At 66.1% G+C, this 57,671-nt stretch carries 47 protein-coding genes and 5 pseudogenes (2 of these 52 running past the window's edge); 29 read left to right on the forward strand and 23 right to left on the reverse strand.

Annotated elements, in window-relative coordinates:
- Both istA and FND50_RS17370 read right to left on the reverse strand, forming a co-directional pair.
- A pseudogene (gene istA / locus FND50_RS17365) lies at positions 1–363 on the reverse strand (IS21 family transposase); it reaches 1,207 nt to the left of the window's first position.
- 943 nt (positions 364–1,306) lie between these two features.
- Positions 1,307–2,169 (reverse strand): annotated as a pseudogene (locus FND50_RS17370) (universal stress protein).
- A gap of 792 nt (positions 2,170–2,961) precedes the next feature.
- Between FND50_RS17370 and FND50_RS17375 the strand changes: the two are divergent.
- The 3 genes from FND50_RS17375 to FND50_RS17395 all read left to right on the forward strand — a co-directional run bounded on the left by FND50_RS17375 (position 2,962) and on the right by FND50_RS17395 (position 5,942).
- Positions 2,962–3,273, forward strand: coding sequence for a DUF4193 domain-containing protein (locus tag FND50_RS17375; protein WP_037208072.1), 312 nt, complete (start codon positions 2,962–2,964; stop codon positions 3,271–3,273).
- A 302-nt stretch (positions 3,274–3,575) separates the two neighbouring features.
- On the forward strand, positions 3,576–4,178 hold the full coding sequence (locus FND50_RS36135; protein ID WP_186301304.1) for a DUF3592 domain-containing protein: 603 nt from the start codon (positions 3,576–3,578) through the stop codon (positions 4,176–4,178).
- A 561-nt stretch (positions 4,179–4,739) separates the two neighbouring features.
- Positions 4,740–5,942 carry a patatin-like phospholipase family protein gene (locus FND50_RS17395; protein WP_144286490.1) on the forward strand — a complete coding sequence of 401 codons (1,203 nt, stop codon included), beginning with the start codon at positions 4,740–4,742 and terminating at the stop codon, positions 5,940–5,942.
- Between the two features lie 581 nt (positions 5,943–6,523).
- Here the strand turns inward: FND50_RS17395 and FND50_RS17400 are convergent.
- Positions 6,524–9,325 (reverse strand): AMP-binding protein, encoded by a 2,802-nt coding sequence (locus FND50_RS17400; RefSeq protein ID WP_144286491.1) that lies wholly within the window; start codon positions 9,323–9,325, stop codon positions 6,524–6,526.
- A gap of 152 nt (positions 9,326–9,477) precedes the next feature.
- Complete coding sequence (locus FND50_RS17405; protein ID WP_144286492.1) at positions 9,478–10,824, reverse strand: phosphoribosyltransferase family protein; 1,347 nt, start codon at positions 10,822–10,824, stop codon at positions 9,478–9,480.
- Between the two features lie 439 nt (positions 10,825–11,263).
- Between FND50_RS17405 and FND50_RS17410 the strand changes: the two genes are divergently transcribed.
- On the forward strand, positions 11,264–12,151 hold the full coding sequence (locus FND50_RS17410; protein ID WP_144286493.1) for an SPFH domain-containing protein: 888 nt from the start codon (positions 11,264–11,266) through the stop codon (positions 12,149–12,151).
- Positions 12,152–12,495: 344 nt separating this feature from the next.
- Here FND50_RS17410 and FND50_RS17415 read toward each other — a convergent pair whose 3' ends face one another.
- Positions 12,496–12,768 (reverse strand): hypothetical protein, encoded by a 273-nt coding sequence (locus FND50_RS17415; RefSeq protein WP_144286494.1) that lies wholly within the window; start codon positions 12,766–12,768, stop codon positions 12,496–12,498.
- Between the two features lie 198 nt (positions 12,769–12,966).
- Here FND50_RS17415 and FND50_RS17420 point away from each other — a divergent pair, with 198 nt between their 5' ends.
- The 6 genes from FND50_RS17420 to FND50_RS17440 all read left to right on the forward strand — a co-directional run bounded on the left by FND50_RS17420 (position 12,967) and on the right by FND50_RS17440 (position 16,518).
- A complete protein-coding gene (locus FND50_RS17420; RefSeq protein WP_144286495.1) occupies positions 12,967–13,422 on the forward strand; it encodes an Hsp20/alpha crystallin family protein in 456 nt (151 codons plus the stop codon).
- Between the two features lie 84 nt (positions 13,423–13,506).
- Positions 13,507–13,665, forward strand: coding sequence for a hypothetical protein (locus tag FND50_RS36140; RefSeq protein ID WP_186301305.1), 159 nt, complete (start codon positions 13,507–13,509; stop codon positions 13,663–13,665).
- A 62-nt stretch (positions 13,666–13,727) separates the two neighbouring features.
- Complete coding sequence (locus FND50_RS17425) at positions 13,728–14,162, forward strand: CBS domain-containing protein (RefSeq protein WP_144286496.1); 435 nt, start codon at positions 13,728–13,730, stop codon at positions 14,160–14,162.
- 54 nt (positions 14,163–14,216) lie between these two features.
- Positions 14,217–14,654 carry an SPW repeat protein gene (locus FND50_RS17430; protein ID WP_144286497.1) on the forward strand — a complete coding sequence of 146 codons (438 nt, stop codon included), beginning with the start codon at positions 14,217–14,219 and terminating at the stop codon, positions 14,652–14,654.
- A 114-nt stretch (positions 14,655–14,768) separates the two neighbouring features.
- The gene (locus FND50_RS37790; RefSeq protein ID WP_397494105.1) at positions 14,769–15,308 is read left to right on the forward strand and encodes a hypothetical protein; all 540 of its coding nucleotides are present in this window, start codon (positions 14,769–14,771) and stop codon (positions 15,306–15,308) included.
- A 55-nt stretch (positions 15,309–15,363) separates the two neighbouring features.
- Positions 15,364–16,518, forward strand: a complete 1,155-nt coding sequence (locus FND50_RS17440; protein WP_397494191.1) for a GNAT family N-acetyltransferase — start codon at positions 15,364–15,366, stop codon at positions 16,516–16,518.
- Between the two features lie 91 nt (positions 16,519–16,609).
- Here FND50_RS17440 and FND50_RS17445 read toward each other — a convergent pair whose 3' ends face one another.
- From FND50_RS17445 to polX, 3 genes are all read right to left on the reverse strand, one after another.
- Positions 16,610–19,225, reverse strand: coding sequence for a cation-transporting P-type ATPase (locus tag FND50_RS17445; protein WP_144286499.1), 2,616 nt, complete (start codon positions 19,223–19,225; stop codon positions 16,610–16,612).
- 313 nt (positions 19,226–19,538) lie between these two features.
- A complete protein-coding gene (locus tag FND50_RS17450; protein ID WP_144286500.1) occupies positions 19,539–20,717 on the reverse strand; it encodes a site-2 protease family protein in 1,179 nt (392 codons plus the stop codon).
- A 262-nt stretch (positions 20,718–20,979) separates the two neighbouring features.
- Positions 20,980–22,713: a DNA polymerase/3'-5' exonuclease PolX gene (polX, locus tag FND50_RS17455; RefSeq protein WP_186301306.1), complete on the reverse strand. Its 1,734-nt coding sequence runs from the start codon at positions 22,711–22,713 to the stop codon at positions 20,980–20,982.
- Positions 22,714–22,841: 128 nt separating this feature from the next.
- Here polX and FND50_RS36145 point away from each other — a divergent pair, with 128 nt between their 5' ends.
- From FND50_RS36145 to FND50_RS17460, 3 genes and pseudogenes are all read left to right on the forward strand, one after another.
- A complete protein-coding gene (locus FND50_RS36145; protein WP_186301369.1) occupies positions 22,842–22,979 on the forward strand; it encodes a hypothetical protein in 138 nt (45 codons plus the stop codon).
- Positions 22,980–23,011: 32 nt separating this feature from the next.
- A pseudogene (locus FND50_RS36150) lies at positions 23,012–23,176 on the forward strand (hypothetical protein); the annotation flags it as partial.
- Between the two features lie 687 nt (positions 23,177–23,863).
- Positions 23,864–24,319: an SRPBCC family protein gene (locus FND50_RS17460; protein WP_144286501.1), complete on the forward strand. Its 456-nt coding sequence runs from the start codon at positions 23,864–23,866 to the stop codon at positions 24,317–24,319.
- Between the two features lie 469 nt (positions 24,320–24,788).
- Here the strand turns inward: FND50_RS17460 and FND50_RS36155 are convergent, their stop codons facing one another.
- On the reverse strand, positions 24,789–24,977 hold the full coding sequence (locus tag FND50_RS36155) for a hypothetical protein (protein WP_186301307.1): 189 nt from the start codon (positions 24,975–24,977) through the stop codon (positions 24,789–24,791).
- Positions 24,978–25,128: 151 nt separating this feature from the next.
- On the opposite strand from FND50_RS36155, the gene FND50_RS17465 reads away from it, so the two are divergent.
- Positions 25,129–26,496 carry a diguanylate cyclase domain-containing protein gene (locus FND50_RS17465; RefSeq protein ID WP_397494108.1) on the forward strand — a complete coding sequence of 456 codons (1,368 nt, stop codon included), beginning with the start codon at positions 25,129–25,131 and terminating at the stop codon, positions 26,494–26,496.
- A gap of 459 nt (positions 26,497–26,955) precedes the next feature.
- On the opposite strand, the pseudogene FND50_RS17470 reads toward FND50_RS17465, so the two are convergent.
- Both FND50_RS17470 and FND50_RS17475 read right to left on the reverse strand, forming a co-directional pair.
- Positions 26,956–27,329: pseudogene (locus FND50_RS17470) on the reverse strand (ANTAR domain-containing protein); the annotation flags it as partial.
- 75 nt (positions 27,330–27,404) lie between these two features.
- Positions 27,405–27,950 (reverse strand): dihydrofolate reductase family protein, encoded by a 546-nt coding sequence (locus tag FND50_RS17475; RefSeq protein WP_144286503.1) that lies wholly within the window; start codon positions 27,948–27,950, stop codon positions 27,405–27,407.
- A gap of 1,160 nt (positions 27,951–29,110) precedes the next feature.
- On the opposite strand from FND50_RS17475, the gene FND50_RS17480 reads away from it, so the two are divergent.
- Together FND50_RS17480 and FND50_RS17490 are read left to right on the forward strand one after the other, a co-directional pair.
- On the forward strand, positions 29,111–30,109 hold the full coding sequence (locus tag FND50_RS17480) for an Lsr2 family protein (RefSeq protein ID WP_260851013.1): 999 nt from the start codon (positions 29,111–29,113) through the stop codon (positions 30,107–30,109).
- Positions 30,110–30,767: 658 nt separating this feature from the next.
- On the forward strand, positions 30,768–31,499 hold the full coding sequence (locus FND50_RS17490) for an alpha/beta hydrolase (RefSeq protein WP_144286505.1): 732 nt from the start codon (positions 30,768–30,770) through the stop codon (positions 31,497–31,499).
- Between the two features lie 247 nt (positions 31,500–31,746).
- On the opposite strand, the gene FND50_RS17495 is transcribed toward FND50_RS17490, so the two are convergent.
- Positions 31,747–32,361, reverse strand: a complete 615-nt coding sequence (locus tag FND50_RS17495; protein WP_144286506.1) for a maleylpyruvate isomerase family mycothiol-dependent enzyme — start codon at positions 32,359–32,361, stop codon at positions 31,747–31,749.
- 513 nt (positions 32,362–32,874) lie between these two features.
- On the opposite strand from FND50_RS17495, the gene FND50_RS17500 reads away from it, so the two are divergent.
- The 7 genes and pseudogenes from FND50_RS17500 (at position 32,875) to FND50_RS17530 (ending at position 40,201) form a co-directional block, all read left to right on the forward strand.
- Positions 32,875–33,381 (forward strand): hypothetical protein, encoded by a 507-nt coding sequence (locus tag FND50_RS17500; protein ID WP_005262500.1) that lies wholly within the window; start codon positions 32,875–32,877, stop codon positions 33,379–33,381.
- Positions 33,382–33,747: 366 nt separating this feature from the next.
- A pseudogene (locus FND50_RS36795) lies at positions 33,748–34,027 on the forward strand (deaminase); the annotation flags it as partial.
- 42 nt (positions 34,028–34,069) lie between these two features.
- Positions 34,070–34,684: a hypothetical protein gene (locus FND50_RS17510; protein WP_144286507.1), complete on the forward strand. Its 615-nt coding sequence runs from the start codon at positions 34,070–34,072 to the stop codon at positions 34,682–34,684.
- Between the two features lie 450 nt (positions 34,685–35,134).
- Entirely contained in the window at positions 35,135–36,505 is a 1,371-nt protein-coding gene (locus tag FND50_RS17515; RefSeq protein WP_037206256.1) for an MFS transporter, read from the forward strand.
- Positions 36,506–36,718: 213 nt separating this feature from the next.
- Positions 36,719–37,381: a transcriptional repressor LexA gene (gene lexA, locus FND50_RS17520; RefSeq protein ID WP_144286508.1), complete on the forward strand. Its 663-nt coding sequence runs from the start codon at positions 36,719–36,721 to the stop codon at positions 37,379–37,381.
- Positions 37,382–37,893: 512 nt separating this feature from the next.
- Positions 37,894–38,781 (forward strand): diiron oxygenase, encoded by an 888-nt coding sequence (locus tag FND50_RS17525; protein WP_144286509.1) that lies wholly within the window; start codon positions 37,894–37,896, stop codon positions 38,779–38,781.
- 16 nt (positions 38,782–38,797) lie between these two features.
- Positions 38,798–40,201: an FAD-dependent oxidoreductase gene (locus FND50_RS17530; protein ID WP_144286510.1), complete on the forward strand. Its 1,404-nt coding sequence runs from the start codon at positions 38,798–38,800 to the stop codon at positions 40,199–40,201.
- 298 nt (positions 40,202–40,499) lie between these two features.
- On the opposite strand, the gene FND50_RS17535 is transcribed toward FND50_RS17530, so the two are convergent.
- Complete coding sequence (locus tag FND50_RS17535; RefSeq protein WP_005262506.1) at positions 40,500–40,856, reverse strand: hypothetical protein; 357 nt, start codon at positions 40,854–40,856, stop codon at positions 40,500–40,502.
- Positions 40,857–41,255: 399 nt separating this feature from the next.
- A complete protein-coding gene (locus FND50_RS17540) occupies positions 41,256–42,185 on the reverse strand; it encodes a LysR family transcriptional regulator (RefSeq protein ID WP_144286511.1) in 930 nt (309 codons plus the stop codon).
- Between the two features lie 186 nt (positions 42,186–42,371).
- On the opposite strand from FND50_RS17540, the gene FND50_RS17545 reads away from it, so the two are divergent.
- Positions 42,372–43,661, forward strand: coding sequence for a glutamate dehydrogenase (locus FND50_RS17545; RefSeq protein WP_144286512.1), 1,290 nt, complete (start codon positions 42,372–42,374; stop codon positions 43,659–43,661).
- Positions 43,662–43,787: 126 nt separating this feature from the next.
- Here the strand turns inward: FND50_RS17545 and FND50_RS17550 are convergent, their stop codons facing one another.
- The 3 genes from FND50_RS17550 to FND50_RS17560 all read right to left on the reverse strand — a co-directional run bounded on the left by FND50_RS17550 (position 43,788) and on the right by FND50_RS17560 (position 47,216).
- Positions 43,788–45,014: an NAD(P)/FAD-dependent oxidoreductase gene (locus FND50_RS17550; protein ID WP_144286513.1), complete on the reverse strand. Its 1,227-nt coding sequence runs from the start codon at positions 45,012–45,014 to the stop codon at positions 43,788–43,790.
- Positions 45,015–45,153: 139 nt separating this feature from the next.
- Complete coding sequence (locus FND50_RS17555) at positions 45,154–45,945, reverse strand: CoA ester lyase (protein ID WP_007295935.1); 792 nt, start codon at positions 45,943–45,945, stop codon at positions 45,154–45,156.
- Entirely contained in the window at positions 45,945–47,216 is a 1,272-nt protein-coding gene (locus FND50_RS17560) for a CaiB/BaiF CoA-transferase family protein (protein ID WP_144286514.1), read from the reverse strand. Before FND50_RS17560 ends, FND50_RS17555 begins: the two co-directional genes overlap by 1 nt.
- A 224-nt stretch (positions 47,217–47,440) precedes the next feature.
- Between FND50_RS17560 and FND50_RS17565 the strand changes: the two genes are divergently transcribed.
- Positions 47,441–48,361, forward strand: coding sequence for a LysR family transcriptional regulator (locus tag FND50_RS17565; RefSeq protein ID WP_005262520.1), 921 nt, complete (start codon positions 47,441–47,443; stop codon positions 48,359–48,361).
- Positions 48,362–48,367: 6 nt separating this feature from the next.
- On the opposite strand, the gene FND50_RS17570 is transcribed toward FND50_RS17565, so the two are convergent.
- The 3 genes from FND50_RS17570 to FND50_RS17580 all read right to left on the reverse strand — a co-directional run bounded on the left by FND50_RS17570 (position 48,368) and on the right by FND50_RS17580 (position 51,978).
- Entirely contained in the window at positions 48,368–49,213 is an 846-nt protein-coding gene (locus tag FND50_RS17570) for a CoA ester lyase (RefSeq protein ID WP_144286515.1), read from the reverse strand.
- 43 nt (positions 49,214–49,256) lie between these two features.
- Positions 49,257–50,375, reverse strand: coding sequence for a PrpF domain-containing protein (locus FND50_RS17575; RefSeq protein ID WP_081276498.1), 1,119 nt, complete (start codon positions 50,373–50,375; stop codon positions 49,257–49,259).
- Positions 50,376–50,583: 208 nt separating this feature from the next.
- Positions 50,584–51,978 (reverse strand): SLC13 family permease, encoded by a 1,395-nt coding sequence (locus FND50_RS17580; RefSeq protein ID WP_144286516.1) that lies wholly within the window; start codon positions 51,976–51,978, stop codon positions 50,584–50,586.
- A 351-nt stretch (positions 51,979–52,329) separates the two neighbouring features.
- On the opposite strand from FND50_RS17580, the gene FND50_RS17590 reads away from it, so the two are divergent.
- On the forward strand, positions 52,330–53,250 hold the full coding sequence (locus FND50_RS17590) for a LysR family transcriptional regulator (RefSeq protein WP_144286518.1): 921 nt from the start codon (positions 52,330–52,332) through the stop codon (positions 53,248–53,250).
- Between the two features lie 121 nt (positions 53,251–53,371).
- Here the strand turns inward: FND50_RS17590 and FND50_RS36160 are convergent, their stop codons facing one another.
- Both FND50_RS36160 and FND50_RS17595 read right to left on the reverse strand, forming a co-directional pair.
- Positions 53,372–53,536 carry a hypothetical protein gene (locus FND50_RS36160; protein ID WP_186301308.1) on the reverse strand — a complete coding sequence of 55 codons (165 nt, stop codon included), beginning with the start codon at positions 53,534–53,536 and terminating at the stop codon, positions 53,372–53,374.
- A gap of 192 nt (positions 53,537–53,728) precedes the next feature.
- Positions 53,729–53,989: an acyl-CoA-binding protein gene (locus tag FND50_RS17595; RefSeq protein ID WP_037206268.1), complete on the reverse strand. Its 261-nt coding sequence runs from the start codon at positions 53,987–53,989 to the stop codon at positions 53,729–53,731.
- 283 nt (positions 53,990–54,272) lie between these two features.
- On the opposite strand from FND50_RS17595, the gene FND50_RS17600 reads away from it, so the two are divergent.
- Positions 54,273–55,595 (forward strand): cyclopropane-fatty-acyl-phospholipid synthase family protein, encoded by a 1,323-nt coding sequence (locus FND50_RS17600; protein ID WP_144286519.1) that lies wholly within the window; start codon positions 54,273–54,275, stop codon positions 55,593–55,595.
- Positions 55,596–55,936: 341 nt separating this feature from the next.
- The gene (locus FND50_RS17605) at positions 55,937–56,803 is read left to right on the forward strand and encodes an alpha/beta hydrolase (RefSeq protein ID WP_144286520.1); all 867 of its coding nucleotides are present in this window, start codon (positions 55,937–55,939) and stop codon (positions 56,801–56,803) included.
- Positions 56,804–56,863: 60 nt separating this feature from the next.
- Here the strand turns inward: FND50_RS17605 and FND50_RS17610 are convergent, their stop codons facing one another.
- Entirely contained in the window at positions 56,864–57,364 is a 501-nt protein-coding gene (locus tag FND50_RS17610; protein WP_222105605.1) for a polyketide cyclase, read from the reverse strand.
- A gap of 216 nt (positions 57,365–57,580) precedes the next feature.
- Here FND50_RS17610 and FND50_RS17615 point away from each other — a divergent pair, with 216 nt between their 5' ends.
- On the forward strand, positions 57,581–57,671 hold the 5' end (the start) of the coding sequence (locus FND50_RS17615) for a class I SAM-dependent methyltransferase (RefSeq protein ID WP_186301309.1). Its footprint extends 530 nt past the window's final position; 91 of the gene's 621 nt are visible here — the first part of the coding sequence; its start codon is at positions 57,581–57,583; the stop codon falls past the right edge of the window.

Here is a 57,671-nt window from a genome sequence, read left to right on the forward strand (position 1 = left end):
GGTGAGCCACGGCCGGTAGGTGCGGCGGTGCCCGGCCCGCCATGCGGCTTTCGCATCCGCGACGGCGCGTCGAGTGGTGCGTTCGGTGCCGACGAAACCGACAGCGACGAGGCGTTCGTGGACGATGTCGGCGCGGACCTTGCCCTTGCTGCGCTCGACCCATTGCTCGATCTGAGGTAGATGCTCGTCGATGATGCGGGGCCGCCGCGACGGGCCAGTCACCGGCAAGCCGGCGTCACGGGCGGTGACGTAACGCCGGACGGTTTTCGGATCGACCCCGGCCAGCTGCGCCGCGGAGTGCGCGGTGCCGGTGGTGTCGTAGGCCTCGAGAATTTCCATGATGTCCCTGTCAGACTTCTTCATGCGTCCCTCCGGTGGTGGGAGTCGCTCGTAGGTGGTCGAAGACCTCGAGCAAAACCCCGGAGGGGCGTCTGTGTCAGGACCGACACACCGCCGGCCCCATATCCATCGACAGGGAGATCAGCTGTCCGTCAGCAGGGACGAACGTGTCCGTCTACAGGGAGGTTGGCATGTCCGCTAGCACACCGCGAGGGGACTGAATGACGGCGAATTGCTCTTCGTGTTCACGCCGGCGGCGGCCGAGCGAGATTGTGCGGTCCCTGGTCGGCGTATCGATATGAACGCCTGACAAGTGCGGTATCAGCGGTGCCGTGACTGCAGGACGCATCGTGCCGATGCCCCTGGCTCCGTTGCGAGCCAGATGAAAAGGCTGATGGCAATTGCTACGACGATTGCGCCGACGAGAACACCACCGGCTAGGTGGCGAATCCACGTATACGAGGGATCGGTGCACCGTCGCCGTCGGTATGCAATGTCGGCGACAGGGTGTGGGTACTGTCTTTCGGGCATGACTGTCGGTCCGCTTCCGCTTCCATCGAGTTCCGCAATTGGCGTTAGTAGTACAACTGTGCGGTTGTTCGTCCGCCCGCCGGAAGAGTCCTAGGTCATCTCCATGCCGGATCGTGCTGCCCCCGCCCCTTTCATCGCATCAGATGTTTCCTCTGGTTTGAATCCAGCCCACGGACGGGGAACCGCTGGACCGCACATCCGATAATCTGCTATCAGCGCATGCGAGCGCATGTGTTTTCGCTCAGCTCCGCGAGGGCCTCGGCTTGCCCCGGCCCGCAACAGCGTTAGGCGAGGACGATCGACTTTGCAAGAGCGCCGTCGGCGATGTTCAGTGCCGGCCCGCCATGGCTTCCGTTCGGCGACGCAGTGACAATGTCGTTCGGCCTGACTGTGTTGCTGTTGTTCGAGAGCGGGCATGATGGTGAAGTGTTGCCGATTAGTGGACGACGATGAGCGGACAACTGACCCAGTGGGTAAGCGTTCTGCTGGTCGATCCCAGCAACATGCCCGGGAATCCACCGCGACCACGGCGACCGACGACGAGCCGTTTCGCGGTTTCTGCGTGCTTGCGCAGATTGTGTGCCGGGCGGTCCGCGACGACCACCGGTCGAACCTTCACGTCCGGGTAATCCTGTACATGCCCTGCAAAGTTCTCGGAGAGTGCGGCGCTTTCACGCGTGCGAACGGTGTCCCATGCGAAATCGCGACTGCCGCGGACGTTGTGCAGGTCAATGTCTGACCATGCGTGTACGGCTACAAGATCGACATTTCGGAGTGCTGCTTCTTCGAACGCGAGGTCGATCGCGGGTATGCTGCTTGCCGTCCCGTCGACCACGACTGGACCGGGTATCTGGTGTGGCTGTACATGCGGGAGTTCGCGTATACCGCCACGGGACAGTGGGCGTGCGCGACAGCGGCGGCGCTGACCGACCCGAGAATCAGCCGCTCGACGGGCCCATGCCGGTGGGTTCCCACAACCAGCATCCGAGCTGATTCCGACCGCGCGAGCAGTTCGGGTACGGGTGATCCGATGCTATGCACCGAAGTGATCTCGAGTGAGCGCCCTTCTACGACTGTCATCGCGATCGCCTTGGCTCGCGCCAGAAGCGTTTCCGCGTCCTCGTCGGCGCCCTCGAAGACCCCGGCGGGCGCCTCGATCGGGACACCGGCGGAACCGGGGCGGGCCGTGACGGACACCAGCGTCAGGGACGCGCCTCGCAGAACCGCCTCCCGCGCGGCCCATGTGACTGCAGAGAGGGCCGAATGTTCGTCGACTCCGACAACGATCGGATCGCCCATGGTGTCCTCCTCCGTGAGCGTGCGCTGGTCGCCTGATCGTGTGATCTCCCGGTGCAGCCCGACTTCACCAAGCATCCCGCAGACGATTTGGGGATGTCAGGAGTCGAAGGTCCTCGCCTGCCGGGCGGCGGGGGCGCTTCGTTCGCGCCCGGGTGGGCGGGCCTTTGCGGGGCATGCGTTGCCGGAACAGGTGTACACGGCCGCCGCGATCGGCGGTGGCCGCATACGCTCGGCGCTTTGGACGGAACCGAGCGCGGTGCCGAAGCGGTGTGGTGCGCGTTCGAGTACCCCGTCTCGTCGGTGCCCCGGTGGTCGCGGTGCGGGTCGATCACGTGGTGCCCGCGCGCTACTGTGCTCGACCGCCCTGCGTCTGTCGAGCACAGCGCCTGCCAGGTCATGGTCTGTCGCGCCCGCCCTCCCTCACCTCTGATGCGCACCGCGCCCACCGAATCCGGGAAGTGCGCGATGCCGGTGACAGCGGGTAGGGCCTGCGGCGAGCCGGCAGGTGATGGCCGGCGATCAAGTCGTTCTGCGAGCGGTCACGAGTCCAGGGTCGATCGGTAGCGCTCCGGATGCAGCCTCGCCGCGGAGCCGGGTGGCTGCTCAGGGTAGTGGCCTGCGCTCGCGAGGTCGGCCGGGGCGAGAAATTCCCGTCCGCGAATGCGGTGCCGCCGACCGGTGACCCTGTGGGCGACGGTAGTGACCTATGGCCCCTGTCGGTGTGCTGTTGCGGGCTCTAGCGTCGATGTCACCGTGTCGGGTGTTGGCGCGGTGGAAGTTGTGGAGGTCGTCATGGTCACTGATTACGACGCACCGCGGCGTACTCGCGTCGAGGATGTCGATACCGACGATGCGGTGGAGGAGCCGCCCGGTCGCCGGCAGTCCCCGGTGCCGGTGATCGACGAGGATGCCGACGACGTCGCGGTCGAGGAGGCGTTCGAGTTGCCGGGGGCAGACCTGTCAGGGGAGGGGGAGTTGACGGTGCGAGTTCGGCCTCGGCAGGCGGACGAGTTCGTGTGTTCGGGTTGTTTTCTGGTACATCATCGTTCGCGGCTGGCGGCGACGAAGGATGGAATGAAGTTCTGCCGGGACTGCGCAACCTGAGCCGGCTTGTCGGATCGATCAGCCGGTGCGCCTTGGGGGTCAGCGGCGGTCTCGGCCGGGGCGGGCAGGCCGGAGGTGCCTGCACCGTGGCACCCCACGAACCCACTGGCACCCGTCTGACCTGGACTGCCCGCTGCCGGAACCGTGACTGCGCACCGCCCGGACGGTGGTCCCTCCGTGTTGGTCCTTGGAGGTGACAGAAGTCCTTCACACATGGGTCTTTCGCGTCGACCTGTGGCCCTACATCCCGTGCCCTCCCGGATCGAGACTCGAAGGAAGGACGACAACTCCAGGAGGCTGTGATGTCAGGCGGCGAGACGGTTCTGGCTCGGTGGTGGCGCCTCGCGCCGTGGAGCGGTAACCCGCTCATGCGGCGCAGTGATCGGATGGAATCCGCGATTGTCCTGGTCGTGGTGTGCGTGGTGCTGATGCTGGTACCCGTCGCCGGTGCCATCGGTACGGCAACGTACACCCGCCTGACCGACCAGGCGCACCAGGCCGCCGCCAACGGGCAACAGGTGCCCGCGGTGTTGCTCGACGATCCCCGCCCACCGATGGGGGAACCTCCGACCCGGGGCCCGACCGGACAGGACCAGGTCCGCGCCCGGTGGGTGGTCGACGGAACTGAGCACACCGGCATCGTGGACAGCGGCGTCGTGGCCCGGGCCGGCCAGACGGTCACCGTCTGGGTCGACGAGGACGGCAACTACATGCAAGCCCCGAACACCGGCACCGACAACGCGATCGGGGCACTTGGTGCGGCACTCGGGTTCCTGGTACTCGGAACGGTCGGCTGCGACCTGTTCCTGATCGGATTTCATTGGCTGCTCGACAAACGCCACCGCGCGCAGTGGCAGCGGGAATGGCAGAGCCTCGGACACACGCCGGGATGGTCGATCAGCTGACGGTCGACGCACTTCAACTGCGCAACACTCGGCGCCCGTGGGTGGTCCTTGACAGTGGCTGCCATCAGGTGTTCACGGAGACCGTGAGATTGGAAGGGTACCGAACCGCGCAGGTTCCGATGGGATTCGACGATCGCACCGATGTCGACCACCGCTACCGCCTCGACCGACAGGTCGGATGGGTGCGACACCTCGCGACGACGGTGCACGAGACCGAGCAGGGGCTTGGATTCTCGCAGCTGCTTCGAGTTCGGAGCCCGCGGCATGCCGTGTGCAATAGCGCTGATCAACTTGATGATCCGACAGTAGGTGTGCCTCGAAATGGGGAAGGATCTCGACGGTGGTCGAGGACGAACGTTGCTTGGTCCGCACATCGAGTTCTCCGCGGATGGTGCGCCAGTGTGTTGTCCCGTATGCCTCCGGTGAGAGCAGTCGGACGCGTTCCGGACCCGGTCGAGGGAGCCGGAGCCCTTCCCAACAGATCGACTCCCGCAGAAACCGACCCGCTCCAGGGCGTTGAGTTGGTATTCGTCGGGTGAAGCGGGCGGGTAGCGTTGGCGCATGCCCAGACAGGCGGCGGGCGGTCCCCACGGAGCAGGTCGGACGGCGCTGGTCGTCGCGGGGGCAGGGGCGCGCGGCGCCTACCAGGCGGGTGCAATCACGACCCTGCTTCCTCGGATGGCCCCGCACAGCGCGACTCCGACGATCTTTGTCGGCACGAGCGCCGGTGCGCTCAACGTGGTGGGGCTCGCCGCATTCGCCGACGACGGACTCTCCGTTGCCGCAGAGCGGATCGTCGAATTGTGGACCGACGTCGAGTCGTCCGATGTGTACTCGTTGGTCTCCAGTGTTCTCGGGACGGGTGCGGCATTCTTCGGGCAGGCAATCGGTGTGCCCCGGGCGCGGCTGGTCAGCCTGCTCGACACGTCCCCGATCCGCCAGACGCTGCAGCGGCTCGTCCCGTGGGGCCGGCTGCATGCGAACATCCGCGATGGACTGGTGGATGCGGTCGCCGTCACCACGACGTCCGTCGAAACGGGCGGAACAGTGGTGTTCGTGGAGAAGAATGACTCGGTCGCCCTGCCCGAGTACGACGCACGGCGAAATATCAGTTATGTTGCGACGACACTGACCGTTGACCATCTCCTCGCGTCCGCGGCCGTCCCAATCCTGTTCCGGCCCATCTACATCAGCGACGGGTGTGCGCCTGAACGCTCGGGCTGGCACATCGACGGCGGTTTGCTGCTCAATACCCCGATCAAACCGTCGCTGGTGCTGGGTGCGAACCACGTGGGTATCGTCGCAACGCAGCCGAGGGTGTGGCCACCGGCCGGCGCGGAAGGTAGTCGCCGGCGCCGGCCCGTATCTCCTGACGTGGCGGGCGTAGCCGCGCTGGCACTGCGGGCGATGCTCGGATATCGCATGATCGAGGATTTGCATGAACTCGAGTTTCGTAACGCGTTGGTCGCGCAGGGCCTGGCGGTCTCGCCAGCCGACCGTCCCATCGGCATCGACTTCGCGGGCCCACCGCTCGAACAGGCAGGACGCATCGGCGAGATCGCGGAGGAGGTGACGGGTGGCCGTTCCGCGTTGCGCAGGTTCCTGCGCAACCCGGCACCATCCGTGATCGCGCGGCTGGTCGGTGGGGATCACGAGGACCGCGGCGACTTACTGAGCTTCTTACTGTTCGATCCGGAGTTCACTGGTCAGATCGCCGAGTTGGGTCGCAAGCATGGCACAGACCCTGGCGGCAGAACGGTGTAGTCCGTATACAGAGCTCCGCGTTGTCGACCGCACACAGAGAACGCAAACCACGCGAACGTGAAGTTTCGTTACCGCCAGCCTGCCTATCGTGACGAAGAGTAGTGGTCAGAGCCCTTGGCCCACCCACACCGTCACCGCCTCGGACCTCGTCCTCACCCACCTGATCCCCGCCGGCGCACCACGAAACGCGAGCGCCGCCGACTCCGCGCCCGAGACGCTGTATCGGGTCCGTTCCGGCGGCGTCGCCGTAAGATCTTCCCGGGCTCGCTGTCGACCCTCGTCGCCGAGACGCAGCACCTGCCGAGAAGACCGACGCGGAGACGGCGATGCCAGGGGTTGTGCCTGGGCCGTACAGGGATCACTCGTTGAGCCAGAGTCGGCGTCGGCATACTCGCAGCATCTCCGAAGCCTCGGACTGGGTGATGGTGTCGGGTGGGTCGGTTTCGAGAAGGTCCTCGAGGCGCCGGAATAACGTGGTCGCGGGCGTGCTTGCAGTCAACGTATGGCGATCATCGGGGCTCGCTCCCGAGTCCGAAGTCCTCGCCCGGGAAGGTCGGAGGGCTTGCCGTCGCGGTGGCGGGTCACCGGCCGATGTCGGGTTCCCCACAGTGTGCGGCTATCGCGGCGTGTGCTTTTCGTTCGAGCACTGTGGCGGCGGTCCAATCGTTCCCGACAGGGAGGATCGGCTCGGCAACAGTGAGGTGGATGGCTCCACGGTGGATGATCGTGCCTCGGTCGGGCCACATCATCGCGCGGGTGCCCGAGATCGCGACCGGCACGACGGGAAGACCGGCTCGAGCGGCGATCACGAAGGCCCCCATGTGGAAGGGGCGCAGGCCCGGCACCGGAGAGAGGCTGCCTTCGGGGAATACCACCAGAGGTTCGCCACCAGCGGCCGCTTCCTCGAGGTGACCGGTGTCGGCCACGCTCTGTTCGCGCTCGGTCCGCTCGACGAATCGAGTGCCGATCCGCCTCAGCAGGAAGCCGACCAGCGGTTTGTGCTCGAATACTTCACCTGCCACGAAGGTGAAGTGATGGGGAAGGATAGTGGACATCGCAATGCCGTCGAGGAAGCTGGCGTGGTTGGCGACCACGACACAAGACGTCACCTGCGCGAGCCGGTCGACTCCGTTCGCGGTCACCGGGGCGCCGGTGAGCCGGGCGAGGCTGCGGGCGGCCGCGTGCACGACAACCCTGCGGGCGCCGAGGCCGGGAACAAGAGCCACGGCGATCAGGGTCGGCAGGCCCACCGCGACGACCACCGACCAGCACCACAGGGCGTACGCCCCGGTCGAGGTGATCGTACCGGCGCGCCGTAGGCGAGGGAGCACACCCCGTGCCCCGAATCTGGCCAGCTGCCACCACACCGGGCGGGGACGAGCCCGCACGTCTCCCTGCTCGTAGTGGTGACGGGTGGCGGCGCGCCGGAGTTTGCCGCTGGAGGTCTTCGGCACGGTACCGGGTGGTGCGAGCACGATGTCGTCCGGTGGTGTGCCGAGAAGGTCGATGCTGATCCCGATGATGCGTTCTCGCAGTCCGGTGAGCACGGCATCCGCGGTCTGCCGCGTTTCGGCGAGCACCACCAGGCGTTCGGTGCCGCCGGGGTGCCCGGATGTCGCGAAGACGACGACGCACCCCTTCCTGATGCCCGGGATATCGCCCACCGCCCGCTCGAGCTCTTCCGGGTGCAGGTTCCGGCCTGCCCGGATGATGAGGTCTTTGATCCGGCCGGTCACGTAGAGTTCTCCACCGTCGAGATAGCCGAGATCGCCGGTGTCGAGCCATCCGTGCCGCAGCAGCGCCTTGGTGGCCCGCGGGTTGCGGAAGTATCCCGTGGTGGCCGAGGGTCCGCGGAACTCGATCCTGCCCTCGCGCCGGTCGCCGAGCACATTTCCCGCCGAGTCGACGACGCGGATATGATGATTGGGAATCGCCTGGCCGCAGCCGACGAATCGGAGCGGATCCAGGTCGGCATCGGCGGCCCGTATCGCCCGTCCGGTGCGCAGGAAACGTTCGCGGTCGACACGGTCCACGACCGGTCCGCGCCCCACCGGTGGGAGAGTGAGGCCGACGCACGCCTCCGCCAGTCCGTAGACCGGGGCCTGGGCCTGGCGGCGTAAGCCGTAGGCGGCGAATCGCTCGGCGAACCTGGTCACGGTATCCGCGCTCACCGGTTCGGCGCCGTTGAACACCATCCGCAACGAGCTGAGGTCGAGCCCGCCGAGCTCCGCGTCGGTGATTTTGCGCATGCACAGCTCGAAGGCGAAGTTCGGGGCCGCGGACAGCGTGCCGAGGTGGGCATCGATGGCCCATAGCCACCGCGCGGGCCGGGCCAGGAACTCCAGCGGCGACATCACCGCCAGCGGCACACCGAAGTACAGGCTGGACAGCCACGCACCGATCAGGCCCATATCGTGGTACAGCGGCAGCCAGCTGACGAAGACGTCCGAAGTGGAGACTCCCGTCGCCGTGCCCATCGCCCGGATGTTGGACAGGAGGTTCGCGTGGGTCAGGGTCACCCCCTTGGGGTCGCCGGTGCTGCCCGAGGTGTACTGCAACAGAGCGATGTCATCGGCGCCCCGGACCGCGCCGGCCGCTTCCCCGTAGCCGGTCAGTTCGTTCGGGGTGAGGACGTGGCGCACTGACTGCACCTGGCCGCGTACCAGCCGGGCCAGGCGCGCGGCTTCCGGATCGGTGACCAGCACGCAGGCCTGCGCGTTGCCGAGGATGTGGACCTGGCGGCGCAGGTGCTCGGCGAGTTGCGACGGACGGGCAGGCGGGTAGACCGGTACCGGGACGCCGCCGGCCAGAAGCACGCCGAGGAAGGTGGTGAAGTAGTCCCGGCCTGTGGGCAGCATGATGGCTGCCCGTTCGCCGGGCCGGAGGTCGCGCGCGAGTAGGGCGGCGGACACGGTGGCGGCGGCGGACTGCAGCTCGCCGTAGCCGACCTCGTCCTGTGTTCCCTCGTCTTCCGTCCCGCCGGAAAGGATGCGCAGGTGTACGCGATCGGGGTGGGTGCGGGCATGCCACGACAGCGCCTCGGTGAGGGTGGCGGTCGCGTCCGGAGTTCGCGCGATCGGCGGTGGCGCGGGGTGCCGCACGGGTATCGACGGCAGATGGCTCTGCGACGGGGCGCGGCGCACGGCGGTCATAAGATCACGGGGCGTCTCTACGGTGGCGAGGACGCCGCGGTCCAGGCTCACCCCGAACGCATCTTCGGTACGGGCGAGCAATTCGGTGACACCGAGGCTGTCCAGCCCGAGGTCATGATCGAACTCGCTGTCGAGCGTCGCGGGCGCCGCACGATCGACGGTGTGCCGTTCGGCCACGAGATCCCGGACAACCGCGAGCAGCAGGTCCTCGTCCTGCCTGGAGGTCGTCACCGGTCATCCATCATGGGACCACCTCGTCACGTGCGGTGGAGGAGGTTGTCCCGCTGGCCGTCACTGTGCAGGCGGGTGATTGCCTCATGTCCAGGCCTCGAGCGCGACGTCCGCGAGCGGGCGGTTGGCCGTACCGGAGTCAATGTGAAGAGTCATCGGGTCCCGGTCCCGGTTTGCTCGTCCGATCGGGTCGGCGCGAGGTGCTCGGCGAACCAGTCGCGGGCGAGGACGGCGGCCTGTTCGAGGGTGCCCGGCTCCTCGAACAGGTGGGTGGCGCCGGGCACCACCGCAAGCGCGCTCTCGCATGTCAGGGCCGCCTGCGCCCGCCGGTTGAGTTCCAGCACGACGTCGTCACTTCCGCCCACGATGAGCAGTGTCGGTGCGCGCACGGCGGCCAGCTCGTCGCCGGCGAGGTCGGGCCGGCCGCCGCGGGAGACGACGGCGGCGACGTCGACCTGTGGGTCGGTCGCGGCCCGGAGTGCCGCGCCGGCGCCGGTGCTCGCCCCGAAGTAGCCGATCCGGAGATCGTTCACTTCCGCTTGGGTGCCCAACCACCGGGTCACCGCGACCAGCCGCTGCGCGAGCAGCTCGATGTCGAAGACCCTGGCCCGGTGGGTTTCCTCTTCCGCGGTGAGCAGGTCGAACAGCAGGGTACCCAGCCCGGCCCGGTTGAGCACCGAGGCGACGTACCGGTTGCGCGGGCTGTGTCGGCTACTACCGCTGCCGTGTGCGAACACGACGATGCCGACCGGATTCTCGGGGACGGTGAGGTGCCCGGTCAGCGACACTTGCCCGGCCCGAACCGTTACCTCGTCGTCCCGCAGCAGGGGGTCGGCTGCCGGTGGCGGAAGCGGTTCCGGGACGCGTTCGGCGGCGCGGCGCAACAGGTCGCAGACCTCGTCGTCGGAGGTTTGCCCGAAATGGACGTACCACTGCCCGACGGCGTCGAACCACGTCGGAGCCTCCAGCGAGATCACCTCGTCGGCTTCTCCGGCCAGGTCGTGGATCGCCTCGCGAGATCCCACCGGAACGGCCAGCACCACCCGCGTCGCGCCGTGTGCCCGGGCCACCTGGCATCCCGCGCGGGCGGTGGCGCCGGTCGCCATCCCGTCGTCGATGATGACCGCGGTCCGCCCGGCCAGCGGAATTCGCGGGCGCGCGTGCCGGAATCGTGCGCTTCTGCGTTGCAGCTCGGCCCGCTGGGTTTGCTCCACCATCGTGAGCTCCTCGGCGGTGACGTGCGCCATGCGGACAACGTCGTCGTTGAGCACGCGCACCCCGTCCTCGCCGATCGCGCCGAAGGCAAGCTCGGGCTGGTAGGGAACGCCGAGCTTGCGTACGACGATCACGTCGAGCGGGGCGTCCAGCGCGCGGGCCACTTCGTAGGCAACGGGAACACCACCTCGCGGCAAACCGAGAACCACGGTGTTCTCGTCGCGGAAGGCCTGGAGTCGCCCGGCCAACCGACGTCCTGCGTCGCGGCGATCGAGAAACGGCATCGGGAGCCACCTCCTAACCAGGTTGTTCACCACCCTGCGCCCGATCCCTCTCCCTAGACAGGGCCAGCCGTTACCAACCGGTGGGACCTTGGTCCTTTTCGAGAACGCATCACCTCACCGGTAGGCAGGACTCGACGGGCATCCACGTCCGGCGGTGAAGTCCGGAACGCAACCCAAGTCCCGATTCCGGGAGCATGAAGTCAGCATCGCAGGGTCCGGTCGCACGACGGGGCTGAATGTGCCGGACGCCCGGACCGCCAGGCGTGGCCGGGTATCGAATCAAGTTCGGAGCGCGAGGTGCCCTCTGCGCACCGCGGGATGGCGACCAGGCAGTGCCGTGCCGAAGATCGTCGGCTGTTGGTGACGATGGACCCTGATGTCCTCGGCTACTGACGGGTTCACTGGAAGGCAGAATCATTCCGGAGAGGTTGGAGTCGTCATGACCGCCACCATCGCCATTGTCGCCATCGTCGTCGTTGTCGTCGCGGCACTGCTGTTGTCGGCCTCGATACGTGTGGTCAAGCAGTATGAGAAGGGGGTGCACTTCCGGCTCGGGAAGATCATTGCCGTCCACGATCCCGGCTTGAGGCTGATCATCCCGGTCGTCGACAACCTCACGAAGGTCTCGATGCGGATCGTGACCATGCCGATTCAGTCCCAGGGCATCATTACCCGGGACAATGTCAGTGTCGACATCGCTGCGGTCGCGTACTTCCGGGTCGTCGACGCGAGGAAATCGGTGGTCGTGATCGAGAACGTCGACAGCGCCATCAACCAGATCGCCCAGACCACGCTGCGGAACGTCGTCGGGCAGCATTCTCTCGACGAGGCACTGTCCGACACCGCGGTCATCAACGGAAGCATCCGGCAGATCCTCGATACCACCACCCTCGAGTGGGGCGTCGAAGTCACTCTCGTCGAGCTCAAGGACATTCAGTTGCCCGACACCATGAAGCGGGCGATGGCCCGCGAGGCCGAGGCCGAACGGGAGAAGAGAGCGAAGATCATTGCCGCCGAAGGGGAAGCGCGGGCGGCTGCGGCGCTCGGCGAAGCCTCGGACACGATGATGGCCCACCCTCTCGCCCTGCAGTTGCGCAATTTGCAGACCCTCCTCGAGTTGGGCGTCGAGAAGAACACCACGGTGGTGTTCCCTGCCCCGCTGATGAGTGCGATCGGCGAAGTCGCGGCGTTCCTGTCCCGCGAAACGTCCGCCGCCGCACCCCTCACCCAACCGGTCATGGCGCAGTCGAACATCGACACCGCGGATGGCAACCCGACGGCGAAGACGCCGTCCTACCCGGCCACGGCCGCACCCGCCGTCAACTGAAGAGACATCGCGAACACCGCGTGTGGTCTCCGCGAATGCCGGCAGGCACCTCGCGGAAGAGGGGGAGCACCCGGCGCTCCTGCCGCGAGGGGCCAGTCCCTTCGGCGATGTGTGGACCGCGGTTCGGGTCTTGGCGCCTGCTCGGCACGAGCGAATGAACGGGTATCCGTCCTGTTCGGTTTGAGGGTGACCTGTGCGTGGTGAGTGGAGGAGTTCACTTGTGGGCCATCGCAGTCTGGAAGCAGGCGGTGTTCTCAGTCCTCGCTGCGTGTACCGTCGCGATCGCTCGCCAACTTCCGGCGACCGGTGTCGACGGTCACCCGCGGCTCCTCGCGCACCTCGGATCAGCGGGGGCTATCGGGAGAACGGCTGCCCGGCGCGGGTTCGGCGAGGGTGTGGGCTGACCAATGGCCGGTGACCCAATCCTCGTCCGGGGCCCGGTGGTATCCCAACGTGAGCAATGCCGACTCCAATGCGGCGAAATCGATGGATCCTTCCGGCAGCAGACCCCATCGCGGCGGCTTCTCGATGCGGTGCACCACCTCCCCGGAGGAGTCACGGACGATGAGGACGGTGTGTGTGGGGTCGATGTTGGCGCACACTTCGAACAAGCCCATGAGTTGATCCTGCGCGCTCGCGCTGCGGATCGGTAGACCTCGACAATCCCGGCCCGCCGTCGAGCATGCCCCGGGCCAGGATGGTCGCCGTCCCGGGGAAGTTCTCGAGGTAAGGACCGTTGGCCCTACTGCCAGATCCCGAGGGGGGAGTGGACTCGGAGAGGTCACACAACCACCTCCCAGTTTCTGGAGTCAGCAATGAGTATTTTGTCCCCCCGCCGTCCCAGCCAGTCGTCGTGGCCGGCATTGCCGGATTGGTCGGATCTGATGGCCCGATTCGAGGCGATGTCCCCGTGGACGCCCCTCGAGGGTCACATGATCCGCGTCGAGGAACACCTCGACGAAGGCCGGTACACGTTGCGCGCCGAACTGCCCGGGATCGACCCCGCCAAGGACGTCGACATCAGCGTCCGGGACGGGCAGTTGACGATCAAGGCCGAACGCACAGAACAACACAAGGAAGGCACCCGGTCGGAATTCCACTACGGCAGCTTCTACCGGTCCATGCCGCTGCCCGCCGGGGCGAAGGAAGACGACATCGCCGCCTCCTACACCGACGGCATCCTCACCGTGACGATGCCGGTCACCGAATCCCCGACCCCGGAGAAGCACATCGAAATCACGAAGACGGCCGCCGGCAACGGCCACAACTGACGCGCGGTCGGCAACTCGGGACCAGGCTGATCACCACCACCATCGTCCCGGTCCCGGTGGGTGACCCCGCATATCGAGGACAGCATGCCCAAGACGATCATCCCCACTGTGGCGGCCCTGTGGCTCGTGCTCGCCGCGCTCGCCGCCTGGAACACCGTCGCGTTCGCGATCGCCTCGCTGACCGCCGTCGTGCTGGGCTGCTACCTGCTGGCCAGCGCGGTCACCGGGCCCCGACACCGCTGACAGAATCAGGCATTCTCGGATGAATCCCATTCTTTGACAACGACTTTTGGAGATCACCACTCATGACCACAGCACGTGACATCATGCATACCGGTGCAACCTGCATCGGCGAACACGACACCCTCACCACAGCCGCACAACGCATGCGGGAGTTGGACGTCGGGGCGCTGCCGATCTGCGGTGACGACGACCGCCTCCACGGCATCATCACCGACCGGGACATCGTCCTCAAATGCGTCGCCGCCGGCACAGATCCCAACACGATGACCGCCGGCGAACTCGCACAGGGCAGCACCTACCACGTCGATTCCAGCGCGAGCGTCGAACAGGTCGTCACCGTCATGGAAGAACACCAGATCCGCCGCCTGCCCGTCCTCGACGACCACCGGCTCGTCGGCATGATCAGTGAAGCCGACATCGCCCGGCACCTGCCCGAACACGCCGTCGGCGCATTCGTCGAAGCCATCTGCGCCCCGAAAGCTCTCCCGAGTCAATGAACCCGTGGCGGGGAGGCCCGTGCGGGCCCCGCCGCCCAGTAGGAGTTGAGAACAATGTCGTCCTCGACACACATCCCGATCCACACCCATCCGGACATCGTCGCGTTGCGCCAACGCTACGACCAGGCGGCCGAACAGCCCACCGCCCAGGTCGCCGACGGGCTGATGTTGCTGTCCGGACTGTACGGCGCGGCGTCCGCCTGGATCATTGGCTTCGCCGACCAGAGTTCGATCACCATGTCGAACCTGATCGCCGGTGTCGCGGTCGCGCTGTTGGCGGCCGCGTTCGGGTCGGCCTACGGCCGTACCCACGGCATGACCTTTGTCGCGCCGGTGCTCGGGATCTGGTTGGTCGTCTCCCCCTGGCTCGTCACCGGTGTGACCACCGGCACCGCGATGATCTGGTCCAACGTCGTCGTCGGGGCGGTGGTGTGTGTACTGGGCCTGGCCGCCATCGCGGTGGGAACCGACCTCCTTCGGCGATCATCATGACCAGTGGCCCTGCGCGGTCGTTCCCCCGACGCGCGAACACGGAGTCGTCCACTGGTTCAACCCTGAGCAGGGGTTCGGTTTCATCACCCCGATGGCGGCGGCGCCGCCGTCTTCGTGCACTTCTCGGAGATCGCCGGAGACGGCTTCGGCACCCTCCACGACGGTGAGGTGGTGGTCTACCAGATCGACGGAATCACGACGAACCAACCGCAAGCCCGCAACGTGCACGCCCTCGGGGTGCAGTCCCGCCACACTGCTTGTCGAACTCGATTAAGTCGAGCACGGCACCGCCCATCGCGCACATGCGTGGCGGCGGAGACGATGACGGGGGACGTCGCAGCCGGCCGAATCATGAGGAAGACTCATGCTTGCACACGAACAAGCCCCGATCGTGGTCACCGTGGACCAACCACCCATAGGGCGCGACGCCGCGCTGTGGTCCGCCGCCCTGGCCGAACGCCTGCACTGCCCGCTACGCATCGTCCACATCGTTCAGGGCGCCGACCACAGGTGGGCGGACATCACTCACCACCCGGATGCCGGGGCACCGTATGCGAGCGCGACCGCAGTCGTCGACGACGCGATCGCGGTCGTGCACCGCCGGTTCCCCGATCTCGACGTCAGCGGTGCGCTGATCGAGGAAGCCAGCAGTAAATGCATCGACCCGACCACCATGCGAGCACTGGCCACCGCAGGCCAGGACGCGCGGATGGTGGTACTCGGGCACCCCGACGCCGGAAGCACCGACGTGCTGGCGGCGACCTCGCGGGCCGGCACCGTCACCGAACACACCGCGTGCCCGATCATCATCTGGCGGGGGCAATCGGGACAGCTTCCCGACCAGCGGCCCGTGGTCCTCGGAGTCGACCGCGACACCGACAGCGCCGAAGCCGCCCTGATGGCGTTCGAACACGCGGATCTGTTCGGCGCCCCACTGATCGCCGTGCACTCCCAGCCCACCGCGTCGGCACCCGGGCAGGCCACAGGTCTGGACACCCTCGAGGGCATCCTGTCCGCGGCACGGCGGGCGTTCCCGGGCGTCGTCGTCACCGCATCCGTGGTGCCCGGCCCGCCGCGGGAGGCGTTGAGCGAACGAGCAGCGGGTGCGCAGCTGGTGGTCATCGGAACCCACGGGCGACGACCCACAGCAGCGGCTGGGTCCGCTGAATCGGTGAGCCCGTACCTGTTCCACCACAGTCGGTGCCCGACGATGGTCTGCCCACCCCGGCCGCCACCGGATGAACCCGGCCCGGCGCGCCGGCCGACCGCGCAAGCCAGGGCGGTGCCCGCGTCCGCGACCGACACCGCGATCCCCGGTGTCACCACCCGCGCGCTCGGCCCAGACGATTGTGACGCGGTCGTGCACCTGCACGAGGAGCTGTCCGACGAGGACGCCCACCTGCGTTTCTTCGCTCCGCGCCCGAAACATCTCGGCGAGTTCGCTTCACAGATCTGTCGGCAGGACTACGCGCACCTGTCCCTCGGCGCGTTCGAAGGTCACGACCTTGTCGGCGTCGCCAATTACGTAGTCACCGACACCACCCCCGGACGCATCAGCGCCGAGATAGCGCTCGCCGTCACCGGCCACGAACAGCGGCACGGCATCGGCACACAGCTGGTGCGGGAATTGGGAACGGCCGCCTACCTTCACGGTGTGGCACACCTGACCGCGGAAATCCTCTCGGAGAACACCCTCATGCTCGCGGTCATCACCGAACAGGGCTGGACCGACGCACTGCACCACGACGGAGCAACGGTGCATTTCGACCTCGAACTGATCTCACACCAGGATATGCACCCGCAGATACCCGGGATTCCCCAGGACGGAAACGCAGGTCGAGCCATCCGGAAAGGGAGCCTCTGAACGCGGAACCCGAATCGCAGTGGGCGACGGAGGTCAAGTCCAAGGGCGAAGAGGCCGTCGGGTAGGCGCGGCTCTCTCACCGGCGTGACCGCTAGGCCACCGGCCGAGCACCGACGGCCTTACGACGCTGCCGCACTCGCTTGTGGGTGTAGTCGGCGAGGAGCACTGACGGAATGGCCAGGACCGCGACGACGAACCCTTCTGTGGGCGGCACCGTGTGCCCCAGAAGGTCCGCGACGGGAGTGACGAGCAGGAAGAACGCCAGTGCGCCGAGCTCGGCGAGGACCGCCCACAGCAGCAGTCGATTGGTCGTCCAGCCCATCGCCCACGGTGGTCGGCTGGTGCTTCGGCACGCGAACGCGGTCCCGATCTGTCCCAGCACCACTGCCGTGAACGCGGCCCCCGACGCGGCCGGTAATGCAGGGCCGGTGGGGAACTCGCCGCCCGGCCGCCACCCTGCCACCATGAGGGCAACGAGAAACGCCGTCATCTCCACCAGCGCCTCGGTGGGACCGAGAACACCGAAGACCCTGGTGAACAACGACGTGTCCACCAGATGCCGGCGTTCCGGTGGCCGTTCGAGGACCCCCCTACTGGGCGCCTCGCCGCCTAATGCAAGGGCGGGTAGGAGGTCGGTTCCGATGTCGATGCACAGGATCTGCAGCACGCTCAATGCCAGCGGGAACAGGCCACCGGACAACCCCCACAAGGCGAATGGCGTCAACTCCGCCACGTTGTCGGTCAGATGGTAGGTGAGGAACCGGCGGATGTTGGCGTATGTGGCACGTCCCTGTTCGACTGCGGTCATGATGGTGGCGAAATCATCGTCGAGTAGAACGAGATCCGCGGCTTCGCGGGCGACGTCGGTTCCGCCCCGGCCCATCGCCACCCCGATGTCGGCCTGACGTAATGCCGGACCGTCGTTGACTCCGTCCCCGGTCATCGCCACGATGTGTCCACGGGCCTGCAGAGCCTTGGCGACGCGAAGTTTCTGTTCCGGAGACACTCGGCTGACGACTATCCCGTCGCGATCGAGGAGGGCGCCGAGGATCTGATCGTCCGCGGGCAGGTCCGCGCCCTGGACAACCATGTCGTCGGGGCCGAGCAGGCCGATCTCGCGGGCGATGGCGTGCGCCGTCGACGGATGATCGCCGGTCAGCATCGCGACTCGGATGCCGGCGCTGCGCGCCGCCGCGAGTGCCCGGGGCACGGTCGTGCGCGGCGGATCTTCCAAACCGAGCAACGCCAGCAACTCCAAATCGCGCTCGATGAGGTCGGGCGAGGCGTCGGGGCCGGGGTCGTCGAGTTCACGGCGGGCCACCGCAAGCACCCGTAGGCCTCGGGAGGCCATGTCCTCGACCGCGGAGTGGGCCTGGACGAGCAACGCCCTTCCGGCGGCGCAGCGGGGAAGCACAGCGTCGGGCGCACCTTTGAGGAACAGCTGCCCGAGCACGATCACTGATTCACGCCGTCGTCGCGGGTCGAAACCGAAACGTCTGACCACCTCCTCTGCCGGCACCGGTGAATCCGGCGACAAGAGACGCGCCGCGAAGGCCGCGATCGCCGCCTCCATCGGATCACCGACCGGGTGCCACTCGCCGCCCTTGTGGACGACCCGTCCTTTCGAGGCCGCGACTCCGGCCCTCCCGGCTTCCGCGGCTCGAGCGATGGCCGACGGCGCGCCCGCCACCGAACCCGTCGGTTCGTATCCCTCACCGTGGACCGACACGGACCCGTCCGCAGTCCACACTTCGACAACGTTCATCTGGTTCTGGGTGAGAGTCCCTGTCTTGTCGGTGCAGATGAAGGTGGTGGCGCCGAGTGTCTCGACGGCCTCGAGGTTCCGGACGAGTGCGTCACTGCGTGCCATGCGCTGGGCCCCCATCGCGAGGGACAGCGTCACGGTCGGGAGCAGGCCCTCCGGCACCAGCGCGACCGTGATGCCCACGGCGAAGAGGAAGGCATTCGTCCAGGAAATGCCCACGAGCAACGACACCGCGAAAAAGACGGCACCGACACCGACGGAGACGAACGCGAGCGTGCGTACGATTCGCTGGATCTCCTTGTCGAGCTGGCCGGGCGGACGACGAACGGAGGTGGTCAGCGCGGCGATCCCGGCGAGACGGGTACGGGCCCCGGTCGCCGTCACGACGCCCTCGCCCTCGCCCTCGACCACGAACGTGCCCGCGAGGACTGGGGTGCCCGTCGCCCGGAACACCGGCTCGCTCTCACCCGTGAGTGTCGACTCGTCGAACGAGCACCGCTCCGACACGACCAGGGTGAGATCCGCCGGGACCCGGTCCCCGCCACCGAGCGCGACCACGTCACCGACCACGAGATCGCGGGTGTGCACGGGGCTCAGTTCACCGTCGCGGCGCACGACGATCGAGGTCGGGAGCAGCTCCCCGAGCTTGTCGGCGGCTTTTTCGGCCCGCTCCTGCTGAGCGAAGGCGAACAGTCCGTTGACGACGATCACCACGACGATGGCGATGCCGAGTTCGGGCATTCCCGCTACGAAGGCGAGAACGGCCGCGAACCACAACAACAGCGCGAAGAAGTGTGTCAACTGGGCGAACAGCCTTCGCCACCAGGGCACTCGGCTCGGTGCGGGGAGCTGATTCGAGCCGTCCCGGCGCAGGCGCGCGGCCGCTTCGGAACTACTCAGGCCACTGCGGGTGGTCGTCTGTGCTGTGCGGTCGCCGTCCACGCCGCCTCCTCGGCTCGGCTGGTCGTGTTCTCCCGAAACTGCTCCGTGGTGCGAAGGGTCAGGCGCCTGCCCAGGCAAACTGCTTGCCGATCGCCCCCACGGAAGCAGGACCCGGATTACGCGGATCATCGAGTCCCCACCATCGTGGCCGCTGCCGTGATGGCGCCGTAGGGGAGAAGGTCCTCACCTTGGCGGGCTGCTCGAGGAGTGATGGCGGGACGCGGACCGGCGGAGCGTAGTGCCGTCATGTGGCGGTGGTGAACCGTCCGTTGGTCTGTTCCGGGGCGAGGTGATGATCTGCTGCCCGCCACGTTCAGTCGAGTCCGCCGCCGTTGCCGGGGGTCGTCGGGTGGTGGCGGAGGGGAAGTCCGAGTGCGGTCCGGTCGCACACCCGCACGAGGTCGGTGGCCGTGACGATACCCGTCAGGCGCTGCCCACCGTCGACGACTGCGATCAGATCCAGACCCGGTCGAAGCAGTACCGCCGTGGTCACGTCCGCCAGTAGGGCATCACTCGTCACGATGTCGGCGTCGGGCAGGGGCCGGGCGAGTGATCCGAGGGTTGTCCGGCTTCGCGCCGCCGGGGCTGTCCGGGCCAGGTCACTCAGGGTGATCACTCCGATGGGGTGCATGTTCGGGTCGACGACCGGGAAGAGCCGGTGGTGGGACGACGATGCCGCGGTGGCGAGGAATCCTTCGACGGTGTCGCCCGCGGCCGCGGCGAGGGGAGTGGGTGTCATCGCGTCGGCTACGTGAAGGTCCCCGAGTCGGTGCCGTGCCGATGCGGTCATCAGTTCCACATTCGCCGCCGTGCGGAGAAACCACCCGAGCAGCATCAACCACAGCCCGCCCACGCTTCCGAGCAGTATTGCCTGTGCTCCGCCGAGCAGGATCAGCGCCAGTCCGAGGGTCCGTCCGCTCCGGGCCGCGGACGTGGTGGCAGCCAGTCGGTCGCCGCTGCGACGCCACAGGACGGCACGGAGCACCCGGCCGCCGTCCAAGGGTGCGCCGGGCAAGAGATTGAATATCGCGAGGATCAGGTTCGCCGTCCCGAGCCAGATGAGGCCAGCGGTCACGAGCGGACCGGTGAACTGTTCGACCGAAAAGGCCACGACGAGGGACGCCACACCGATGAGCAGGCTGGTGATCGGTCCGGCGAGGGCGATGTGGAGATCTGCCTGCGGATCGGGTGGTTCGTCCCGCAACTCGGACATCCCGCCGAGCAACCACAGGGTCACCCGGTCGACGGAGACGCCGTGGCGGCGTGCGACCACGGAGTGAGCGAATTCGTGTGCGACGAGAGTCAGGATGAACAGTGCCGCGGTCACCGTGCCGATGATCCAGTAATGCGACGTGGGCCGCCCGGCGAGCTGCATGGGCAATATCGACAGCGACAGCAGCGAAGCCAGCAGCGCCAGTGTCGCGATGAGCGACCAGTGCACCGAGATCCGGATGCCGGCTATCCGGCCGACGGGAATCGCTCCGCGCAACATCGGGGGACCTCCTGCTGGAAGCCGTGGTCGCCGGACGCGACCCGAACCGTTCCATTCCACCCCGGACCGGATCGGCACGGCAGGGCCATTGGTCACGTTCGCCGGGACTGCAACCGGCGCGCGGTCGACTCGGTCTCCGCACCGAGTTCGGTCAGCCGTAGGTCGCCCGAACGTTGCTTCAGCGTGTCGTGTGTGCAGAAGGGATATCGGCCGGTCTAGCTGATTCCCGACAGAAGACGTCGCGGAATCTGGGCCACACATCTCACGGTGGTGCGTGGTGACGTTGTTTCGCAAGAAACGGGTTCAGCTCATCGAGTGGGTAGGCATTGATGATTTCGGTGGGGGAGGCCCAGCCTCGTTGTGCTGTCGCCACGCCGAACCGCATGTTGTCCAGGTGCGGGACCGCATGGGCGTCGGTGGAGACCGCGAATCGCACGCGGAAGTGGCGCGCTCGCCGGACCAGATCGCCGTTGAGATCGAGGCGGTCGGGAGACGCATTGATCTCCAACGCCGTGCCGGTGCGGGCTGCCGCGCAGAATATCGCGTCCAGCTCGATATCGATGGGTGCCCGGGTCCCGATGAGGCGGGCGGTGGGATGGCCGATCACATTGACGCACGGATCTTCGATGGCGCGCAGTACTCGGGCGGTCATCTCGTTGCGCGACTGGCGGAACTGGGAATGGACCGAGGCCACGACAATGTCGAATGTGGACAGAAACTCGTCGTCCCAGTCGAGGGACCCGTCGGGCTGAATGTTCAGTTCGGTGCCGTGCAGCAGCCGGATCCCCGTGCGGCGTTCCAGTTCCCGGATCCGTTGCCGCTGCGCCAAGGCCTTCGCGGTGGTCATGCGCTGCATGTAGAGCAGCGGTGCGTGGTCGGTGATTGCGTAGTATTCGTACCCGCGGGCCTTTGCCGCCGCCACCATATCCTCGAGCGTGGCCACCCCATCGGTCAGATCGGTGTGGGTGTGCAGGTCGCCACGAATGTCGTTCAGCTCCAACACTTCCGGCAGTCTTTTGTTGCAGGCGGCCTCCACCTCGCCGGCGCCTTCCCGTAGAGTCGGCGGAATCCACGGCATCCCCAGCTCGGCATAGACCACTTCTTCGGTCTCGGCCGCGACGAGCCTTCCGGTTTCGATGTCGAACAACCCGTACTCGGACAGCTTCATCCCACGCCGTCCGGCCAGCTCACGGACCTGGATGTTGTGCGCCTTGGAACCGGTGAAGTACATCAGTGCGGCACCCCATACCGAGCGATCGACGACGCGGACGTCGACCTGCATCCCGGTCGTGGTGATCACCGATGTTCTGGTCGGGCCGTGAACGAGCACCCGGGCGACCAGCGGCAGTTCGACGACAGCTGTCATGATCGGCTCCGAGTCCTGCGCGGCTACCAGTAGATCGATATCCCCGACGGTGTCTCGCATCCGCCGCAGCGATCCGGCGTACGCGGCGCGGCGCACCTGCGGTATCCGCGAAATGCTGTCCAGCAGCTGCGTTGCGAGTCCCAGCGCGAAGGCCAGCTGTACCCGGCCGCCCGCCGAATGGGCGTCGCGCAGAGATTCGGCGAGGTTCTCCTCACTCTTGGCACCCCAGCCGCGAAGCTCACGCAGAACGTGGCCGTGCAGGGCCTGCAGCAGCCCCTCGATAGAGGTGATGCCAAGTTCTTCGTAGACTTGATGCGCCCGCTTCGGACCCAGCCCAGGAACTGTGTGCAGTGTGCGCAGCCCTTCCGGCACCCGGGATCGCAGGTCCACCAATTCCGTGACCGAGCCGGTGTCGAGAAATTCGCGGACCTTGCGGGCGATGTGACTGCCCACGTTCGGAATCTTCTCGAGCGCCTTCGCATCCATCCCCGCGATCTCGGCCGGATGCCCAGCGACTGTGCGCGCGGCCTTCTCGTAGGCCCGAACCTTGAACGGTGCTCTGCCGGAGATCGCGAGTAGCTCGGAGTACTCCTGCAGCATTCCCGCGACTGCGTCGTTGGATCGCGGCATCTGCGCACCTCCCTTGCCCTCCATACCCACCATCGGCCAGGTGGATGCTGGCTTCAAGTGACTTATGGCCTCGATCCGTACGCCGCACGGCCCCTGTATCGCACACGCGTCCGCGCGAGACCGAGGCAATGAGCGAGCCCCGTCCCGGGGGCCGCCGCGACCGGGTGACCGATCTCGGACAGCGGCAGTTCAGCCCGGCCGCAGCAGCAGTGCTGAGCGAGCGGTACCTTCGCCGCGACGAGCACGGCAGGATCGAGTCCAGATAACCGAGCCACTGCCGAACTCGGGGCGATTCAAAGTGGGCCACAGCACCGTGCCCGTCAGCGCACCGCTACTGTTCACCGCCAACGACTGTCTCGACATCGGCACCTGCCTCGGCTCCCCGGTCTCCCTCGACTACTACGATCGTGCCCCCTTCTCGTTCACCGGCACCATCGACATGGTGGTGGTCGAATATTCGTGACGACTGGTGACAATCACGGAGGTCGGCACCCCGCGGCGCCGGGCACCGCCGCCCGTCGAACAGCAAAACATCGTGAAAGTCCGCAGGTCGTCCCGCTCCAAACCTGACAGGTTAGGCGAAAACAGCGACTCGTCGGTGGCTCGTAGGTTCCACGCTTGCGTATCGGTTTCTCAGATTTCGTGTCGGTCGGACACCGCGTTGAGCCATGGACCGATGTGGTCGACGACAAGAACGTGTGCGAATAAGAGCGGTGGCCATCGTCCGGCAGATGCATGGGCGAACGATTCCGAAACAGCTGAATACCGTACACGCGGGCTTGTCAGCGGATATTGTGCGACTTCCAAGGTCCGGTCCCCACGGCAAGGCGGCACCATGACCCGTGTGCGGTGCATCCGATGCCGATGCCGATGCCGATGCCGATGTCGATGTCGATGCCGATGTCGATGTCGATCGCGCACTGCGGTCGGAGCTGTGCTGGCCGTGCTCACTATTCTGTCTCTGGTCGGCGCGTCTGTCTCTGGTCGGCGCGCCCCGTGCCGCGGCCGCCGACGGACACTGTCCTGCCCATCCCGGTCGCCGGTGTTCGGCACGACCTTCCAGCTACAGTCGGGGCTACGCTGGGCCATGTCCGGAGCGCGGAGTTCGTCAACCCAGCCCGCCGAGCAGGCCCGCAAGGAAGGTCATGTCATGGCCGTAGTGGACGTCGAGACCGAGATCACCGTTGCGCGGCCACGGAATGAGGTCGCCGACTATTCGTCGAACCCCGACAACGCGACAGCGTGGTATACGAATATCAAAGAGGTGCAGTGGAAGTCCTCGAAGCCGGCGCAAGTTGGTTCCCGAGTCGTATTCATCGCGGAGTTCCTCGGTCGGCGTCTGACCTACACCTACGAGGTCGTAGAGCTGGTTCCAGACGAACGTTTCGTTATGCGCACGGCCGAAGGCCCCTTCCCGATGGAAACCACCTACGAGTGGAGGCCTGCACCGAACGGCAACACGAAGATGACGCTGCGCAACCGCGGTGAACCATCGGGGTTCTCACGACTCGGAGCACCCTTGATGGCCCGCGCTATGCGTCGAGCGAACAACAAAGACCTTGCTCGCCTGAAGGCTATCCTCGAAGCCGCACCCGTGGACCAGTGACCACAATCGGGTCGTGCACCCCATCCAATACCCAGTTGGGTATTTGGTACAACCTGTCGGGGAGGCCGGACATCCCGGGTCATCCGGGCAGGTTCTTCCGGTGCCGCGGCGGCGGGGGCGGGGACGATCGACTCCGCGAGCGGCCCAGCAGTACGAAACCGCTCCGGGCCGTTGCCCTACCGGAAAGCGCGCCTCTGTCGACCGATCTGCGACGCAGGTCACGAGGGAATGCAGGTGAGTACTCAGCCATTGCCATTGGACACCGTCGCGATGAGGGTGCCACCATCGCTGATGGACACCCCGACCCGGTCTCGACCCGGGCGATGGGGGGAGGGTGAGCGCCGACGTCCCCAACCCGCAGGGTTCCTGGACAGGGGAGTGGCGGCCCCGTCGCCCAGGGGTCCGGCGTGCGAGTGCAGTCGGTCGACGCGGGTGGCGGAGAACGTAACACTATTGCGTGTGAATCAGATCACATGTGTGCGTGGTTGCTGACAACACCTACGCGGCCGCTCACGGCGGCGCCCCCAAGAAACAGCGACGAAGGCAGATTTCCCATGGCAACACCCACGAACCCGACGATCTCCGTGTCCACGCCCCGCACGCTGCGGCGGCCCAGCACGATGAGCACCGCCGAAATCAAGGCGAGAATCGAAGCCATGTATCCCGAGGATCGCCGACCTGGCACTCGCACTGCTCGCTGCTGACACACCGCTGGTGGGGCACGGAACTGAAACACCACATCTACACCTCGACACCTCGATGGGACAGCCAGGATGGAATCGGCAGCGACGGACGCTCGCCTTTTGCTCATGGTGATCGAACGTGCCCAGAACCTGGTCGCCGTCTCCCACTACGACAGTGGTCGCCTGCGCTATCTCAACCCCGCTGGGAGGCGCCTGATGGGGTTGGCCGACGAGGCCGCGGTCGGGGCGCGCAGGGCGCCGGAGTTCTTCACCGATGTCGGGGTGGTGCAGGCCCCGGAGATGGAAGCAGCCCTGCTCGAGCGGGGCCTGTGGGAGGGCAGGTCGGAGTTCCGGCATTTTGTGACCGGGGAACCGATCCCGGTGACCGTGTCGATCTTCGTGGTCGAGCACACCGACGACCATCGTCCGGCGGTGATCGCCTGCATCGCCCAGGACCTGCGGACGGTGCAGGAGCACGAACAACGTCTGCACACGGCGATGGAGGCGGCGGCGTACCGGGCCCGCGAACAACAAGCTCTTGCCGAGCTGAGTCGGCTCGCCGTGGACGGTGACCTCGACGACGTACTCGCGGGCGCGGCGGACGCGGCGGCTGCGTTGATGGGTGTCAACTGCGCCGCGGTGGCGCGGGCCGGCGACCCGGGCGGCGTATTGCGGGTGCTCGCCTACCGGGGGCAACCACCCGCCCCGCAGACCTTCGCCGCCGGCGCCGATTCCCAACTGGGATATGCGGCCGCGGTCAACGAGACCATCGTCTGCTCTGACCGGTACGGAGAGAACCGATTCTCCACCGCCGCCATGGAGACCGGCGGATTGCGGTCCGGGGTGTGCGTTCCCATCGGCCGCGCCGGGTCGGTGTGGGGTGTGTTGACCGCGTTGAGTGCTCGCCCCCGGGAGTATTCCGATCGGGAGGTGATGTTCCTGCGCTCGGTGGCCGCGGTGCTGGCGGCGGCGGTCCGGCGCATCGAGGCGGAGGAGGCGCTGCGGTATCAGAGCGTGCACGATGTGTTGACCGGGCTACCGAACCGGGCCCTGGCGCATCGGCGGATCGATGCGGCATTGGAGGCGGCGCGCGGCAGCGAGTTCAGGGTTGCGGTGTTGTTGGTCGACCTCGACGGGTTCAAGATTCTCAACGACCGGCTCGGCCATGCGGTGGGCGATGACGCCCTGATCCAGTGGGCCGAACGGCTGGAGTCGGTGGTGTGTCCCGCTGACACCGTGGCCCGGATCGGGGGCGACGAATTTCTCATCGTGTGCCCGGAGATCGCCTCGGCCGAGGACGCCATCACGGTCGCGACCCGGGTCACCGAGTTGCAGGTCGGCCCCGGTTCGGGCGGGCGCGGTCTTCGGTTCACCGCCAGCGTCGGCATCGCACTCGCCGGTCCGGACGGAACCCGAGAGTCGCTGATCCGGCGCGCGGACGCGGCGATGTATCAGGCCAAGGCCGCCGGGAGCGGGTACGCCGTAGCCCCCTGACTGAATCCCATTGCCTCTGAGTCGATTCTGCGCTGACTTCGGAGTGCTGAAGGAGAGTCTTGTCGTCAGCCTGGCGGCCCGCCGTGGGAACAGGTACCCGCACCTTACCGTCCGCCCGGTCGGTGCGGTCCGGCGGACGATCGGACTTGCCGATGCTGTGAATGGATATGGTCGATGTCGTTCTGCGGCGCGAAGGTCCAGGACTGAACAGCGAAGACCGCCCCGAACCGACCATTGATGTCCGTCCGAGGGCGGTTTAACCTGGAGATGCGGGCCGTATCCCGTCGGGTCGAGATCAGGCAGTCCGGGATACGACTCGCCGCGGGCTTTTCGAGGAAACCGTCGGCTCAGGGAGCGGTTCCGGTCGAGTGCCCGACCGGCTGGACCGGTGCCCGACCGCGGTCGTGACTCGGTCGGGGTTCTGCGGGTTGGCCACCCAGCCTGCGGCACCAACTGCCCCTATTCCGGTAGCAGCGCGCGCTGGTGGGCGGTAAGCAGCAGATGATCGACCGGGCACGCAGCTCGGTGCCGGGGTCGAACTCGCTGAACCCGGCGACGAGCTGCTCGACGATCGTGCGGAGCCGGGTGTTGGTTTCCTGAGATCGCCAGGTCATCACGTCGTCGGCGGGGATACCGGAGACCAGCATCGAAGCACCCTCGGCCTGCTCGATCACCGCCCGTGATTGCGCGTCAGCTGACCGGTGTCGTCGTGCAGGCGGTCCAGGACTCGGGCGAGGCGCGGGTGATCGTCGGGATGCTTGTGGGCCAGCAGCAGTTCGGTGGTCGGGTCACCTTGCCGTTTGGTAGCCGTGCATCCGGGCGACGGCGTCGGACTAGTCGTGTCCCGTTCTGCCTAGGGGGTCGAGTGTGCGGATCGTTCGTCCGGTGGTTGCTCTGGGGTGATGTCCTCACGTGGTGTAGCGCAGCAGAGATACGCCGTTCGGGAAGCCGCGGGCCTCCACCAGCTGCAGCGTCGGCAACTCGTACCCGTCGGGGAACAGACGTCGTCCCCGACCCTGGACGGCGGGGTACACGAACAGCCGGTACTCGTCGACGAGGCCAGAGACGATCAGGGCGTGGGTCAGCGTGATGCTGCCGGTGACCACGATGTCGCGGCCCTCCGTCCCCTTCAGGTCCCGCACCTGGGTGATCCAGTCGCCCGTGAGCACGGTGGAGTTCCGCCATTGGGGGTCGGCCATGGTCGAGGAGACGACGTACTTGTGGATCTGGTTCAGCTCGTCGGTGATCCCCGTCTGGTCGTCGGTTTGTTGGGGCCAGTAGCCGCGGAAGTCCTCGAACGTCTGCCGCCCCAGCAGCATCGCATCCGCGTGCTCGGACTGCCGGCGGGTCGCCTCGCGCAGTTGCGGATCCTGGTCCGCGGGATCGAACCAGTCGCCGAGCATCTCGATGGAGCCGTCGAGGGTGATGTTCTGGGTGATCGCGAGTGTCCTCATATCAAGTACTGACCCCGCTTCGGCCGGAAAATCATCGCCAGCAGAAAACAGCCCCACCCGTGCCGTTGCGATCCAAGCACTGACGGCCCTCGACTTCATCGCGGTGCTAGGGGCTTGTCTGGGCTTCAGGTCGACCGGCATTCTGTGATCGGGTCACCATCTGGATCGGGTGAACTGGGCCTTGGACAGTTCTTCCACCCGCGCCCCGGGCGATATCTGTCTGCGCGAAAGGCTCCCGGGCGGTGTATGGTTACTGACTCAGCCCGCCTGAGTCTGAATCAGGTCGGTGAGGACAAACACGTGTCAAACCCGACAGCTGCCCCGGCCAGTAGCAGTATCCACCACATCAGGTTTATTTCGGAGAGCGCTGCGTCCGACGCCGTCGAATTCGGATTCTAGAGCTAGCCACGAAGGGCGAGACAGCGGTCTACGCGTCCACACTCGACCACGTGATTGCTCCCGTTCGGCGAGATCGGTCGATGGCAGATTCTCGATCCCGGACTCGCATCGGAGAAGGCAGTCCGCTTCCGCCATGAACCTCCAAGCCCACTGCAACAGCCTAGAAAGAAACTCTGGGAAGTCTTCGTTGGTGTCCGGAGCGTGGGCGATGCCATGGTGCTCGTGAGGAGGGTTTCGTGCCGTTGAGCGGGCGGGTTTGCGCTTGGAACAGATGGCGCAGATTGTATTCAGCAATGGCCACCAGGAAGCGGCCTCTCGAGAAATTCAGGAGTTGGCCGATTTCCCGAACGGCTGAAACGAAACCCGGATTTCCTGGCCCACAATTGGATGGCTGTCTGGTTCAGGCCTCGTTCCGGAAACACGCAGATACGCGTTCCGCCCTGAGAGATGCGGCTCGATATCGCTGATCTGGATCGGAGCGACTCGGCCTGACGGATACTGCCGGACCTGAAGTGCAATTCTCAAGTCTTCGTCGCTGCGTCCAACCAATGTTGTTAATTACTAAAGTAAGCCGCGCTCGTTCTGCCTGAAGCTTGGGGCGTCGAGAGTGTGGAGCTCCAAGGGGATCGTGACTTCCTGCCCAGATCGTCGATGGGTTGGGGACGGTGAATTCTCAGTTCGGATGAGTTTCCTGATTACCGGGAGAAGCCGCCTGCCGTTACTGTGTGCGTTCGACGGTTGCCCGGCGAAGAAGGAGACACATGGCGGTATCATCGAGGGGTTCAGAAGGTTCGGCGAAGAAGACAACAAAGGAGATTCGCGAGTGGGCGATCAGGGAGGGGCGCGAGGTGTCATCCCGCGGCCGGATCTCGGCCGAGCTCGAGCAAGCCTTCCATGACGCTCAGGCGAAGAAGGTTCAGACGAAAACGCCGCCCGTAAAGAAGACGGCTGTGAAGAAGCGGGTCGCGGCGAAGGCGCCGGTCACGAGGACGGCCGTGAACAAGGCTCCGGCGAGGAAAACGTCCAGGGAGATTCGTGAGTGGGCGATCGGGGCGGGGCGCGAGGTGTCTTCTCGCGGCCGGATTCCGGCCGAGCTCGAGCAAGCCTTCCATGACGCTCAGGCGAAGAAGGTTCAGACGAAATCGGCGCAGGTAAAGAAGGCGGCCGCGAAGAAGACAGTTGCGACGAAGGCGGCCGCGAAGAAGACAGTTGCGACGACGGCGGCTGCGGAGAAAACGGCTGTGAAGAAGCCAGTCGCGGCGAAGGTGCCGGTAAAGAGGGAAGTGGTGAGTAAGGCTCCGGCGAAGAAGTCGTCCAGGGAGATTCGTGAGTGGGCGATCGGGGCGGGGCGCGAGGTGTCTTCTCGCGGCCGGATTCCGGCCGAGCTCGAGCAAGCCTTCCATGACGCTCAGGCGAAGAAGGTTCAAGCAAAAGCGGTGCCGGCGAAAAAGGCCGTTGTGAAGAAGATCGTCGCGAAGATCGCTCCGGCGCGGAAGACGGCCGTGAAAAAGGCAGCCGTGACGAAGGCCCCTGCGAAGACGTCGACACTCGGGAAGACGCCCGCGAGGAGGATGGCCGCGAAGACGACGGCTGCGGAGAAGACAGCGGTGAAGATGGCTTCGGCGAAGAAGACGACCAAGGAGATTCGTGAGTGGGCGATCGGGGAGGGGCGCGAGGTGTCTTCTCGCGGCCGGATTCCGGCCGAAATCGAGCAGGCCTTCCGCGACGCTCAGGCGCAGATGCCGGTCGCGGTCGGCTGAAACGGGTGGTGTCCACTATTAGGGCCTGATTCATCGGCGCCTGTTCGTCGAGGTTGATGTGGGCACCGCACTCGGCCGAGCAGACTGCGACTATGGCACCTGCGTTGCCTTTGTGGCTAGGCACGGGTCCGCGTGCACCGATCGAATTGTCTCCGATGGCTCAGCTTCCGAAGACGGTCCCACCCCACCCGGTTGCCGGGTGGGGTGGGTGTGGTGGTTGGCGGGTCGGTGGGCGTGGTTCTGTTGGAAGCGATCGAGACGGTGTCGTGTTGCCGTGATGTACGCGTCGACGCTGGTGGGCGTGGCGGCGATGAGTTGCCCGGTGCTCGGTGATCCGGACCGTCGCGATGATCGCGTGGGTGGCGGTGTCGATGACGCTGACCGCGTTGGTGGGGGTGCTGTGGGCGACGTAAGCGGTGTGTTCGTCGGGTGCGATTACGTCAATACCGCTCGCGTCCGCCCAACGGGAATGGTTGCGGTGATGAAAACCTGTTGGCGGATCACGGCGACCACTGCTATTTTTCCGGAGACCGTGCGAGAGAATGAGGAGGTGGTACCCGTGAACGCAGTATCGACATGGGTGCTCCCCTCTGAGGTCACGGTCGGGCGATAGGTCGTCCGGGAGCGCCGTTCAAGAGCACTCTCGAAAGGCACGACAATGCAATTCACCTCCGAACAGCGCCTCGACGACGGCGTCCTCGAACGCGAATTCACTCTCGGCGAGATCCCCGGCATCCTGTGGACGCCCAAATCTGCATCCGCACCGGCACCGCTGATCCTGGTCGGCCACCCCGGCGGACTGCACATGATGTACCCCCGTTTGGCGGCCCGAGCCCGGCACGCCGCGGCGGAGGGCTTCGCCGCGGCCACCATCGAGCTCCCTGGGAGCGGTGACCGCCCCCGTTCCGCCGCCGCCGAGCAGGCCCGCGCCGACCTGCGCCGGGCGCTGGATGCCGGCGAGCCGGTCGACGACGAGATCGTCGACCGGCTCGTCCTCCCGCTGGTCGAAAAGGCGGTCCCGGAATGGCGGGCCGCCCTGGACGCCCTCCTCTCGCTGCCCGAGATCGACGGCCCGGTCGGGTACTCGGGAGGGGTGATCGCCATCGGCATCCGCCTGGCGGTGGTCGATCCGCGCATCTCGGCCGCCCTTCTGTTCGCCGGGAGTTTTGTGCCCCACATCATTTTCGAGGAGGCCCGGCAGGTCACAATTCCACTTCAGGTCCTGCTGCAGTGGGACGACGAAGGTAACGACCGGCAACTGGCCCTGGACCTGTTCGACGCCTTCGGCTCCAAGGAGAAGACGCTGCACGCCAATGTGGGCGGGCACACCGGCGTCCCGCCTTTCGAGGGGGACGCCGGGAACCGGTTCTTCGCCCGGCACCTGCGGTGAGGCCGGCCCGTCAGGTCGGCAGCAGAGGATAGGAGCTGTCGGGCCAGCAGATGTTCAGCCCCCCGATCGCGTCGGTGCCGGCCATCGGCCGGTCGGGGCGGCGCGGGACCATGCTCCACTCAGCTGGGCCTACGCCGTGATCTGCTCAGGCCGCTGAGCGATCCGCTTGCGGAACCACCAGTCCGGGGCGGGCTGTCGGCCAGACTGTCTCGTTGGTGGCCAATTCTGCGGGACGCCACGGGCGTGATCACTCCAGCGCAGATACTCCGGGTCCTTCGAGGTCATCGAGCGCCGACTTGCGCCCTGATATTGCCATGAGCAGTGACAGTGCCGGGCCGCGGACTTCTATGCCATCTCCGATCGACACGTCTGCGTCGTTGGCACGCAACTGGACCGAGGCAATGAGTTGCTTCGCACCACCCAGGGATACCGGGGTGCGCGCCTGATACTGCAACGACCTGATGACCGCCTCCGACGGATATGTACGGGTGATGCCCAGCGGCCGTCGGATGTCTTCGCCGTGGACGATCTCTTCGACCAGCCTGCTGTCGAGCGGGGCCGGCGGCGTCGACGTACGTGTTGCTACCTGCTCGAGCCGGGCGAGCGTGTGGCGGGGCGTGGCGCCGCGTTCGCGTTCGACGCCCTGGGCGTTCTGGCGATCGAAGTTGAAGCGCGCCCGGGCCATGTTGCGCACGATGCCGAGTCGGGTGGTCTTCGCGTTGTTGATCAAGTGTGCGGCGACGTCGTGCACGGTCCAGTCACCACAGAGTGAGGGGTGCGCCCACTGGTCGTCGGTGAGGTCGGTGAGGTCATCGATCAGCGCCGCACGCTCCGCGTGCACGATCGGCCAGATTTCATTCATGAAGCCAGTGTGACAAATGCTGCCCGTCACCGATTGCATTGGGCCCGAAGCCGTCCCGCCTCAACGCCGAGGACGATTGAGGCCGTCGTGCCGCAAGCAGGATCGTCGTGCGGAACGCCGAGCGGAGCACCGGATGACGATTCACTTGCGGAACCAGCCATCCGCCGGCTACTGACGCCCGAATTTTCCCCGCTGGTGGTTCCTCAATCGAATCCAACCTCCAGGAATTCGGCGATATGATCGGTCCGTGCTCAATCGTGTGATGGAGTCATGACACAGCGTTAACTGACGGTGCCGATTGTGTTCAAGTCCGATGTGCTGCCCCACACCGCGCCGTTCCATCTGGGAGGCCAGATCGGGGTCCATCTGTCCTGGACGCCCCACGCTGGGACGGTGGTGGCGCAATGGTGCGGCGGGACGGCACCTCACCACCTTGTTGCCGATCTGACATGTGCGGGATGAACCCCCTCCGGACCTCCCCGTCAGGATCCGCTTTCGACGGAAGGACTGGTGATGATCGGTGACCGATGGGGCGTGACCGATGACGAGGTTGCCCGTCGTTACCCGTGCGACGAGCTGGTCCCAGTGCCCGTGCTGCAGGCTTGGCGAGGCGTCACCGTGCACAGCACGCCCGACGGCCTGTGGCCGTGGGTCGCGCAGATCCGACTGGCGCCGTACTCCTACGACTGGATCGACAATCTCGGGCGCCGATCGCCACGGCAGCTGCGCGCATTGCCGGAACCCGCAGCTGGGCAGCACTTCACGGCCTCGGGGAATCGTCCCCTCGGGCGCATCCTCTCCGTCTCCACGGCGGAACAGCTCACCGGCGGGATCATGGGTGCGGTGATGTCGTACGTGCTCGTTCCGAACGGCGACTCGACGCGCCTGCTGCTCAAGATCGTCATGGCGAAGGGCCGCTGGCTCGCGCCACTGATCTCCGTCGGCGACCTCGTCATGGCCCGCCGTCAACTGCTCAATCTCAAGCGGCTGGCCGAGCAACCCACGGCCCCGTCGGCTTGACGTGGAACTGAAGCACTGTCACCGTCCGGGATCCGCTATCGGTGACGGATCGCTGCCTGCGCTTCTGTTGTTCTGACCAGGGCCGCGTTCGCCATGCTGTCTCGTCGGGTGCATGACGGTTGTGGACCTCGCGCACCCTAGGCCGTCGCCCGGGCGGTCCGGGACGACGGCAAGATTCTCGGATCAAGTGAATCCGAACGGTTCGAAGTCACTGTGGGGACCGAAGCCGTGGGGACTACACCACAACCGGTGACTACGAGTTGCGACCAGATGGTTCGCGAGCAACCGCCTATCTCTGGCGGGAGCTCCATTAGAGGCTCGGAAACCTGCAGATTCCACCGCAGGCCGTGCCTCGAGGAGCACGACATGACCGCGACCTTTTTCCAGCCTCGACGGCTACGGCGGCATCAGCGGCGGCGACTGGGGCGGTTGCTGGGGCAAGCAAGGCCCCGAGTTGCTCGACCACCGCCTTGCCTTGTACGAGACGGAGCAGCGGATGGTTCTCGGCGCCAACACCTATCGGGAGTTCGCGCTGATGCCGGCCTCGGGCACCGAAGAGTCCGAAGTGCGTGATCCGTGGGCCACCCGGATGAGGAGCCTGCCGGCAACGGTGGTGTCGACCACCCTGCGTGGACCTCTCGACTGGCGAGCTCGTGGTGGATCGTCGTGTCCCCTGGATGGGTAGGGTGTGCCGGTGATTGTCGCTGCCGACGGGCCCAGTGCCGCCGGGAAAACCACGTGGTGCCGCGCAGTCCCGGAACAGTTCGTCGCCGAATACATCCTGGCAGGGCAGGAACCGGACGGATCCGATCCGGCCGAGCAGGCGGCCTATTGGGCGCAGGTCAACGCCCGGCGGTGGAGACAGGCGCTGACCTCGGAGGACGCCAACGGTGTGGCGGTGTGTGACAGTGACCCGCTGAAACTGCATTACAGCTGGTGCCTGGCCGCAGTGGGTGCGGCACCGGTCACGCGGTTCGAGCACGAACTCGCCGCAGTCCGGCAGATGTTCACGGAGCGTCGTCTCGGATTCGCCGACGTGGTGTTGTTGTCGATCCCCGATCCGCACCAACTGGCGACGCAACGCAATGGTGACCACACCCGTCGGCGAGGTCATTTCGACTTGCATGCCCGACTCTCCGAACCATTGGCCGAATGGTACGCAGTTCTGGACCGACTCGACCCGGGGCGCGTAGTCGACGGCTTCCCGTCTGAGCTCGACATAGCGACGCTGGCACCACCGCGCCCAAACCGCAACGACACGGAGCTGTTGGACGGATTGGTCGACGAGCTGCCCACTCTGTGATGCATCAACACTTTCGCTGACTCTCTGAATCGATCGCTGATCCGCGAGCGGGTGAGTTCATCAATGGACTCGCAGGGCGGCTGCTGCCGTTGATCGTGCAAACGCCTGCGGTCCGGTGCGCATGTCCTGCTCCTTCTCCAGGAGCCATGCGTGCGTTTCATGGTGGAGGCATACCCGGCTGCTAAGACACTGTCCGCCAGAGGTATTGACGCAAACGATAGCACGTGTTGTCGCACTCCAGTTGCGTGCATGCACGCTATCAGGTTGGTAGTGAATGTCTTTCACGTGTCGGCTGCACCATCGGGTGTGTGGAGGTTTCGCACCTGTCAAGATCGGTGAACATTGTGCTCACCGTGCGACTATCGGCGCGTGATGACGAAGGGTAGCGAATTGACACCGCCGCTGGGCGACTCGCCCAGGTGTGGGAGGTCGATCCGCTATCGTCGACGGATGAGCGATGACGCGACTCCGTCCGGTCCAACCCGCGCTCCGACGAGCACCCGGCGGGCGGTGCTCAACACGATGAAGGGCTCGGCAGGAAACCTCGTCGAGTGGTACGACGTGTACATTTACACGGTCTTTGCCACGTATTTCGAGGCGCAATTCTTCGACGAGAACGACGAAAACTCCACGCTGTACATCTATGGGATCTTCGCGGTCACTTTCGTCATGCGACCGGTGGGGTCCTGGTTCTTCGGCCGGTTCGCCGACCGTCGTGGCCGCAAGGCTGCCCTGATGCTCAGCATCACCATCATGTCGTCGTGCTCCTTCGTGGTGGCGGTCATGCCTACCCGCGAAGTCATCGGGTATTGGGCGGCGGTGGTTTTGGTCCTCGCTCGGCTTGTTCAGGGATTCGCAACGGGTGGGGAGTACGGCACCTCGGCGACGTACATGTCCGAAGCGGCGACCGCGAATCGGCGCGGCTTCTTGTCGTCCTTCCAGTACGTGACCCTCGTGGGTGGTCACGTCCTCGCGCAGTTCACGCTCCTGATCGCGCTCAGCGTTCTCGATGTCGAGGCGTTGAACGATTGGGGATGGCGGATCGGCTTCTTCATCGGCGGCATCGCCGCCCTGGTCGTGCTGTGGATTCGGCGTTCGATGGACGAGTCGCTCAGCGAGTCGCATCTGAAGGCCATCCGTGCGGGTGAGGACCGGACGGCGGGCTCCTTGACGGCGTTGTTCACCGAACACTGGCGTCCGCTGCTGCTGGTGTTCCTCATTACCGCGGGTGGCACGGTCGCGTTCTACACCTACAGTGTCAACGCGCCGGCGATTGTGAAGTCCACCTTCGGGGCCGACCAGGCGCTGACGGCGACGTGGATCAACCTGCTGGGGCTGATCTTTCTGTTGCTGCTGCAGCCGGTCGGCGGCCTCCTCAGCGACCGCGTCGGGCGCAAGCCGCTGTTGATCTTCTTCGGTGTGGGTGGTGTCCTCTACACCTATGTCCTGCTCACCTTCCTGCCGCAGACCACCTCGCCGCTCTTGGCGTTCGCGCTGGTTGCGGTCGGCTACGTCATCCTCACCGGGTACACCTCGATCAACGCGATCGTGAAGGCGGAACTGTTCCCCGCCGATATCCGTGCACTGGGTGTGGGACTGGGCTATGCGCTGGCGAACTCCGTCTTCGGCGGTACGGCGCCGGTACTTTTCCAGGCGTCCACATCGGCCGGGCACGTCGGCTGGTTCATCTCCTACGTGACGGTCGTGATCGGGGTCAGCTTGCTGGTCTACATCTTCGGGCTGAAGAACAAGGCGGTCACGGTGCTCGATCGCGAGCAGGGGAGCGCCTGGGGCGTGCGGGTGTCTTCGGGGCTCCGCTGAGTTGATGCCCGCGGTCCGGGTTCCGGGGGAGCGGTGCCGGCACCGTTGGCCTGTGTCGAGCCACTACCGGCCTGGAGTGCCTCGACCGTGATCGACATTTCAGCGAGGTGAGACGGGCGGGGCCATCTTGCGCCACAGCCGCGAGATCCGGCTCCTGGTCCGCACGCCTGCACCGTGCACGAGGGGGCTGTCGTCACCCCCTACCATTCTTCGGTGACCGATTACGACGATCTCGACATGTTCGGTGGCCTCGACGCCTCCACCCTGCCATCGCGCCAGCAGCGGATTCTGGCAACGATCCGGGACTGGGTGGCTGCACACGGATGCACACCGAGCACCCGACAGATCGGGGACGCGGTGGGCCTGCGGTCGACGTCGTCGGTGTCGAAGCATCTGAAGAGCCTCGAGGAAAAGGGCTTTCTGCGAAGGGGCACGGCTATGGCTCGGCAATTGGACGTGCGCCCGTTCCTCGCCGAGGCGACGCGAGGTCGCTCGTCCGAAAACAATGTGACGGTCCCGGTCGTCGGCGACATCGCGGCAGGCGCACCGATCTTGGCGGAGGAGCACGCCGATGAGATCCTGACGCTCCCTCGCGAGCTCGTCGGTTCCGGCACCGTGTTCGGGCTGCGGGTCCGCGGTGAGTCGATGATCGACGCCGCGATCTGCGATGGCGATGTCGTCGTGGTTCGTCGCCAGGACGAAGCCCATTCCGGCGAGATCGTTGCCGCGATGATTGATGGCGAGGCCACCGTGAAGGTGTTCCGGCGCCGCGATGGCCACGTCTTTCTCGAGCCCCGTAATCCTGCTTATGCCGCGATTGACGGTGACGACGCAGTCGTGCTGGGCAAGGTGGTTTCGGTGATGCGCCGGATCTGAGGATCGGGCAACCTCAACGATGCCACGCGCCTCGGGGCCGGTTCTGCAATTGCCTGCCTCCACCGGCTCGACGGGCTCGTTGTCAGGATCCACTGCGGCTCCCGCCCACCATCGGAGTTCGGGACTGCTGGTAGCCCCGCGCAGCGCGTTGCGCGGGGAGGCGGTCCTCAGGCCCGGGTTCTGCGTGACGCCGAGCGGCTCGCGAGGAAATCCTCCGCGCAGGATTTCACCTCGTGATCGGCCACGATTCCCCAGCACAACTGCGTGTTACTTGAATTCTCATGAAAACGCCGAGACATTCAACATCAATTCAGTGGATGCGGCGACCTGAGCGTCGAGTCGGTGGCGAGGTACGCTGCTGGTTCTGCGATTGCTTCCGTAACCGACTAATGTGCCGGGCGGAACACAGTTGAGGCAGAGCGCAAGGGTGAGTTCTGGCACCCGGGATAAACACAATTGCTCTCTAATCGATTCGAGATTCGATTGGAACAGGATATAGGAGTAAAGAAAGGATGACGACATCCGGAAGCGATGCGATATTCGATACTCTCTTGGAATCGGCTAAGCGCCTCTCATTCGATCCCCGGGACCCTGTGGTTTGCCAACCCGATTCAGATGGCGCCGAATTTCACGGGATGACACCCGAGTGGTCGCCTCTCTTCGGCACCGCTACGTGGGACTCCATGACCGAGTCGGAACGCGTCCGGCTCACCAGAAGCGAGGTCGCGCAGTTCCTGGGCGTCGGAATCTGGCTGGAGGTGGGATTGCAGGTGGCATTGCTGCGGGCCAGCCACAGTGCGGACCCCGCCCGCCCGGACGTCAAGTTTCTGTTCAACGAATGCGCCGACGAGAACCTGCACTCGCTGATGTTCGTCAACGTCATCGACAGCATCGGATCGCACTTCTATCGACGCGACCGCTCACTGGACTTTTTCGGATGGCTGTTCAGGACCATCGCATGGGACGAGGTGGCATACGGAATCGTTCTGGCTGGCGAAGAGATCTTCGACGTCATGCAACGCGACTGGATGGCGAGCGAAGACGTCGCCGCGCCCATCCGCAGGGCTTGCTATATCCATGTTGTCGAGGAATCCAGGCACATGGCGTACGCGCGTCAGAAAATCCGGACTCGGTTGATAAAGATTTCGCGCGTTCGACGGTTTATCAGCACCCTGATCATCGCGATGGGAACGCATCTCGTCGCGAAGAGCCTGATCAATCGTCGAATGTACGAGGACCTCGGCCTGGATTGGAAGGTAGTGGGGCCGGAAATCGACGCAAACGAACACCACCGGATAATGTTCCGCAGGGCCGCAGAACCGTTTATCGAATTCCTGAGCAGAGAAGGGCTGCTGAATTTCGGCGCGCGATGGATCTACCGAAAATCGAATCTTCTCTGAGCAAGCAGGAGTCGTTGTGACCCACGTTGTCCTGGGGCATTGTTGTAAGGATGCCTCGTGCGTGCGGGTGTGCCCGCAGAATTGCATTCACCCTGCTCCCGGCGAAGCGGGTTTCGAGTCGGCGGAGACGTTGTTCATCGACCCGCGCTCGTGTATCGATTGCACCGCCTGCGTCGAGGCCTGCCCGGCGTCTGCCATCAAACCCGAGTGGACGTTGACCGTCACCGAACGGCCCTACGCGGCCCGCAACGCAGAGTTCTTCGAGCAGGCTCCCGCCAAGTCCCGGCCCCGGTCGCGACGGATCCGCTTCGAGCAACCACTGGGCAAGCCCAGCGAGATGCGGAAGATCGCCGTCGTCGGATCCGGGCCGGCGGCGATGTACACGATTCGCGAACTCCTTCGGCGATCGACCTCGGTACGCATCACCATCTTCGAACAGCACGGCGAGATCGGGGGCCTCCTGCGCCGGGGCGTCTCCCGGGACCACGTCGGCGTTCGCGACATGATGCGGCTCTTCGACGTGCCCTTCAACGACGATCGCATCACGATTCTCCACAACACAGAAGTCGGTGTGGATGTCTCGGTCGAAGACCTCCGGACCAGATTCGACGCCATAGTGCTCGCGTGTGGCGCTTCGCAGCCGCGGCGACTCGGACCCACGACCGCGGATCGCGGCGAGGGTGTCTATGAGGCCATCGACATTCTGGTGGCCGAGAACTGTGAGGCGTCCGGCTTTCGCCCGCGCGGGCCACTGGGTCCGAGATCCCTCGTGATCGGGGCGGGAAACGTCGCCTTCGATGTCATCCGATGGATGGCCAGGGCACGCGACCGAGGTACCGCGGCCCAAGCGGTGACGGAGGTGGTGGTGTTGTCGCGATCGGCCCCCGATCGCGCCTCCTTCACGCCGTCGGCGTTCTATGAGCTTCTGGACCTCGAGAACGCCGAGGTGCTGATCGACCGCGCCGGCCGTCGGCCGGGCGCCGGTGCCGACGCCCCGCTGCTACGTGACATTTCCGCCCTGCCCGCTGCCGACACTTCCGCGGCAGATGGCCGGACCACCACGGACGTGGGCAGGCTGCGCGTTGTGCTGTCCTTCGGACAGGAGGTGACCGATCTCGGGAAGACAGTGGCCGGCGGCGTCGCCGTCACCACGACGACCGGTCGGACCTTCCTCGCGGACTCCGCGATATGCGCCACCGGATTCACGACGAAGCCGCTCGACGGCATCCCTGTGGACGAGCGGGGGGTCGTGCCCAACCGCCGAGGTCGTGTGATCTCTCTCGAGACGGGCGAGCCGCTCGACGGACTGTACGTCGTCGGATGGGCGAAACGAGGCGCCGTCGGCGGCGTCGGCGACAACCGTAGCTGCGCCGCGGAAACCGTAACGGAACTCGCCGCAGACCTGCACTCGCGGGTGTGACCGGGGCCCGATTCGACTTCGATGGCGCAGCCGCCGCAATGAGTCTGCTGGTCGTGGACGGCCGGATCGCCCGCATCTACGCGATCAGCAACCCCGTACAAACTGGGGCGGTGACCGTCCTGCGGTGGGTGTTCGACTTGGAGTGCACGGCTCGTCTACGGCGACGAGCTGGACTGTGCGGGTCGGGTCACGTCATGGTCACGCTCCCGGTGACGAAGAACGCCGCCATGTTGCCGAAGCAGAAGGACGGTCACGTTGGACCTCTTCGTGAGGCCGCCCAGTGTGCCGACGCCGGCGGTCACGGAGTGTCCGTGTGTGGCGTCCGAAGGGCGCCGAGATGTCGGATTGTCTTGTTCCTGAGCTGTCGGTTGTTCTTTGGTTCCCGTGCCGACTTCTGGTCTTCGATCTGCCGGATCAGCTCATGCTTCGCTGCGCCGAGAGCCTGAACCAGGTGGGGATCGGTGGCGGCCGCCACCAATGGCGGAAGGCCGGGGAGCGTCGTGCGTAACGTGACTCGCTGTTCTTTGCCGCCCCGGTCTTTCACCGAGATTTCCACGTCCACATCGCTCGGGTCCCAACGCCCGAGGTGCGGTGCTAGCGCCGACAACACCTCTCGCACGTGCGCGCGGTCCTTCTCCTTGAAGCCCGCGCCCATGTGGAGCGTGTGCTCGTCGAGGACGTCTCGTCGCTTGTCATCCGTTGTACTCACCGTGGCCTCATCTCTGGACTCTCACCTCGACGGTAGACCCTTTCCGTGGATAGTCGTGCGAGGTGTGAGTGCGACGTGCGACCGGAGCAACCGCAGATCGGTTTCGCCAATGGCCGCTCCGAGCGATCCTGGCACATCCTCACCCACGCATTTCCCAAAAAAGTTAGCACCGCATAGTTATGCATTGATCCGGCTCATCTCTCGCTCAGTCGATTCCGGGACACTGATCCGCGAGAGACCTCATGCAGGAGTTGACCTGCACTGCATCGCAATCCGGCGGCGGTGCGGATAGGGATCATTCATCCGACGGGTGGGCACTGTCCGGTAAACGTGTGTCGCCTACGGCTACGGGTACGGGTACGGCGACCGTGCGGCGAGCCCCTGTGCGGCCGCCGCGGCGCGCACGGCGTCGATCACCAGTTGCAGCGGCGGTCGGTGCGCGGCCGTCCCCCGATGGGCGATGGAGATCGTTCGAGTGAGCGGTTCGGTCAGCGCGACGACGTCCATTCCTGGCGGGCGCAGCGTCAGTCCGAGATCGGAGACAAGGGTGACTCCCAGGCCTGCGGCAACCATCGCGAGCGCCGTCGCCTGCTCGCCGACCTCATGGTTGATCCTGGGTTCGAATCCGCAACGCTGACAGGCCAAGCGCACCGCGCGGCCGAAATGCGACCTGGGTCCCGCAAGGATCCAGGGATGCTCAGCGAGGTCCGCCAGCGCTATGGTTCTGGCGGACACCGTTCCCGGAGGCAGTGCTGCGTGCAGTCGTTCCACCGCGATCACCACCCTGGTCAACTCCGGGTCCCACTGCATCGGGTAGTCGGAATAGTCGATCACGAACGAGAAGTCCAGCGAGCCGTCCTGCACTGCCACTGCGGTATCTTCCGGCGCGAGCTCCCTCGTTCGCACCTCGATGCCGGGATGCTCGGCGGCCAGCAACGTCAGCGCACTCGGCACCAGGCTCGACGCGACGGACGCCCACACTCCAACGGTCAATCGGGCGGTGACCCCTTCCTGCGTTTGCTCGAGAGCGGTCGTCGCGCGGTCCACCGATCGCATGATCTCCTCAGCGTGCTCGGCGAGGAGCAGGCCGATCTCGGTGAGCTGTACCCGCCGACCGCGCCGCTCGAATAGCTTTGCGCCGACGTCGCGTTCGAGCTGGGTGAGCTGTTGCGATACCGCGGATGTGGTGTAGTGCAAGGCCAGCGCCGCGGCTGTCACGGTGCCTCGGCGGTGCAACTCCCGAAGCATCCGCAACCGGCGCAATGACAGCTCCATGCCGCCAGCCTAGGCATCCATTCCCAACCGTCCAACCGGACCACGCGTTGCGCTGTGTAGAAAGCGTGAACGCAATCATCCAAGATTCGTAACTGGACGCCTGGTCACCAGCGCGCGCACTCTGGCGTCATCGGCTGAGTGGTCGTGGCGACGAAGATTTTCTGAGGACGATTGGGGTAAATCGAGGTGACTACGACGACGGAATGCGGGTTCGGGCGCACCACCGAGCACCGGGAGTATGACCACCGTGCGAACACTGCGACGCAGCGCCACATCGAGGTGGCGACCGCGCACCGCGGTGAGCCCCTGTTACGTGTGACGTGGTCTGATCCGGTCACCGGAGCTCATGGTTACCTCGTCGTGCACACGTTGGTGTCCGACCTGGCGACCGGGGGCACCCGGATGCGGGCAGGCTGCACGATGTCGGAGGTCGAGGATCTGGCCAGAGGCATGGCTGCCAAGACCGCCATTTTCGACTTGCCTGTCGGCGGCGCGAAGGGTGGCATCGACTTCGACCGGAAGGACCCCCGCGCCGTCGGTGTTCTGGAGCGGTTCTGTCAGGCGATGCGCCCGTGGCTGGCCGCGCACTGGGTGACCGCGGAGGATCTGGGGGTGCCGCAGCATCTGCTCGACGACGTCTTCGCGCGACTCGGCCTTCAACAGTCCTACCATGCGGCGATCAGCCGTGCGGAGGATCCGCAGGGGACTCTGCGCCGGGTACGGGCCGCGTTGAACGCCCCGGTGCCCAGCGGTTTTCTGCTGGGCGATGTGATCGGCGGTTACGGAGTCGCGCAGGCCTGCATCGGCACGGTGCAAGCATGTGGGTGGCCTCAGGCCGAAACGACGGTGGCCATCCAGGGCATCGGGACCATGGGGGGCGGCGCGGCCTGGTATCTGTACGAGGCCGGTATGCGCGTGATTGCTGTCGCCGATGCCCTCGGCACGCTGTACTGCCCTGACGGCCTGGACGTTCCCGCGCTGCTCGACCTGCGGGACGGCTACGGCGAGATCGACCGCTCCCGCGTCCCCTCGCATGTTCAGCGCTTGCCGGGCGCGGCTGTGATCGCCACTGAGGCAGACATCCTCGTCCCGGCCGCGATCTCATACGCGATCACTACGGACAACGTCGACCAGGTCGCCGCGAAAGTCGTGATCGAAGCTGCGAATGCGGCGACGACCCCGCGCGCAGAGGCGGTGCTCACCGGCCGGGGCATTCCGGTGGTCCCCGACTTCGTCGCCAACGCCGGAGCAGTCGCCTGGGCCTGGTGGGTGCTACTCAGTCAGGTCGGCACCGATCCGGAGGATTCGTTCCTGCGGTTGCGTACCGAGATGCTGGCCAAGGTCGCGTTGCTGCTCGGCAAATGGATCCTGGACGGCGTGGCGCCACGGCAGACCGCGTGGGACCTCGTCGCGGCCAACCGCAGTGCGCCGGCTCCCGCCGATCCTCCGGCAGTGCCGGCGCTCACTGTCCCGTGAACGGTGGGCGGTGCGGTCCCGTTGGCTTCCCGGACCATCCCTCCCGGTGGGCTCGCCGCGTGTGACGGATCGGCTTCCTGCGGCGGTGGCGCAGTAGGCGGCGACGAGTCCTCGATTTCCCGAAAGTCATTGTCCAGGATCGGGTCGTGCCTGCAGCGCCGGCGCGGCGGCGGCCAGCAGCGCGTCGCGGTCGCGGTTCAACGGGGGATAGATGCGTTCGGTGTTGATGGTGACCTTGGTGGCTTTGGCCTGCGCGCCGCGCGACACCACCTGGCGGTCCCACCCCTCGGTGTACACCGCGCCCGCCGGTCCCAGGTCGAGAATGGTGGCGTACCAAGGGATCCGGAGCGGGAGCATCGGCTCCCCGAGCAGGTCGCCGATGACGTTGTAGCCCGCGTAGCGGCCCATCGGGCGCCCGTGCTGGCACGACATCACCGACAGGTGGTCGTCGTCCACCCGCGCCGCGGCGACGTCACCGGCGGCGAATACTCCGGGCGAACCGATCACCCGCAGGTAGTCGTCGACCGGCAGACGACCGAGCCGGTCGCGCTCGCCACCGAGCTGTGCGGTCAGCGGATTCGCCCGCATGCCCGCGCACCAGACGACGGTGCCCGCGGCCATCACCTCTCCGGAGGAGAACGTCACGCCGTGCTCGTCGACAGATGCGACGCCGACACCGGTCATCGTCTCGACGCCGTTGTCGGACAGCGCCGCTTCGATCACCGGTCGCGCCGATGAGCCCATGTCGGAACCGACGTAGGGGTTGTGGTCGATCAGCACCACCCGCGGTTCGACGTTGCGTCCCGCGCACACCTTTGCCAGCCTTCCGGGCAACTCGGACGCAGTTTCGATGCCCGTGAGGCCGGCGCCGACCACCACCGCGGTCGCCGCGTTCACGTCCGCTCGGCCGTCGGACAGCGCGGCCAGGTGGCGCTGTAGCTTCATCGCGCCGTCGTACGTGTCCACGTCGAAGCCGAATTCCCGCAAACCGGGGATATCGGGCGTCGCCACCCGACTGCCCAGAGCCATGACCAGACGGTCGTACCTCTGCGTGCGCTGTGCCCCGCGGCCCGAGACGGTGACGGTGCGCGCCGCGGTGTCGATCGCAGTCACCTCGGCGGCGATGTGCCCGACGTCGACCGGGTCCAGCACATCGCTCAGCGGGATACGGCACGCGCTCAGGTCTGCCTCGTAGTTGCGGACCCGGATGTCGTGGAACGGCTGCGCACTGATCACCGTGACATCGACGGTGCCCGTCGCGTGGAGTTCGTCGAGCCGCCGCGCCGCCCCCAGCGCGGCCCATAAGCCGGCGAATCCCGAGCCGAGGACGAGGACGCGATTGGGTTCAGTCACCCTGCCATCGTGCCAGGTCTAGGGCGGGTGGCGGGTCGGCTCGAATCTGTCCGTCGCTGAAATCTACGCCGCACCACACCAGGAAGATCAGCATGGTCCACGGTTGGGGCTATGGCCGGGAGCGGGGGGTGGGGGTTTGTCAGGCGTGCGCAAAGTCCAGGATCTTCCTTGCCCGTTCCGCGACGGGGAGATCGACGAATTCGCCCGTGGGCAGTCGCACCGCGGCCCCGCCGGCGTTCTCGAATGCCTCGATGACTTGTCGAGCCCAGTCGATGTCGTTCTGTCGCGGACTGAAGGTGGTGTGGATGGCCGGAAGCTGAGCGGGGTGGATGGCGGACTTGCCGAACAGGCCGAGGTCACGGCTGTGGGTGGCCTGGCGGACGAGTCCGTCGGTGTCGTCGATGTGCGGGTAGACGCTGTCGATCGGTGGGGCGATGCCGGCGGCGCGGGCGGCGACGACGAGGTGGGAGCGCACGTACTGCATAGGTGCGTCCCCTTTCCCGGTGCCGAGGTCCTTCTGCAGGTCGATACCGCCGAGGGCGATATGGGTGACCGCGGGGTGCTCGGCGATCGCAAAGGCGTTGGCGACGCCCTTCGCGGTTTCGATGGCACAGATCAGGGGTCTTCCGGGGGCGCGGTCCGCGACCCAGTGGATGTCGTCGAGTGTTTCGACCTTGGGGATGCGGATGCCGTGAGCCGATGAAGCGACAGCATCGAGGTCGGCTCCGGCGAGTTCGGTGCCGGGCGCGTTGATCCGCACCCATGCGGTGTGGGTGGTGAGGACGAATGCGACATTGTCCCGCGCCGTCGACTTCTCGGCGGGTGGCACCGCGTCTTCGAGGTCGAGGATGACGGCGTCTGCGCCGGCGTCGAACACCTTGCCGAGGAGTTTTCGGTTGTGGCCCGGGGCGAACAGGTAGCTGCGGTCCATCAGAGGACCCCCTTCTCGGCGAGTTCGGTCAGTCGGTCCGGGTCGATGTCGAGGGCTTCCTTGTAGAACTGTTGGTTGTCCTGGCCGAGTCGGCGGCCGGCGAAGTTTATCGCACCGGGTGTTCCGAGCATGCGGATCATGAGGTTCTGCATCTTGATCGGGCCGAGGTCGTCGTCGACGACGGTGGTGATGCAGTCGCGGTGTAGGACGTGCGGATCGTTCATCAGTTGCGCGACGTCGTAGATCGGTGCCAGTGCGGCGCCCACGCGTTCGAATTCGGCCGTGACTTCGTCCAGCGGCCTGTCTGCGATCCATTTCGCGACGGCCTCGTCGAGAAGGTCGCCGTTTCGGCTGCGTTCGCGGGCGGAGTCGAACCAGGGTTGTTCGACGACGTCAGGGCGGCCGACGAGGCGCATGACGCGCGCGGCGACGGAGGTGGCGCTCGCGGAGATGGCGACCCACCGCCCATCCTTGGTGAGATAGGTGTTGCGTGGGGCGTTGTTGGGGGAGCGGTTGCCGTTGCGACCGGCGATGGTGCCGAGCTGGTCGTACGCGGTGGGGCCGGGGCCAAGGATCCCCAGCAGCGGTTCGAGCAGAGACAGGTCGATGACCTGCCCCTTTCCGTCGCTGTCCGGGCCGTTGCGGTGCAGCAGCGCGGTCACCACACCGAATGCGCCGGCGAGTCCGGCGACACCGTCGGCGAGACCGAAGGGCGGCAACGTCGGCGGACCGTCCTCGCCACCCGTTTGGTGCGCGAATCCACTCATGGCCTCGGCGAGGGTCCCGAATGCTCGGCGCTCGGCGTAGGGACCGGATTGGCCGAAGCCGGTGACCCGCAGCATGATCAACCCGGGGTTGAGGTCGTGGAGCCGGTCCGGTCCCAATCCCCACTTCTCGAGGACACCGGGGCGGAAGTTTTCCACCAGAACGTCGGCATCGACGACGAGGTCGCGGAGCATCTGCTGACCCTCGGCGGTGCCGAGATTGAGGGTGATGCATCTCTTGTTGCGCGAGATCACCTTCCACCACAGACCGTGGCCGTCCTTGCGTGCTCCGTGTGAGCGGGCGGGATCGCCTGTGGGGTGCTCGATCTTGATGACGTCGGCGCCGTAGTCGCCGAGCATCATGGCAGTGATCGGTGCGGCGTAGACGGTACTGATGTCGAGGACGCGAATGCCGTGCAGGGGGCCACGCGTCGGAGAATGGCGGTTGCCTGTGCTGGCGTCGGCCTGGTCGTCAGGCGAATGGACGTCACTCGGGTGTGCAGTCATAGGCTGTCCTCACGCGTGGGGGAGTAGATGCGGTGGGCGGCACTCGACATCCGTCGCCGTGGACGAGCGTCGTCCGACGGGGCGGGTGCGAGCCGGTGTCACGGTGCGGCCGGAGTGTTGAGCTGCCACTGCCGCCAGCTCAGCCTGACACTCGCACGGTTCAACTACAATCACGGATGTATTGACAGGTGTTAACTTTCTCTAAAGCCACAGGAGGTGGGTGGGTGCTGGACACGACCAGGATGTTCACGCTGCGCGCGGTCGCGGAGCATGGGTCGATCACCGCGGCAGCGTCGGCGCTCGGGTACACCACATCGGCTGTCTCCCAACAAATCGCCAAGCTGGAGAAGGAGGCCGGGCAACCGCTCCTCGAGCGGCACGCGCGCGGCATCGTGTTGACCGAGGCGGGGCGGTCGGTGGTCAAGCACACCGAACGCATCCTGATCGAACTCGAGGCCGCCGATGCCGAACTCGCGGAGATCAAAGGGCTGCGTGCAGGTGTGCTGGCGCTCGGCACGTTCCCCACGGCTGGGTCGTCACTGCTGCCACTCGTGGTCAAGGAGTTCAAGACCCGGCACCCGGGGGTCGAGCTGAAGGTGCTCAGTGGCCGGTTCGCGTACTTGGTCGATGCGCTTCGTCGCCGGGAGACCGAACTGTCGCTGCTGTGGGACTACGAGTGGAATCGGGTCGATGACCCCACGTTGACGTACCACCACGTGATGAACGATCCGACCGTGCTGCTGGTGTCGGAACGGCACCGTCTGGCAGACCGCGACTCGATCCGGATCGCCGAATTGCGCGACGAATCGTGGGTGGTCCGCGCCGACGATCATCCGGTCGCGCAGACCCTCGAAAAGCTCTGTCAGCAAGGTGGTTTCACGCCACGCACGAGTGTCTTCGCGCACGACTACGGTGAGGTGCAGGCGATGGTGGCTGTCGAGCTCGGCGTGGCTATTGCTCCGCGACTGGCCGTACTCAACCTTCGGCCCGACGTCCGGTCGATTCCCCTCGCCACCCGTCCGCCGCAGCGCCGGATCCTGGTCGCGCATCTGACCGAGCGGCGGCTCAGCCCGGCCGCGCAGGAAGGGATCGCGGTGTGCACTGCCGCCGCCCACCAGTTGCAGGAGGGATTCGAAACCGGATAGGACCGGTCAGCTCCGGCGGATTCCGAACGCGTCGGCGAGGCGGGTGATCTTCTCGGCCCGACCGAGCCGGGGCGGGTCGCTGCCGTCGCGGACAACGCGGCCGCGGGCTTCGAAATCGGCGAGAAACTCCCGCGCCCAGGTCACGTCCGAGGGCGTGGGGCTGATCGACTCGTTGATTACCGGCAGTTGTTCGGTGTCCAGGCACAGCTTCCCGGTCAACCCGAGGGACACGGACACGGCCGACTGCTCACGCAGCACGGTGTGACTGTTGCTGACGGTGGGACCGTCGATCGGTCCGGGCAGGTTGCCGATTCGGCTGGCGACCACCAGTCTGGAGCGGGGGTAGGCCATGGCGAGGTCGTCCGCGCTGGTGCCGGTGTCGCGGCGATAGTCGCCGCTGCCGAAGGCGAGTCGGAAGACGCCGCGGGCGCGGGCGATATCACCGGCCCGGTCGATTCCGAGGGCGGATTCGACCAACGCGAGTACCGGGGTGGCTGCGCCGAGTCGGTCGAAGGTTTCGGTGATATGTTCTGCGGCTTCGGTTTTCGCAAGCATCACGCCTGCCAGTCCGGGAAGCCCGGCGAGGCGATCGACGTCATCGCTCCAGTACGACGAGGACCGGTCGTTGATCCGCACCCAGGCCGAGGTGTTCTCGAGCCAGGCGGCGACCTCCTCCCGCGCGGTGGATTTGAGTTGGGGGTCGACGGCGTCCTCGATGTCGAGGACGATCTGGTCTGCGCAGGAGCGGTCGGCCTGGTCGAACAGGTCGGTTCGGGTGCCGTTGACCAGAAGCCAGGATCGGGCGATCCGCGTGTCGATCGGTCTGGGCGCGATCGCGATCTTCTCGGGCATCAGGATTCCTGTCGCATCGCGGGGGCGGGGCTGTGCGGAGTCCTCACCGCGCGGAGCCGACCAGTGCCGGAGCCGGCGCCGGGGCGGTGACGAACAGTTCCGCCGATGCGATACGGCGGGCCGCCCGGTGCAGGGTGACCGATTCGAGTACCCCGTCGAGGGAAACGGAGAGGTCGACATCGAGTACCCCGGCGGGTGTTCCCACCCGAAGCGATCCCGGCCACCGGACCTGTGTGTTGTCGGTGACGACACCTCCGGTCACGGTGGAGGCCGCGGCGACGGCGACCGCGGAGGTGAGCCCGATCGCCGGGTGCGGGGCGAGCATCGATAGCATCCGGACCGAGATGTCGTAGTCGTCACCGCGGATGTCGACGCCGGCGCTGGTGCGGTAGTCCGCCGGCGGACCCACTACACCGACTTTCGGAATCGCATGGGAGACGGGATCTCCCGGCTTGCTCAGTCCCATCCGCAACGACGCTTCCTGTCGCAACCGGAGAAGCAACGGCAGGTGTTCGGCGATCGTCTGGTTGTCCTCCGCACCGGTCAGCCCGAGGTCGGCAGCGTTGAACAATGCAGCCGGGGCGCCGGCGACGACCATCGTGGCGCGGTACGTGTGGTCGGCAATCGAGATCTGATCGGCGGCGGCGCCGGTGGGCAGCAGTGTGGCCGCACCGGCGGCGAGACCGGTGAAGGTGAGCCCCACCGGGACACCCAACGCGCTGGTACCGGGCACGGCGGCGTCGCCTTCGGTGGGGATCATCCCGCCCGGAGTGGCGATCTGGGCGTCCAGGATCGCGCCGGTGTTCTGGTTCCGCATCCGCACGGTCGTCGTCGCGGAGTCCACCGGAACGAACCCGGACTGCAGTGCGTACAGCCCGATCGCCGTGGCGCAGTTTCCGCAGTTGCTGCCCCATTCGACCTGGCGGTCACCAATCGCGACCTGAGCGAACAGGTAGTCGACGTCGATTCCGGGCTCGCTGGAGCGGCGCACGATCGCCGCCTTCGATGTGGTCGAGCTGCCGCCGCCGACACCGTCGAGCTGACGCGGATCACCCGAGCCGAATGCCGACGTCAAGATGGCATCCAGGCCGCCGGCCTGAGCAATGAGCGGATCGACGTCGAATGCGTTGAACAGCCAGCACTTGCTGGTTCCTCCCCGCATCCAGGTTCCATGAAGTGTGAACACGGTCCGGCCCACCTTTCGGGTTCGAAGAGTTTGTGAGGCACCGCTGGAGGCTCTGATCGGATGGGGAGCGTGCTTCCCAGCGGTGTCCCACTGCCCACCCTGACCTACATCAGGGTGGAGAACAATGGCGAATAAATCGATGAGGGTTAACTTCAGTTAAACCCTCGCGGGTGCTGTCTGCGCGTCAGACCAGAGTCGGGACGGCCACCAGCACCAGCCAGCACAGGGCCGGCGCGATCGCGACCACGATGCCCGCGTTGAGGAGCAGTTGCCGGTAGAACCGGGGACGCTCGATGTTCTGGGCGTTGGCGAGGACGAGTGCGCCGTTGGTAGAGAACGGGGAGACGTCGACGACGGTGGCGGAGATGGCGAGTGCTGCCACGACTCCGACGACCGGCAGCGCCCCGGTCTGCAGCAGAGGAAGCGCGAGCGGGATGACCGCGGTGAGAAGCGCCGTCGACGATGCGAACGCCGAGGTGACGCCGATGACGTAGCAGAGGACGACGGCGACCAGCAGCGGTGCGCCGATGGTGATCGCCATCTCGGCGAGATGGTCGATCGTGCCGATCTCTTCCATGAGCGAGATGTAGGTGACCATGCCGGCGACGAGCAGGACCGTGGACCAGCTGATACCGGCGATGGCCTCACTCTGCTTGGACAGGTCGGTGAAGGCGAGGATCGCACCGGCCGCGATGGCGACGAAGCTGATCGGCATATGCAGGACCAGGACCAGCACCAACACCCCGGCGATCAGGACGAGCGTGAGCTTCTGGACCCCGGTGACCGGCTGCACGTCGTGGTCGGTGCCGACCTCGGTGCGCGGCGTCCGGATGAGTACCTGGGTGCCGCCCCGGCCGGACGATCCGCCGGCCGGGATTCCACCGGGTCCCGCAGTGGGGGTGCGTAGTACGCTCCCCACGCCGTCGGAGTCGATTCCGGCGCTGGAGCCGGTAGCGGTGAACTCGAGGTTCCGTACCCGGGCGAGGACGGCGTAGCCGACCACTGTGAGGACCGAGAGCAGCAGATTGATGCCGTAGCTGGCGAAGAACAGGGTCCAGGGCGCGATCGTCAGGCCGCTCGACTCGACGATGTCACGGACCAGCACACCCGAGACCGAGATCGGCGAGAACGCTCCGGCGTGCGCACCGTTGATCGTCATGATGCCCATCACCAGCGGACTCATTCGAGTCCGAGCGGCGAAGGACATCGCCGCCGGCGAGATCAAGGCAACGGCAGCCGGGCTGAACGTGCCCAGGGCTGTGAGCACCGAGGCGCAGAAGAAGAACACCCACGGGACGATCGTCACCCGTCCACGAACACCACGTATACAGGCATTGACGAGGAGGTCGATCGTCCCGTTCTTCTTCGCCATACCGAAGAAGTAAGTGACGCCGATGATCGTCAGCACGATCGAACTGGGGAACTCGGCGAGGATTTCCTTGTCGTCGTAGCCGAGGATGAAGGCGCCCACGACGAATGCGCCGATGAACCCCAAGATGCCGATGTTGATGGGGAAGAAGGTGGCTATCACGAACATTGCCACCAACGCGATCAGTGGCAGTATCTCGATGGAAGTCATGGGCGTACTTTCGGTTCGCTGCGGGGCGGATCGAACGGCTCCTGGGCGGCAGCCGGTCGCGACGGACGGACGTGAATAGAATTGGGAGACAATAGGCGTGGGGCGGGGGTTGTCTCTTCCGCCACCTCGCTGATGCCGGCCGGCGCGACGAGCAGTGAGCGCACTGCGTGATCGACGGCGTCGTCGGGGCGATTCCGTGCCGTGATCCCGTGCGGGGGAGTAGCGATCGTCTGCATGTCACATCCTTCACTTGATCATTACGCAGATCACACTATGAGCGGGTTATGTTTATGACAATGTCGTATTTCTACGACGGGGTTTAGCAGGATTAAAGGCTTGTTGGAGGTATCGATGCGCAACTCGTTCGACGTGGTGACCCTGTTCCTGCTCCTCGACATCGACGAGGCCGGATCGCTCACCGGCGGCGCAGAACGCGCCAACGTCACGCCCTCCGCCGCGTCGCAGCGCATCGCCAAACTGGAACAGGAGATCCGGCAGCCGGTACTGACCCGCCTGCCTCGTGGCGTCCGGTTGACGGAAGCCGGCGAAATTCTCGTCACGCGTGCGCGCCTGTTCCGTCAGGAAATGCGTGCCGCCCACGGCGACCTGGAAGCTCTGCTGGGACTCGAGCGCGGCACCGTCCGACTCGGCTCCTTCCCCACCGTCAGCGCCTCACTGCTCTCGGACGCGCTGAAGAACTATCACGCCCACTGGCCGGGCATCGACGTGCGCGTCCAATCCGCGGTCCGCCCGCGACTGCTGGAGATGCTCCATTCGAGCGAGGTCGAGATGGCGTTGCTCTGGAGTTACGACTGGACCGAGGAGACCGAGAAATCCCTCGCCCTCGTGCCGCTGATGGAGGACGAAACAGTCCTGCTCGTCCCGTTCGACGCGCCGTACGCCGTCGATGTCACGGTGGCATCGCTGCGATCGGCGAAGTGGATCATCCGCAACGCCGACCACCCGGCGGCCGAAGTGCTTTACCGCAGCTGCGACACGGCCGGATTCACCCCCAACGTCGTCTACGAGGCCCATGACTACCAAGAGATCGAAGCGATGGTCGCAGCGGGAGTCGGCATCGCCATGGTCCCGCGTCTGGCCGTCGCACATCATCGCCCCGACGTCTACGCAGTCCGATTTCGTCCCACCGACCGGGTCCCGACACGCTCGATCTACATCGCCTCGCTCGCCCGCCGGCAGTACACCCCCGGCATGCACGCCGTCTCCCGGGCGCTACACGACGCCGCCGACGCCATCGCCACACAGGCGTAGAACCGGCCTACAGCTGATCGACCACCCCTTCGGAACAAGGGGTGCGAGTGTCGATGACGCTGACGAGCGGCGTTTCGCCCCAGCCCTGCTCGATACCTCGTTGTGGTGTCACCGCTTGTCGCTACCGACGCCGACGGGCTCCTGCCCCCGCGACCATCCGCTCGCGCCACCGGACCCGGAACACCCGCACGCCCGCCGGTGCGGTCACCACCTCCCGGACGGCCCGGTCGGCGCGGACGGCCGCTGCATCTACACCGTAGGTGTAGACGCTCGAATGAGCGGGCACAGAGCTGATTCCGGGGAACGATGTACTTCTCCGGCGTCGACCCGCACGGAGCCAGCGGCTTGCCCGCTGTGGAAGCCGGGTTCGCTGCTAACACTCCCGTCTCGATGCGCGTGCCGGCGCACGTCGGCTTGCGGCGACACAATTCGGCTCTCGTATGGGCGATCGGGCAGCACGGGACCGGAACTTCCAAACTCAGCCCTGCGTGAGCCTGGCTACCAGGTCGACGTAGCCCTGCTTGGCGTCGGCGCTGCTCGTACCCGCCAACTTGGCCCAGGCGTCGTACTTGGCGCGGTTGACCATGTCCAACCGACCGGGCCGCTTGCCCTCGACATCACCCTTCGACCCCTGCTTGAACAGCGCGTACAGCCGCAGTAGCTCATCGTTGGCAGGTCTCGAGGTGAGCTTCTTGACGTTCTCCTGTGCATCGGTAAACGCCTGATCCAGATCCGACATGGGCACCCCTGGCTCTCGGACGGACTCGTCGACGCCATCGTAACGCCGGAGCCGAGGGCGCCTGATCCGTTCGCTCCGAGTTGGCAGTGCGCCATCGCGGTCGCGGTCGGCGCGTGAAGCCGAGCGGCGTTCGGAGACAGGGTTATGCCGAGCGGGAATTGGTGTGAAGGTGTGCGGCAACGGGGGTTCCATCGATATGGTCGACGAGGTGGGTTTGCGGGACGTTGGTGCGGGTCGACAGTCCTGTGCGCTGGTCGGACCCCGAACTTCGACGGAGGTGTGTATGACGGTCGCTGACACGGTGGCGCCGCTGGTTCGTGCGGTGGTGGGTACGCAGGTCCCGGTGGGGATCAGGTGTTGGGACGGTAGTCGCAGTGGGCCTTCGGACGCGCCGTGGCAGGTGCACATCGTCAATCGGCGTGGTCTGCGGCGGTTGCTGTGGGCGCCCAACGATCTCGGTTTCGCTCGGGCCTACGTGTCCGGCGACATCGACATCGAGGGAGACCTGCTCGCCGGGCTGGACGTGTTGGAGCAGGTGTCGGACCCGAGCAGGGGTCCCGGTGTGCGGATCGACAAGCAAACGAAGAAGGCACTGGCGACAGCGGCGCTGCGTCTGGGGATCATCGGCCTGCCACCGAAGCCGCCGGCGGAGGAGATGAAACCGGCGCGCGGGCACCGGCACGACAAGGATCGTGACGCCGCCGCGATCAGCCACCACTACGACGTCGGCAACGACTTCTATCGACTGGTGCTCGGTGAGTCGATGACCTACTCGTGCGCGTACTGGGCGGAGCCGACCGCTGATCTGGACGCGGCTCAGTACGCCAAATGTGATCTGGTGGCCCGCAAGCTCGGCCTGACCGCGGGGATGCGGGTCCTCGACGTCGGCTGCGGGTGGGGGACCTTCGCGCTGCACGCGGCGCGCAACTACGGCGTGCACGTCGTCGGTGTCACCCTGTCCCACGAGCAGGCGGAATACGCCGGCAAACGGATGGTCGACGCGGGTGTGGGGGACTTGGTGCAGATCCGAGTCCAGGACTACCGCGACGTCACAGACGGTCCCTACGACGCGATCTCGAGCATCGGCATGGCCGAGCACGTCGGTGCCGCGATGCTGGCGACCTACGCCGCGGACCTGTTTGCGCTGCTGCGCCCGCGGGGGCGGTTGCTCAACCACGCGATCTCGCGACGACCAGGCAAACCCGCTGCCAAGTTCTCCAAAACGTCCTTCATCGATCGCTATGTGTTCCCCGACGGAGAAATCGAACCGATCGCGCCGATGATCGAGGCACTCGAAGGGGCGGGGTTCGAGGTGCGCGACGTCGAGTCCCTGCGCGAGCACTACGCGCTGACCCTGCGGGCATGGGTGGGGAATCTGGAGGCGAACTGGGACGAAGCGGTGGCCCACAGCAGCGCCGGGCGGGCACGGGTATGGCGGCTGTACATGGCCGGCGCGGCGTTGGCTTTTGCGGCGAATCGGCTCGGTATCAACCAGGTTCTGGCAGTCAAATCCTCCGAACGGGGTGAGAGCGGAATGCCCGGCACCCGCGCCGAACTCTTGCAGTCATCCGCACCGATAGCATCTTGGCCGGGTCGCGAACAGTGAGAACCGTCGGGAAGTAGATAATTCAACCGACGACGGCCGACACTCAGATTGTTCGGTATCAGCGCGCCTCACCGGATCCTTCGACTTCTCGATCCACCGGACTGCCAAACGATCGAGTGATCGATTCGCAGTAGAGGTCGACGATCAACAACGACGGACGGATACGGACACCAGACTCCGGCCGTGGCAATGCAGCCTTTCCGCAAGCCGAACGCCTATCGGCGTACCCGATCGGCGATCGCTGACCGGCGACCTGTTGCGAGGACGTAGGGCATGATGGGTCCGCGTCGCTCGGTGCGGCAACAGCGTCGTGATGAGACCCCCGAGGGTGAGGAGGGCGCGTGCGGTTCGCGCTGGACGATTTGTCGGCTGACGTGCCGGCGGAGCAGGTCGATGAAGCTCGGAGCTTCTACAACTCGCGGCCAGCTGGACGTGGCCCCAGCACTCTCGAGGAATTGAGGGACATGCGGGCGAGGCGGTCCGGTCCTTCTCCCGCCGATCCACCGGCGATCGAAGAGATGGTCGAAGCCGCGGGAGCACGCGTCCCGGTGAGGATCTTCACTCCCACCGACGGCCGAGCGCGGGGCGTCTATCTGGACATACACGGTGGCGGCTTCTACATGGACTCCGCAGCGCGAGATGACGCGCGTAACCGTGAGCTCGCAGACGCTCTCCACATCGCCGTCGTCAGCGTCGACTACCGGCTGGCACCGGAGCACCCGTGGCCGGCCGCACCCGATGACTGTGAAGCGGCGGCGCTCTGGCTCGTCGGCCACGCTGATGCCCGCTTCGGATCATCACGACTGGCGATCGGGGGGCGGTCGGCGGGAGCCACACTCGCTCTGGCAACACTCCAATTCGGCACCTATGACTTGAGCGCGCAGACTCCGGCCGGACGTCGGATCGCAGACGAGTATTTCATCCAGGCCTACGTCGGCCACGTGGAAGATCGCACCACTCCGGACATCTCTCCCGTCTACGGCGACCTCCACGGCCTTCCCCCGGCGCTGCTGGTCGTCGGATGCAATGACGTGTTGTTGGAAGACAACTTCGCGATGGCAGGTCGGCTCTCCGCCACCGGCAATGACGTCGAGCTCCGGATCTATCCCGAGTCGCCCCACGGGTTCACCGGCCACCCCACGGCAATGGCCAGGACGGCCCTCACCGGCATCGATTCATGGCTCCTCGAGCGGCTCGCCCAACCGTAGGACTACTCGACGGCCTTCTGTGCTCGGGCGGACCGCGACGGCGGGCCGACCGGCAGATATCTAGCGGTCGGGGGTCCGAGCCCGGGACGTCGGTGCGGCAAGCTCGGCCAGGTGGTGCAGCGAGTTGATGAGATGGTCAGGACCGAACGGCGGGAACTGGAGGTACTCCCGGATGGACTGTGGCACCGCCGACCAGTCGTAGGTGAGCGTGACCGCAGTCTCGGAGGGACCACGTGGCACCAGGTCGTAACGCCAGAACCAGCCGCCGAACTCCAGGTGACCGCCGTCCTTCTCCTGGCCCGTCAGCCAGGCAATGGCGCGCGGCGGATCGAGCACCTGGACCTGGTTGGCCACCTGGTAGTCGCCGTTCGGGTGGTTGGGGTGATACATGTCCATCCGGAAGATCTGCCCCACCTCGGTCAGCGGCGACTGGTCGGTGGCTTCCTGCACCCAGCCGGTGCCGTCGATCGCAGAATGGGTCGTCGGGTCGGCGAGCACCGCGAACACCGTGGCGGCGGGCACGCCCACGGTCAGCGTGGCGCTCACGTTCTCTTGGTCCACGGTGTGCACGCTCCTTGTCACCTCAACGCGCTCCTCCCGCTGGAGCGGAAGGAGCATTCATTACATACAGACTGCGCGGCGACGAGGAATTCATCGGCCGTGGGTAGCAGAGTTTCCCGTGCTACCTGCTCAGAGAGTTCCGCTCGAGGGCCGGCTGTCGGGACGTGCCGGTCAGCGTTCGGCATCTGGAGCACGCCATCGACGATCATTGACGGCATGGCGAATACGAGCGCCCGACCAGGCGACACCGTCCGAGAGTCATACTCGGCCAGATCTCAGGAGTACGTGGACCTCTTTGGCTCCGTGA

Origin of the sequence: Rhodococcus sp. WB9 (assembly GCF_007558985.1) — a bacterium.
Lineage (GTDB): Bacteria > Actinomycetota > Actinomycetes > Mycobacteriales > Mycobacteriaceae > Rhodococcus_F > Rhodococcus_F opacus.

Bases quoted from the DNA above. Each gene is read 5' to 3' on its own strand.
- FND50_RS17375 (WP_037208072.1), top strand. From the start codon at position 2,962: ATGGTCACTGATTACGACGCACCGCGGCGTACTCGCGTCGAGGATGTC.
- FND50_RS36135 (WP_186301304.1), top strand. From the start codon at position 3,576: ATGTCAGGCGGCGAGACGGTTCTGGCTCGGTGGTGGCGCCTCGCGCCG.
- FND50_RS17395 (WP_144286490.1), top strand. From the start codon at position 4,740: ATGCCCAGACAGGCGGCGGGCGGTCCCCACGGAGCAGGTCGGACGGCG.
- FND50_RS17405 (WP_144286492.1), bottom strand. From the start codon at position 10,824: ATGCCGTTTCTCGATCGCCGCGACGCAGGACGTCGGTTGGCCGGGCGA.
- FND50_RS17410 (WP_144286493.1), top strand. From the start codon at position 11,264: ATGACCGCCACCATCGCCATTGTCGCCATCGTCGTCGTTGTCGTCGCG.
- FND50_RS17415 (WP_144286494.1), bottom strand. From the start codon at position 12,768: ATGGGCTTGTTCGAAGTGTGCGCCAACATCGACCCCACACACACCGTC.
- FND50_RS17420 (WP_144286495.1), top strand. From the start codon at position 12,967: ATGAGTATTTTGTCCCCCCGCCGTCCCAGCCAGTCGTCGTGGCCGGCA.
- FND50_RS36140 (WP_186301305.1), top strand. From the start codon at position 13,507: ATGCCCAAGACGATCATCCCCACTGTGGCGGCCCTGTGGCTCGTGCTC.
- FND50_RS17425 (WP_144286496.1), top strand. From the start codon at position 13,728: ATGACCACAGCACGTGACATCATGCATACCGGTGCAACCTGCATCGGC.
- FND50_RS17430 (WP_144286497.1), top strand. From the start codon at position 14,217: ATGTCGTCCTCGACACACATCCCGATCCACACCCATCCGGACATCGTC.
- FND50_RS17440 (WP_397494191.1), top strand. From the start codon at position 15,364: ATGGTGGTACTCGGGCACCCCGACGCCGGAAGCACCGACGTGCTGGCG.
- FND50_RS17450 (WP_144286500.1), bottom strand. From the start codon at position 20,717: ATGTTGCGCGGAGCGATTCCCGTCGGCCGGATAGCCGGCATCCGGATC.
- polX (WP_186301306.1), bottom strand. From the start codon at position 22,713: ATGCCGCGATCCAACGACGCAGTCGCGGGAATGCTGCAGGAGTACTCC.
- FND50_RS36145 (WP_186301369.1), top strand. From the start codon at position 22,842: ATGAGCGAGCCCCGTCCCGGGGGCCGCCGCGACCGGGTGACCGATCTC.
- FND50_RS17460 (WP_144286501.1), top strand. From the start codon at position 23,864: ATGGCCGTAGTGGACGTCGAGACCGAGATCACCGTTGCGCGGCCACGG.
- FND50_RS36155 (WP_186301307.1), bottom strand. From the start codon at position 24,977: ATGGCTTCGATTCTCGCCTTGATTTCGGCGGTGCTCATCGTGCTGGGC.
- FND50_RS17465 (WP_397494108.1), top strand. From the start codon at position 25,129: ATGGTGATCGAACGTGCCCAGAACCTGGTCGCCGTCTCCCACTACGAC.
- FND50_RS17475 (WP_144286503.1), bottom strand. From the start codon at position 27,950: ATGAGGACACTCGCGATCACCCAGAACATCACCCTCGACGGCTCCATC.
- FND50_RS17480 (WP_260851013.1), top strand. From the start codon at position 29,111: ATGGCGGTATCATCGAGGGGTTCAGAAGGTTCGGCGAAGAAGACAACA.
- FND50_RS17490 (WP_144286505.1), top strand. From the start codon at position 30,768: ATGCAATTCACCTCCGAACAGCGCCTCGACGACGGCGTCCTCGAACGC.
- FND50_RS17495 (WP_144286506.1), bottom strand. From the start codon at position 32,361: ATGAATGAAATCTGGCCGATCGTGCACGCGGAGCGTGCGGCGCTGATC.
- FND50_RS17500 (WP_005262500.1), top strand. From the start codon at position 32,875: ATGATCGGTGACCGATGGGGCGTGACCGATGACGAGGTTGCCCGTCGT.
- FND50_RS17515 (WP_037206256.1), top strand. From the start codon at position 35,135: ATGAGCGATGACGCGACTCCGTCCGGTCCAACCCGCGCTCCGACGAGC.
- FND50_RS17525 (WP_144286509.1), top strand. From the start codon at position 37,894: ATGACGACATCCGGAAGCGATGCGATATTCGATACTCTCTTGGAATCG.
- FND50_RS17535 (WP_005262506.1), bottom strand. From the start codon at position 40,856: ATGGGCGCGGGCTTCAAGGAGAAGGACCGCGCGCACGTGCGAGAGGTG.
- FND50_RS17540 (WP_144286511.1), bottom strand. From the start codon at position 42,185: ATGGAGCTGTCATTGCGCCGGTTGCGGATGCTTCGGGAGTTGCACCGC.
- FND50_RS17555 (WP_007295935.1), bottom strand. From the start codon at position 45,945: ATGGACCGCAGCTACCTGTTCGCCCCGGGCCACAACCGAAAACTCCTC.
- FND50_RS17560 (WP_144286514.1), bottom strand. From the start codon at position 47,216: ATGACTGCACACCCGAGTGACGTCCATTCGCCTGACGACCAGGCCGAC.
- FND50_RS17570 (WP_144286515.1), bottom strand. From the start codon at position 49,213: ATGCCCGAGAAGATCGCGATCGCGCCCAGACCGATCGACACGCGGATC.
- FND50_RS17575 (WP_081276498.1), bottom strand. From the start codon at position 50,375: ATGCGGGGAGGAACCAGCAAGTGCTGGCTGTTCAACGCATTCGACGTC.
- FND50_RS17580 (WP_144286516.1), bottom strand. From the start codon at position 51,978: ATGACTTCCATCGAGATACTGCCACTGATCGCGTTGGTGGCAATGTTC.
- FND50_RS17590 (WP_144286518.1), top strand. From the start codon at position 52,330: ATGCGCAACTCGTTCGACGTGGTGACCCTGTTCCTGCTCCTCGACATC.
- FND50_RS17595 (WP_037206268.1), bottom strand. From the start codon at position 53,989: ATGTCGGATCTGGATCAGGCGTTTACCGATGCACAGGAGAACGTCAAG.
- FND50_RS17600 (WP_144286519.1), top strand. From the start codon at position 54,273: ATGACGGTCGCTGACACGGTGGCGCCGCTGGTTCGTGCGGTGGTGGGT.